This window comes from Nonomuraea sp. NPDC050404 (assembly GCF_040655495.1).
In the GTDB taxonomy this organism is placed as follows: domain Bacteria; phylum Actinomycetota; class Actinomycetes; order Streptosporangiales; family Streptosporangiaceae; genus Nonomuraea.
Window position 1 is genome coordinate 281507 of sequence record NZ_JBFAKB010000014.1, and the last position, 43492, is coordinate 324998.

Genomic DNA, 43492 nt, shown 5'->3' on the forward strand with positions numbered 1-43492 from the left:
CCCAGTACCACGTCGTCCGCCGGCCGTACGCCGTCCATGTCTTGCCCTTCGGTCGCGCTCACCACGTCATCAGCCAGGCTAGCGGTGTTGATCTTCGCGTGGGCGGGTGCGCCGGATCCGGCATCGGGCGCTGCCAGGGAACTGCCAGGAAGGCGGACTAGCCTGGCTGCGCATGAACCAGCAGGACGCCACGTGAAGATCCGCTATCTCATGCTGCACGCCTACGGCATGGGCGGCACCATTCGCACGGTGGTCAACCAGGCCAACGCGATGGCCGCCGCGGGCCACGACGTCGAGCTGGTCAGTCTGGTACGGCGGCGCGAGCGGCCCCAGTTCGGCCTGGACCCCAGGATCACCGTCACCGCGCTGGTGGACCAGCGCGACGGCCGGCAGCCGGACTCGATCGCGCGCAAGGCGTGGCGCCGGGTACGCGGGAAGATCGTGCCACGCGGCGAGTTCGCGGCCGACTACTTCACCGAGCGGGTGGAGTGGGCCGCCATGGAGTACGTCGCCGGCCTGCGCGACGGCATCCTGGTGACGACCAGGCCGGCGCTCAACCTGATCGCCGCCCGCCGTGCCCCGAAGTCGGTCATCAAGATCGCCCAGGAGCACATGAACCTGTCGGCCTACCCCGACACCATCCGCAGGGAGATCGCCCGCCACTACGGCCGCTTCGACGCGATCACGGTGCTGACCAGGACGAACCGGCTGGAGTACCAGCGACTGCTGTCGCAGACCCCGATCGTGCAGATCCCGAACGCGGTGCACAAGGTCGATCAGGAGCCCTCCCGGCAGGTCAACCCCGTCGTGGTCGCGGCCGGGCGGCTGGTGCCGCAGAAGGGGTTCGACCTGCTGATCGAGGCGTTCGCGCAGGTGGTGCCCGAGCATCCGGAGTGGCGGCTGCGCATCTTCGGCACCGGGGCCCGCGCGGGCCAGCTCAAGGGGCTCATCGAGCGGCACGGGCTGGGCGCGCACGTGTCGCTGCCGGGGCGTACCGACCGGCTGGACCGGGAGCTGGCCGACGCCTCCGTGTACGCGCTGAGCTCCCGGTTCGAGGGCCTGCCCATGGTGATGATCGAGGCGATGACGCACGCGCTGCCCGTGGTCGCCTTCGACTGCCCGACCGGGCCGAAGGACGTGCTGACCGACGGCGTGAACGGCGTGCTGGTGCCGCCGCGCGACGTGGACGCGCTGGCCGCCGCGCTGAACCGGGTGATCGCCGACAGGAAGCTGCGGCTGCGCATGGGCAAGGCGGCGCTCAGGACGTCGCGGGCCTACGGTCCCGAGCAGGTCATGCCGCTGTGGGAGGACCTGTTCTCCGAACTGGCGGCCGGCGAGCGGGTCACGGACAATTTCTGGACCGGCCGCTGATCTCTGTCGCGGATCTTGGTGCGCCTGGCTATTGTCGGTGCCCTACCCCGCCCCCCTTCCGGAACGGAGTCGCCGTGACGACCGGGTTCGACACCTCCAAGCCCTCGCCCGCCCGGATCTACGACTACATCCTGGGCGGTAAGGACAACTTCGCCGCCGACCGGGCCTACGCCGACCAGGTCATGCAGGTCTTCCCCGAGGGGAGCCAGCTCGCCTGGGCGAACCGGCGCTTCATGTGGCGTTCCGTACGCTTCTGCGCCGAGCAGGTCGGCCAGATCGTGGACATCGGCACGGGCATCCCGACCGTCCCCAACGTGGCCGAGGTCGCGGCCAAGGTGAACCCGGACGCGGTCGTGGTGGGCGTGGACAACGACCCCGTCGTGCTCTCGCACGGCCGGGCGCTCCTGCGGGGCGAGGGTGTGCGCATCGTGCCCGGGGACGTGCGCGAGCCCGAGCGGATCATCGCCGATCTCGACGGGGTCGTGGACTGGTCGAAGCCCGTCGCGCTGGTGCTCATCGCGGTGCTGCACTTCGTCTCCGACGAGGAGGATCCGCATCGGGTGGTGGCGGCCTTCCGTGAGCGGCTGGCGCCGGGGAGCCTGCTGGTCGCCTCGCACGCGACGTTCGAGGGCGTCAGCGGGCCGACGCTGGAGCGGATCGGGAACGTGAACGCGAAGGCGCCCGTACCGTTGCGGTTGCGGCCCGTCGCGGAGATCGAGTCGTTGTTCGCGGGCACCGAGCTGGTCGAGCCCGGGGTCGTGGACGTGAACCTCTGGCATCCCGACGAGGAGTCCGGTCCCCGGGTGGATCTGCGGGTGCTGGGCGGCGTAGCCCGCATTTCCCGAAATATCACTTAAAGATTTACCTTTTCCTGCCCATCCGGCTATGTCGGGGTTTTCGATGGATTTGCCATGGAAACCTCCCTGTTTCGTCAAACGCACCCCAAGCCGGGCTGCACTCTGGGGTACATGCGTAAAGCTTTTCTGGCTGCCACGGCAGGCGCACTTGCCCTGGTCACAGGGCTGACCGCGGTACCTGCCGCCGCGCATGCCGGCGCCCCCTCCGCCGTTTCGACTAACGACGCCCCCGCCGTGTACGGCCGCGCCGCTTATTTGATGGACGCCTCCTCCGGCGAGGAACTGTTCAGCAAGGCAGGCGACGAGCGGATGCCGATCGCCAGCCTGACCAAGACCATGACCGCGTACGTCGTACTGAAGAACGCCGATCCCTCGGACGTGGTGCGGGTGGCGCCCGAGGACGCCGCCTACGCCGAGGGCGGCGGCGGCACCACCGCGGACCTGCGCCCCGGCGACCGCCTGACGGTCGGTGAGCTGCTGTACGGCCTGATGTTGCCCTCCGGCGCCGACGCCGCGCACGCCCTGGCCCGCACGTACGGCCCCGGCGTCGAGGGCTTCGTGACCAAGATGAACGCCACGGCGCGCGAGCTGGGCATGAACGACACCGAGTACGTCAACGCCGACGGCCTGCCCATGCCGGGCGGCGACGGCTACTCCACCGCCAGGGACCAGGCCGTGCTGGCCCGCCAGGCGCTGAACGTACCGCTGATCAAGGAGGTCGCCGGCACCCGGTGGCACGGCCTCGACGCCACCGGCGAGCACCGCTCCTACGACTGGCGCAACACCAACCGCCTGCTGCGCGCGCCCGGCGCGATCGGGCTGAAGACCGGCTTCACCCGGGCGGCTGGGTACTGCCTGGCGTTCGCGGGCGAGTCCGACGGCCGGGTGCTGGTCGGCGTCCTGCTGGACGAGTCCGCCTCCCGCCGTCGCTTCACCACGGCCGAGTCCCTGCTGTCCTGGGGCGCCACCCGCCAGTCCGCCTGACCCCACGCCGGCCCGCCATGGACGGCGTTGATCCGTTGGGCTAATTTGCCCGGCATGAGGCTTCGTATCGCGTTAGGCGCGCTGTCAGCGGCCCTTCTGCTCGCCGCTCCCCTGCCCGCCCAGGCCGGGCCGCACCGGCTGGGCTGGGAGCTCAAGGAGACCGGGGTGACGGCCCGTCTGCGCGGCCTGTCGCCCGTCAGCAGGGACGTGGTGTGGGCCTCGGGCTCGGGCGGCACCGTGCTGAGGACCGTGGACGGCGGGCGGAGCTGGCAGAACGTCTCGCCGCCCGACACGACCGCGCTGCAGTTCCGCGACATCGAGGCGTTCGACGCCGACCGGGCCGTGGCGCTGTCCATCGGCGAGGGCGCCGACTCGCGCGTCTACCGGACCGAGGACGGCGGGCGCACCTGGACGGAGACCTTCAGGAACGACGAGCCCCGGGCGTTCTACGACTGCATGGCCTTCTTCGACCGGCGGCACGGGCTGGCCATGAGCGACCCCGTGGACGGCAGGTTCCGGATCCTGGCCACCGACGACGGCGGGCGGAGCTGGCGGGTGCTGCCTCCGGACGGGATGCCGCGGGCGCTGCCCGGCGAGGCCGGGTTCGCGGCGAGCGGGCAGTGCCTGGTGGTGGCCGGCGGGCGGGATGCCTGGCTGGCCAGTGGCGGGGCGGAGCGGGCCCGGGTGTTCCACTCGGCAGACCGGGGCCGTACGTGGACCGTGGCCGACACCCCGATCCCGGCGGGGGACCCGGCGCGCGGCGTCTTCGGGCTGGCCTTCCGTGACCGGCACCGGGGCATCGCGGTCGGCGGCGACTACCGGCCCGAGCAGCAGTCCCCCAGCGCCGGCGCGGTGAGCAGGGACGGCGGCGCCTCCTGGCAGCCCGCCGCGGCACCGCCGCCCGCCTACCGGTCGGGGGTCGCCTGGCTGCCCCGCCTGCCGTTCGCGGCCATCGCCGTGGGGCCGTCGGGGAGCGATGTGTCGTGGTCGGGCGGCCGGAGCTGGGAGACCTTCGACGGCGGCTCGTTCGACACGGTGACCTGCGCGCGGGACCGCTCATGCTGGGCCTCAGGAGAACAGGGCCGCGTCGCGAAGCTCCTTCTCAAGTAGCCGGGCGGGGCCGCTCGCGACCAGTCGGCAGACGGGCCGGACGCCTGCCTGGCCGGACGCCTGCCTGGCCGGGCGTGTCAGCGGACGCCGCGGGGGCGGAACTGGATGCTGATGCGGGGGCCCGCCGGGCGGCCGGTCTTCGGGATGGCGTGCTCCCACGTGCGCTGGCAGCTGCCACCCATCACGATCAGGTCGCCGTGGCCGAGGTCGCGGCGGATCGAGGGCCCGCCGCCGCGCGGGCGCAGCAGCAGCGGGCGCGGGCTGCCGACCGAGACGATGGCGACCATCGTGTCCTCCGTGCCACCCCGTCCGATCGTGTCGCCGTGCCAGGCCACGCTGTCGCGCCCGTCGCGGTAGAAGCAGAGCCCGGCCGTACGGAACGGCTCGCCGAGCTCCTGCCCGTAGTGGGCGTCGAGCGCGCGCCTGGCCTCGTCGAGCACGGGGTCGGGCAGGGTCTCGTGCTCGTCGTAGAACTTCAGCAGCCGCGGCACGTCCACGACCCTGTCGTACATGCGCCGCCGCTCCGCCCGCCACGGCACCCGCTCCGCCAGCCGTTCAAAGAGCGTGTCCGCCCCCGTCAGCCAGCCGGGCCGCAGGTCGATCCAGGCGGTGTCGTCGAGGCGCGTCCTGCGAACCGTGCCGCCGAGCGGCCCGACGCCGAGGTCGGTGTCAAGATCGAGCAAAGATGCTTGGAACGCGGCTGTCATGGTGGCTACTCTATTGCATCCTTCAAACACCCATTCGATTTTCCGGAAGCCTGTCCACCCACCGGCAGGTCGTGACAGGCTGTGGAGCACCGGATACGAGTGGCGTCCGCCCCTCAGCCCCGCACCCGAGGTGAAGAGGCCACCCACCGCTTCTCACGCGAAGGAGCAGGCCATGCTCACCACCCACTACCTGCCCGGTTCTCCCTGCTGGATCGATGTCAGCAGCCCCGACGTGGAGGCGTCGGTCACCTTCTACAACGGGCTCCTCGGCTGGGACTCCGTCTCGCTCGGGCCCGAGCACGGGAACTACCGCTTCTGCCAGATCGGCGGCGCGACGGTCGCGGGGATCAGGCAGGAAGAGCCGTCCGGCCGGGCCGCGACCTGGCTGACCTACTTCCAGGCGACCGACGCCGACGTCATCGCCAAGACGATCGAGCAGGCGGGCGGCGCGGTCGTGGCCGCGCCGCTCGACATCGAAGGGCAGGGCCGGATGGCCGTGTTCGCCGATCCGGCGGGAGCCCCCTTCGCCGTCTGGCAGCCCGGCAGGACCAAGGGGCTCGGCCTGGTCACCGACGCGGGCTCGCTCGGCTGGGTCGAGCTGTACACGCCCGACACCGTCGCCATCCGCCCCTTCTACCGGTCGGTCTTCGGCTGGCAGATCGAGGACCTGCCAATGGGTGACACGTCCTACCCCGTGATCTCCCCCGCCGAGGGCGGCGAGTCGTCGGCGATGGCCGGCATCGCGGAGTTGCAGCACGGCGACGGCGCGCACTGGCTGCCGTACTTCGAGGTACGCGACTGCGACGCCACGGTGGCCCTGGCGCAGCGGCTCGGCGGGACGATGCAGGCGCCGGCGATGACGACGGAGGGGGTCGGGCGGATGGCGTTCATCGCCGATCCGTTCGGCGCGCGCTTCGCGGTCATCACCAGCTCGGCCTGAACCGCTTGGGGGCCGATGGGAGATCGTCGGCCTGCACGCCACGCAGTCCGTGCAGGCCGACCTCCCCAGCCCGGGGCTGTGTTCCGGGTAGCCATTCCCCCGGCCCGCCGGTCCTAACGCCGGATCACAACTGGCGGCGGCCGGCGAAGCCCAGCTCCGTACGGTGGTACCAGGCCAGCTCCCGCTCCCCCTCGATCCAGCACAGCCGTACCGAGACGCCGTCCAGCAGAGAGGGGAAGTCGACGAGCACCGGCGCGATGCCCTTGACCTCGATGCCCTGCTCGCTCCAGCCGCTCAGGATCTCCTCGATGCGGGCTTGCAGCCCCTTCAGCTCGGGCAGACCGCCCAGCTCGGACCGGCCGCCCGAGCGCCGCTCGAAGTCGATCTCGGCCAGGTTGGCGCGGGCGGCGATCAGCTCGCCGGCCTCCGCCATGACGGCGGGGAGCAGCGCGCGGGCCTCGTCCAGGGTGAAGAGCCGGTCCATGCGCACACGTTAGCGGTTGGGCTCGTAGGCGTGGATGAGCAGCCGCTCGGCATGGTCGAGGTAGTCGTCCATGTAGGCGGCGGCCTCCTCGGGCCGTCCCGACTCGATCAGCCCGAGCAGCGTGCGGTTGCGCTCGACGAACGGCTCGTGGAAGGCCCTCGGGTTCTCCATCACGTGGAAGACCAGCCGCAGCTCGGCCAGGAGCTGGCGCATGTACTCGTCGATCCTGGGGCTGTCGTTCATCGAGACCAGCGCCTGGTGGAAGCGGATGTTGGCGGTGCCGACGTGCTGCCAGTCGTCCTGCCCGGCGGCCCGCTCGGCGTCCGCGAACGCCTCCTTGATCAGGGCGAGCGCCTGCTCGGTGGGCTTGCGCCGGACGGCCGCGCCTTCGAGCACGCGGCGTACCTGGTAGAGGTCGGACACGTCCGCAGCCGACGGGAGCCGGACGAACACGCCCCTGTTGAGCCGGTGCTCCAGCAGCCGCTCGTGGCCGAGCAGCCGGAACGCCTCGCGCAGCGTGTTGCGTGACACGCCGAGGCCCTCCGAGATGGACTCCTCCGACAGTCGCTGCCCGGGCTGGAAGAAGCCCTCGCTGATGCGGTCACGCAGGATGTCCGCCACCCGCTCCGCCGTGCTGCTGCGTCCCAGCCGGGGACGGTCCTGGGAGAGGTCAGCAACCACGTTATCCACAATTAACAGGAAATCATGGAGCAAACCTCTTGTCGAATTGTTCAACGATTCTTATGTTGATGATGTATCCCCTCATCAACCAAGGAGCGATCCGATGGCAGGATCCACTCAACAGACCCGGCGGGTGATCCTCGCCAGCCTGATCGGCACGTCGCTGGAGTGGTACGACTTCTTCCTCTACACCACCGCGGCGACCCTGGTCTTCCCCAAGCTGTTCTTCCCGGACCTCGACCCGTTCAACGCGGTGCTGGCCTCGCTGACCACCAACGCCGTCGCGTTCGTGGCCAGGCCGCTGGGCGGCATCGTGTTCGGGCACTTCGGCGACCGGGTCGGGCGCAAGACCGTGCTGGTGGTGACGCTCCTGGTCATGGGCATCTCGACGTTCCTCATCGGCGTGCTGCCCGGCTACGCGGCCGTGGGCGTGCTGGCTCCCGTCCTGCTGGCGCTGCTGCGGTTCGTCCAGGGGCTGGGGCTGGGCGGTGAGTGGGGCGGCGCGGTCATCATGTCGCTGGAGCACGGCGACGGCCGCCGGCGCGGCTTCAACGCGAGCTGGCCGCAGGTCGGCGTGCCCGCCGGGTACGTGCTGGCCACCGGCCTGCTGACCATTCTGTCCTTCAGCATGAGCGACGCGGCGTTCCTGTCGTGGGGCTGGCGGGTGCCGTTCCTGCTGTCCGGGGCGCTGGTGTTCGTGGGCCTGTGGGTCCGGCTGAAGATCACCGAGTCGCCGCTGTTCGCCGAGGTCGAGCAGCGCGGCGCCAAGGCGAAGATGCCGCTGATCGAGGTGCTGCGCACGCACCCGCGCGCGCTGCTGTCCGCCTTCACCGCGCGGATCGGGGTGGACGTGGCGTTCTACACCTTCACCGCGTACATCATTGTGTACATCACCGGCGAGCTGGCGCTGCCCCGCTCGTACGCGCTGAACGCCGTGCTCATCGGCTCGGCCCTGCAACTCGCGCTGATCCCGCTGGCCGGAGCCCTGTCCGACCGCTACGGCCGGCGCCCGGTGTACTTCGCGGGCGTGGTCGGCGCGGCGGTGTGGGTGTTCGCGTTCTTCCCGCTGCTCGACACCAAGTCATTCCCGCTGATCGCGCTGGCCGCCGTGGTGGCGCTGGTCACCCACGCCGCCATGTACGGCCCGCAGGCCGCCTTCATCGCCGAACTGTTCAGCACCCGGCTGCGCTACAGCGGCGCCTCCATGGGCTACCAGGTCGCCGGCATCGTCGGCGGCGCGGTGGCCCCGATCATCGCCCTGCAGCTCTTCGAGATCTACCAGTCCACGGTCGCGGTCTCGATCTACGTGGTCATCGCCCTGGCCGTCACGGCCGTGGGCCTGGCCATCGCCCCGGAGACCCGCGACGTCGACCTGGCCGACGACGAGACCGACGCCTCCCCCAAGAAGCCGGCCGTGGGACCGTTCGCCTGATCTGGCGGTCGTCGGGACTGGTCCCGGCACCGAAATGCCACACTGACGCCCGTTCGCCTGAATGCCGCGAAACGGTCGCGGGCGGCGGCTGCCAACGCCGCCCGCGGCAGAAGGGTCCGCCATGAGAGTTGCCCTGGCCATCCTCGCCGCGCTCATCGTGATCCCCCTGCTCATCGGGGGCATCGGGGGCATGGAGAGCACCAGTGGCGGCGAGGTGGCCGTCGTCCGTGACGGCGGGCCGCTGGACGACAACAAGGTGCGCCAGGTGATCGACCCCGGCTCGGGCATCACCTGGACCGGCATGTGGTCCTCCACCCACCTCTACCCGGCGCAGCAGCGCTTCTACACGATCACCGCCGACACCAAGCGGGCCACCAACCTCGGGGTGGACGTGGTGACGGTGCCGAGCAGCGACGGCGTGAACCTCGGCATCGAGGGCACCCTCTACTTCACGCTCAACCTGGACCACGGGGCGCTGAAGAAGTTCGACGACAAGTACGGCACCCGTACCTTCCGCACCCAGGACAACGGCTCGCTCTACCCCTGGGACGGCGACGAGGGCTGGAGCGCCTTCTTCGGCCAGGCCGTCCGCCCGGTGATCGACAACGCGCTGCGCGGCCAGATCGGCGCCATGCGCTGCGCCGAACTGGTGCCCTCCTGCTCGCTGCTGGAGAGCTCCGCGCTCAAGCCGCAGGACAGCAACGCCAGCATCGCCAAGGTGCAGAACGCGGTCAACGCCTCGCTGGCCCGCGACCTGCCCGTCACGCTGGGCGGGAACTTCCTGACCGGGCTGCGCTTCACGCTGGCGAAGGTGACGCTGCCCGCCGACGTGCAGAAGGCCGTGGACCGCTCGCTGGCCGCCTCGGCGGCCGTCTCCGAGGCCCAGGCGAAGGTGGCCCAGGCCAAGGCCGAGGCCGAGGCAAACCGGGCCAGGCAGGACGGCTACGACAAGTGCCCGTCCTGCGCGGAGATCGAGAAGCTCAGGTCACTGCCGCAGGGCATCACCGTGTACGCGCCGGGCAACCCGCAGTCGGTGGTCGTGCCGTCGCGATAAGGCGTGCTCAGACGGGTTACGGCGCACCGAAAAGGCATCTCGGAGGGTGTTGTGACTCAATCGCCATCGATTCCTAGAACAACCACCCCCGAAACGGCATAAACTGCGCGCCTGTGAGCCTGCCTGTACGAGAACGTTCCCCCCGGCCGGGCGGCGGTCGCCACCGCCTCCCCGTGCCCACGTCCTTGCCGTCCGACGCCCCCGTGCTCATGCTCGCCACTCCCGGCGGCACCGCCGGCGTGGCCGAGGAGATCGCGGCAGTGGTGCGCGTCGACAACCCGCAGATCGAGGTACGCCTGGCGAGCGTCACCAACCTGGCAGACTCCCTGCCCGCCGGGCGTGACACCGTTGTCGTACCCCTGCTCACCTGGGAAGATCCCGTCATCATGGCGGAGATCGGCAAGGCCGTGGCGGCCAGCGGCACCGGGGCCGTCGTGACCGACGCGCTCGGGCCGCACCCCCTGCTGGCCGAGGCCCTGCACATGCGGCTGGCCGAGCGCGGCCTGGCCAGGGCCGACCGCGTACGCCTGCTGAACGTGCACAGCCCCGTGGACGCCGTCATCCTCGCCACCGTGGGCGGGCAGCGGGCGATGCAGGCCGTGCAGGCCACCGCCGTGCTCCTGGCCTCCAGGCTCACGCTGCCGGTGGTCGCCGCCTCGCTGGACAGCGAGCCCGGCGTCGAGATGGCGGCCCAGCGGCTGCGCGGCGGAGGCGCGGGACGGCTGGCCATCTCGCCCTGCATGATCGGCCACGAGGCCCCGGCGGGCATCGTCGAGCAGGCCGCGGCGGCGATCGACGCTGGCCACGCCGAGCCGCTCGGCTCACACAGCGCCGTGGCCGAACTTGTCGCGCGAGCTTACGGGAGTCAACTCGCCACTTGACAAGGGCTTGTAAAGATCACGGGACTCGCGTTACCTTCTGCGCATGCGCCGCGTGGTCTGCAATGGCGAACGACTCGGCCTCCGTGACGTGACGGAGGCCGACGTGACCGCGTTGCACGCCGTCTACGGCCATCCCGCCGCCACGCAGCACGCTCCGTTCGAGCCGCGCAGCCTGCCCGAAGTGGCCCGGCTCGTCGAGGAGGCCATGGAGGCGGCCACCGCCGAACCGCGCCGCCTGTACGTGCTGGCCGTGGTCGACGCCGGGCGCCGCGACGTCATCGGGGTGGCCCGGCTGCGGATCGAGGCCGACCTGCCGCACAGCGCGGAGATCGGGTTCGGGCTGCATCCCGACCACTGGGGGCGGGGCATCGGGACTGATCTCGTACGGCTGCTGCTGTCGTTCGGGTTCAAGCAACTCGGGCTGCACCGCATCTGGGGCGCCCGCTCCCCCGCCAACCTGCCGGGGCAGCTCGCGATGCTGACCGCGGGGATGGTGGAGGAGGGCCGCATCCGGCACCACCTGCACACGCCGCAGGGGTGGCGCGACTCGATCGTGCACTCGGCCCTCGAAGACGAATGGACCGAACGCTAGCCCTGTGCGACGGTGGCCCGCCAGCCCTCGATGACCCGGGCCGCGACCTGCGGCGGAGTGCCGTGTGTGCCGTCCACGGTGAAGTCCTCCACCCGCGCCGCGTCCAGGATGGCGGCCAATTCCCCCGCCCTGCCGAGGTGCCAGTCAAGCCCGTCGGGGTCGAGCTCATGGCGGGCCTTCAACCGGCGGTGCACCTCGGGGAGCTCGACGTGCAGCCGGCAGACGGCGAACGGTACGCCGAGCGCCTCCTCGTACCCGTGGCGCTCGGCCCGGCTCTCGATCACGCCGGCCAGCACGAGCCGCTCGGCGCCTGCCGCCAGGTAATTGGCGGCGACGGCACGCAGGTTGCGCAGGGTCAGCCTGCCGTTCCAGGGGTCGGACGGGGGCGCGGGCCAGGCGCGGCGCAGCCAGTCGAGGTCGATGACCGCGTTGGGCACGCCCTCGGCCGACAACAGGTCGCCCGCGACGTCGGCCACGGTGGTCTTGCCCACGCCCACGGACCCGGTGATCAGGAGTGCGGTCGCCATTTGCGCGATCTTACCGGCCGCCCTCGGTGCGTACGGGGTGGCGGGCGTGGGGATTGTCGGTGCGGCATCCTACGATGAGGCTCCTCACGGAGGGATAGTGACATGCTCGACTCGCTGATCGTGCCCTTGTTCGTCACCACGGACCTGCCGCCCGAGGCGGAGCTGGCCGAGTTCGGGGAGTTGCTCGCCGAGACCGCGGGCGTGCTCGGCTACGACGCGTTCCTGACGGGCAAGGTGTTCTGGCTGGACCGGCCCGTCCTGCCCGAGCAGCGCCCCGCCGCCGAGGGCGAGCTGCGCTTCGCCGGCATGCTCGGCTATCTCGCCGTCTCCGGTGCCGGGCGTACCTCGCGGGAAGTGGCCGGCGACATCCGGTCGGCGATCGGGAAGGCCGTGACGGAGCGGTACGGCGACGTCGGGGTGGCGCCGGCCGTGTTCGCGATCCGCGATCAGGACGTCCGGGAGCGCACCCCCGAGTCCGCGATCCTCGTCGGCACGCGGGAGGCGGCGGCCGAGTTGGTGAGCGCGACCAGGTCCTACCTCTAGCCGCTCTCGTGCTAGCCAGCCGGGCCATCGCATGTCATCGTGAACCGTGATCCTTCCGGCGAAATAGCACGTACGCGGCGGCCGGTGAGTGGCGGCCCCGGTTCGGCGACTTGGAGGTCCTCCGATGGCGGTGCTCGTGACGGTGCTCGGCTCGATCTGCTTCGGGCTGGTGATCGGCTGGATCACGTACGGGACGCTGCGCCACAAACGGACGGGGCCGGGGCTTTCTGAGCTGGCGGCGGTGCTGGGCGCGGTGGGTGGCGGGCTGGTGACGGCGCTGCTGGGGCAGCCCGAGGTGTTCGGGGGTTACGCCATCGGGCTGGCCGTGGGGTTCTTCGGCTATCTGGTGCTGGTCACGGTCACGCCGGACTCGAAGTGGGTGGGGGGATCGCCGCCCGCCAAGCCGATGAGCACGTACGAGGCCCAGAGGTCGGGCTCGGCTGAGCCGTAGAGCTCACGCAGTTCCAGTACGGCGGCGCGCAGGGCGTGGGCCGGGGTGGCGCCGTCGCGCAGGCGGGTGTGCAGGTCTCGGACCAGGGCCCGGGTGATCTCGGGGGACACCGGCCAGAGCGTGAGGACGGCGGAGCGGGCGCCGGCGTGCAGCAACCCGTGCTCCATCGCGGCCACACCGTCGCCTTCACGAGGCGCGGCGGACTCTTGGGTGGGCTCTGGGGCGGCCTGGTGGGCGGGGTCGTGAGCGAAACCGTGGGTGGGCTCATGGGCGAGGCCGTGGGCGGGCTCATGGGCTGGCTCATGAGCGGGGTCGTGAGCGGGGCTGTCGGCGGGCTCGTGGGTGGTGAGGAGGAGCAGGTTGGCGGTCAGGTTCGTGGTCATGAGGTGGCGGGCGGTGAGGAGGCCGTCGGCCAGGCGGATGCCCGAGGCGAACGGGTCGGCGTTGTCGTAGACGCCGTGGCAGGCCAGGTGGACCACGTCCCAGGAGCCGGGCAGGAGGTCGGAGGTGGCGTTCGCCGCGATGCGGGCCGGGGAGCCGAGTAGGGCGGCCACGTCCTGCGCCTCGCCCTCCACGACCGGGCGCGCGGCGAGGTCCTGGGTGTGACCGAGCACCAGCGAGCCGCCGCCCCGCGTATGGGGACGCCGGGTCAGGCGGGTCAGGACGGCGGCGGAGGGGGCGTAGGCGATGGGGAAACGTTCGAGCAGCGGGCGGCCGGACGGGGCGAGGGCGTGCAGGGGGACGCGGTGCAGTTCGGCGTGCGGGAGCAGGTGGAGCTGGTCGATGCCGTTGCCTAGGGCCGTCAGCACGTCCGAGAGCAGTAGGTCGGCGAGGCTGCGCCAGAGGCCGGCGCGCCGGCGGCGGGCCTCGATGTCCAGCAGGTCCGGTCGGCGGCCGTTGAGTGTGCTCAGGAAGTCGGTCAGGAGGTCGTGGCCGACCGTGGTGGGGAAGGCTCGTGGCTCGGGCCAGCCGGTGCGGTGGGCGAACACGGTCACGGTGTCCGCACCGACGTGAAACCCGAGCACCGCCCTAGCACCGCCGTCGGGTGGGGCGACGAGGGTGTCCAGTTCGGCTCTGGTGGGCGGGAGCCCTCTTCGCAGGGCGGCGTACTCGGGGGCCATGGGCTCCATGTGCCGCCACACGGTTTCGAGGTCCGACCTGGCGGCGCGGGCGCGGCGGACGAGGAGTGCGGCCTGTTCCGGGTCGCGGGTGTTGCGGGTCGCCGTCATGAGGGTCCGGACGGCTGCCCGTCCGCGCTGCTCGGCCTCCAGGAGGTCGGCGGGCACGGTGTCGTGGCGGGCGGCGGGCACGGTGTCGTGGAAGGTGGCGGGCACGGTGTCGTGGAAGGCGGCGGGGTGTTCGGGGGCCAGGTGGGTGGTCAGCCAGGCGAGTTCGGCGTGTTCCGCGTGGGTCCAGGCCGTCATGCCCAGGCCCAGGCGTACCGCCAGGCGGATCGTCCGGTCTCTGGTGTCCTCGCGGCCCAGGGCACAGGCGCGTTCGGCGTCGGCGAGGGCGGCGGGCAGGTCGCCGAGTTCCTCCGCGGCGATCGAACGGTGGTGGCAGGCTTCGGCGAGCTCCGGATCGTGACCAAGCTCGGCCAGCAGGTCGATGGCCGTGGTCAGCTGCTGATGAGCGTGGGCGTGGGGGGCGGTGGTGAGGGCCAGGGCGCCCAAGCGGCTCAGCGCGATGGCCTCCCCTGCTCGGAAGCCGATCTGTCTGGCCAGGGTGAGTGCCTCTGCCAGGTGGGCCGGGGCGTTCTCCGGCTCCAGGCGGGCGAGGGCGATCAGGGCCGGCACCGTGCCGCGTCCGTGGCCGTGGGCTCGTTCGAGGTCCAGGGCCCGTTCGACGAGTGGCCGGGCCTCGGCGGGCTCGCCACGCAGTTCGTGGACGAGGCCGAGGTCGGCGTAGGAGGCGGCGAGGTCGTCGTGCCGGTCCAGCTCCTCGTTGATCGAGATGGCCTCCCGGTAGCGGGTCGCGGCCTCGTCCAGTTCGCCGAGCCTGAGGTGGAGGGTGGCGCGGCCGGACAGCAGCGGGGCCCGTAGCGCGCGCCAGAGAGGGGCCTCGGTCAGGGCCAGCCCCTCCTCGTACGCCCTGGCGGCCTCTGACCAGCGGCCCAGGTCCGTCAGGGCGGCAGCGAGCAGGCAGAGGGACTGGACAAGTTGGGCCGGCAGCGCGGTGGGCGCGTCACGGGCCAGCTCCACCGCCCTGGCCAGCTGCCCGGCCGCCTCCTCCGCCCGGCCCAGGGCCGTGGCCGCCGCGCCGAGGTTGCGCAGGTGCTCGATCATCCGGTCGTCGCGTAGTTCGTACCCGCGGGCGGCGTGCTCGTAGGCGGCGGGCAGGTCGTCCAGGGTGCGGCAGATGGCCGAAAGCTTGGCCAGCAGGTAGGACCGGTCAGCGGCCGTCCCCAGAGGTGTGCGGGCCTCGGGTGCGGGCCCGGCCGGTGTCCGCACCCGCCGGGCCTCGGGTGCGGGCCCGGCCGGTGTCCGCGCCCCGGGTGCCTGTCCGAAGGGTGCCTGCGAGCCGGGTGCCTGTGGGCCGAGGGCCTGTTCGGCGAGGGTGCGGGCGGTTCGGAGGTCGCCGGAGGCCTCGGCCTCCTCCAGGCGCAGCCAGCCCTCCAGCCGTGCCAGTTCCTCGCCTCGCGCGCCACCCGCCCGGAGCGAGGCCACGGCCCGGCTCAGGGTGGCTCGGCCGCGGGTGAGGTCGCCCAGGGTGAGCTGGATGGCGGCCAGGCGGGACAGGGCCTCCACGTCCAGCCCTCCGGCCATGGCGGCGACCATCTCGAACGACGCCCCGGCCGACCGAAGCTCCTCGGCCACCGCCCGCTCCGACCCAACGGAGCCGGTGAGGGCGGGCTCGGCGTCCGGGGTGGTGGCGGTGCCGGTGAAGCGGGGCTCGGGTTTCGGGGCGGTGGTGGTGAAGGCGGGCTCGGGGTCCGAGATGGTGGTGGTGCCGGTGAGGCCGGATTCCAGGGCTGTGCGGGCGCGGCTGAACTCGCCGCGCGCCTCCAAAGCGAAGCCGAGCTTGATCGAGGCGAGGGCGGCCAGCCGGTTCTGCCCGGACTCGCGGAAACCGGCCATGGCCGCCTCCAGCGCCTCCACCCGTGCCCCCAGATCCCCGGTACGCGCCGCGAGGTCCGCCAGCCGATCGCGTACGACGGCCTCCTTGAAGGCGTCCCCGGCGGCCAGCCCGAGCGCCGAGTACAACCGCTCCCCCGCCGCCCGCAGCTCCCCCAGCGCCACGTCCGCCGCGGCCCGGCCGAGGGTGGCGGTGAGCAGCGCGTCGAGGTCGCCCTCGGCGGCGGCCAGCTCAAGCGCCCGGTCCAGGTCGGTCAGGGCCTCATCGACGCGGTCGAGGGCGGTCAGGCAGGAGGCGCGCAGGGTCAGCGCCGCCGCCTCCTTGCCCGGCGCCAGCAGCCCGGCGAAGGTCTCCGCCGCCGCGCCGAACACCTCTAGCCCGCGGGCGAAGTCGCCGTCCGCGTACGCCAGCACGCCCAGGTTGTAGCGGACGGCCCCGGAACCGTCCTCGTGCCCGATCGACTCATACTCCTGCCCGGCCAGCTCGAACGCGGCCACCGCCCCGTCGGTGTCGCCACGGGCGCGGCGGCGCTGGCCGATGCGGTACCACTCGTCGGCGGGTTCGCGCCGCCGCCCCCTGCGCCGCACGATCTCCACCAGCCGGGCCTCGCAGGCGGCGGCCTGCCGGTGGTGGCCGCGCACGGCCAGGGCGAGGGCGTGGGCGTCGAGCCTGCGGCAGGCTTCCTCCCACGCCCCCGCCGCCTCCAGCTCGATGGCGCACGCGGCCATGCGTTCCGCCGCCGCGGTGAGGTCGCCCTGGTCCACGGCCGCCCTGGCGGCGGGGACGAGGGCCAGGGCGGCCAGCTCGGTCTCGCCGAGCGCCATACGAAGCCCGCGGGCCCGCGCCGCGCAGGCGACCGCGGCGGCGGGGTCACCGGCCGCCAGGTACGCCTCGGCGGCGTGCTCCTGATGCTCGGCCTCCCCGTCGGCCAGCCCGGCGTCCTCGCACAGGGCGATGGCACGCAGATGGTGCTCGACGGCGCGGGCGGGGTCGCCGTTCCGGAGGTGGACGAGGCCCATGGCGGTGACCTGGAGCGCCTCCTGACCGGGCTCGCCCAGGTCGTGGTAGACGGCGGCCGACCGCCCGTACGTCTCCAGCGCCCGCTCGATCTCCCCCAGTTCCTCCCGCACCGCGGCCAGCCGGGCCAGCGTGTACGCCGCCCGCGAAGGCGCCCCCTCCGTCAGGAACGCCCGCGCCGCCCGCTCCAGCAGGCTTCCGGCGGTGTCCGCCCTGCCCAGCTCGGCCAGCCGCAGCGCCACCCCGAGCAGGAACTCGCCCGGCCTGTCCTCGCCACCCCGCTCGGCCACCCGCAGCAGCTTGAGCGTCACCTCCTCGTCCGGCAGCCGCAGCGCCAGCTCGGTCGCCACCCGGGCGAGCTGCTCGTCCACGACGGCCGGGACGTCGAGCGCGACGCTGAGCTCGGGCAGCAGGGCCGTGTCCGCCTCCCCTGCCAGGGACAGCGCCTCGGTCAGGTCCCGGGGGTCGCCCTGGGCGGAGTAGCGGGCGAGCAGGGTCCTGCACAGGATCCGCTGGGCGGGCGCCTGACCGTGGGAGGACTTCAGCGCCAGCTCCGCGCCCTGCCTGGCCGACAACACGGCCTCGCGCAGGTCCACGGCCCGCCGGTCACCGTCGGTCGCGGTGGTCACGGCGGTGGCGCGCCGGCACAACACCTCCGCGACCAGCCCGTACGCCTCCACGCGCAGATCCGCCCGCTCCCCGATCTCCAGGGCCTCGCGCAATGCGACGACCGCCTCGGTGGCGATGGCGGCGGCGATGACCTCGGCAGCCGTGGCGACGACGGTCTCGGCGGCGGTGGTCTCGGCGGTGGTATCGGGGGCGGCCATGGAGTCCGTGGTCTGGGTGAGGTCGAGGCTGAGCGCCCGCCCGAGCAGCAGCAGCGTCGCCGCCCTGGCCGGGCCCCGCTCACCCTGGACGGCCAGGGCAGCACGCGCGGCGGCGATCGGCTCGGCCGGGTCGCCGCCGGTCACGACGGCCCGCCGCAGCAGCGCGCTGGCCAGCCCGGACAGATGCCGGGGCCGGTCGGGATGACCGGCGGGCGCCCGCTCGACCGTCTCCCGCAGCGCGGCCACGGCCACGTCGAGGTCGGCCGGCGCGCCGGTCACGCCGTACCGGCGCCAGCGGCGCTCACCGAGCAGCCCGAGCCGCACCACGGGGTCGGTGCCGAGCCCGCGCGCCGTCTCATCGGGCGTCACGCGCAGGGCCTCCAGCATCTCGGCCCCGGCTTCGAGCGACCGTTCGTCGCCCGTGACGACGTACCACTCGATCAGCCCGGACGCGTACGGCGCCAGCACCCCCGGATGCGCCCACTGCTCGTGCCAGAAGTCCAGCGCGCACTGCCCGACCCTGATGAAGGCCAGCAGGTCGCCGTCGTCGTAGGAGGCCGCCGCCCGCGCCCGGGTGAGGTCGGCCAGCGCCAGCAGCGAACGCGACCTGTCCTGCCCGGCCGGGGGCGACTCCGCCGCCGCGAGATAGGCCCGCACCAGCTCCTCGTCGTCGGGCGCGGCCAGGCCAAGCGCCGCCGCCAGCTCCCCCACGTGGGCCCCGTCCCCGCCCAGCGCCGCCCGCAGCAGCACGTGCACCGCGTCGTCGATGACGTCCCGCTCGCCGGTCAGCCCGTACAGGCGCACCATGCCCGCGCCGAGCAGCCCGAGCGCGCCGGGCGCCCAGGCGGGGTCGGTGGCGCGCATGGACTCCTGGAGCAGGAACTGCCCGAGCCGGTCGCACACCTCCGTCGTCGGGTGCGTCATGGCGCGCCGGATGAGCGCCTGGATCAGCAGCCCGACGTGCCGGTACGCAGCGGGATCCACGTGCCGGAACACCTCTTCCACCAGCCCGGCCCACGTGTCGGCCGACTCGCCGGGCGGCACCTTGGAGCCGCGCAGCTTCTCCGGCAGCCGCCCGGGGTCCAGCACGGCCACGGCGGCGAAGAAGGCGCCCGCCACGGCGGCGTCCTGGGTGGTGTGCTGGTCGAGCCGGTAGCGGGCCAGGTGCAACATCCCGATCAGCCGCCAGGTGCCCGCGTCGCCGCGGTCGCCGGCGCACGCGCGCATCGCCTGCTCGGCTTCGGACAGTGCCGCGGGATCCCAGATCAGCTCGGGATCCGCGGCCTGTTCGAACCGCTCGATGCGGGCGGCCAGCGCCCCGGCCGGATCGGTCATGGGCACAGGCTCTCACCGGCGAACGTCCGCGTACAGGACCGTCACTTAGCGTGTCATTTCCACGTATGAGACGCCCGGCATCGGCAGGTCGAAGGTCAGGGTGTGGGTGGGACCCGTGATGGCGGCGGGCGCGGTGAGCTGGTCGAGGGCGTCGGCCGCGCGCAGCGCCACCCACTGCTCGCCGGTCGGCCAGTCGCCGCCGCCCATCGCCTCCCAGGCCGCCCGCACGTCGCTGTGGCCGTGGTCGATGCGATGGTGGGTGAGCGTGTACGTGCCGCGCTCCAGGCCGTCGATGGTGAGCGTGACGGTACGGGCCAGCTCGGGAGCTCCGGCGGCCTGGGCGCTGTTGAGGGTGCCGTTCCAGATCAGCACGCCGATCCGGCCGTCGTCATGCCTGGCGGCCCACGCCTCGACGCCCGCCACGTCGCCCGTCACCGAGGCCGCCAGCTCCTCCTCGCCCAGCCGGTGGGCCAGGGCGAGCGCGTGGAAGCGCGGCTTGCGCAGGTTGCCGACGGTCAGCAGGCCGAACCCGCCGTGGAAGAGCCTGGGCGGCCTGCCCAGCTCCTCGAAGTGGTCGGAGGCCACCCAGTGCGACAGCGCGGCGATCCGGCCGGCGGCCGACTTCATGCCGTGCAACACGAACGCGGCCCCGTACGGCCCGTCGCCGATGCCGTGGAAGTGGGTCGGCGTGGGACCCCACTCGGTCCACCAGATCGGCACGTCACGCCCGTACCGGGCCAGAACGGGCCGCCAGTCGAGCGGGGCGTTGCCGTAGGTGTGGGTGGAGACGAAGTCGAGCGCCGCCCCCGATTCGGCGACGTGGGCGAGCAGTTCCTCCACCCAGCCGCCGGCGGCCGAGGCGGGGCCGCCGACGCGCAGGTCCGGGTGCACGTTCTTCACGGCGGCGGCGGTGACGTCGTAGAGGAGGAGGTACTCCTCCCGGGTGCCGGACCAGAAGACCTCCAGGTTGGGCTCGTTCCAGACCTCGAAGGACCAGTGGTCGACCAGCTCGTGGATGCCGTACCTGGTGGCCAGGTGCTCGACGAGGGCCCGTACGAGATCTCCCCACGCCTCGTAGTCCTTGGGCGGCGAGATCACGGCCTCGTACTCGAACACCGTCATGGACGGGTCGGCGGCCAGTTCGCGGGGCATGTACCCGAGCTCCACAACGGGCCGCAGCCCCAGCGAGACGACCCGATCGTAGACGGCGTCCACGCCGGAGAAGTCGTAGACCGCGCCGTGCCGGTAAACCCCGAGGTCGTCGCCGAGGATGGCATGCGCCCTGACGGTCTCGGCACCGAGCTGGTCACGCACCATGCGCAGCGCACCCGCCAGCTCCTCACCGATCGGCCGGCCGCCGGTCTCGTCGGTGCTGAGCAGCAGGGACAGATGCTCGGAGCCCACCATGTACGCCCACGGCCGCGGCAACTCCCGCGTCACCCGCCGCGCGTCCACCTCCACCATGACCGCGGCGCCGTCAACGGCGGCCAGCGGCGCGGCCTCGACGGGCTCCGAGAAGGGCCCCTGCTCGGGAGTGAGCGCCGCCACGGTGTAGCGGGCCGCCCCATGGCCGGTGTCCACGAACCGGCAGGACGGCACCGCGGGCACATCCACCTCCGGCGGCACGGCCCGCGCGCCGTCCCTGTGCACGAGGTAGCCGATCGCACCGGGGACGGGGTCCCAGGTCAGCGTGACATGCCCCGCTCCGGGGATCGCGCGCAGGCCGATGGGTGCCTGATTCATCCGACCTTCCATTCTTCGAGACGCATCACCGGCCGCAGCCGGTCCGCCACGCCGGAGGCGGCGAAGTAGCGGTGCAGGTTGCCGTCCGTGAGGACGTTGCCCAGGGCGGCCATGGCCATGCCCTGGTCGAGCGCGAGGTACCACTTGGACACGACACCCGAGCGGACCGCGATCGCGTCGTAGAAGCCGCCGGGGCCGTAGGCGTCGAAGTCGCGGCGGAGCTTGGCCAGGTTGTCCAGGGCGGCGGACTTGGCGTACGGGAGGGCCAGGAAGCTGGCGTGCGGCGTGACCACGCCGTCCCCCCACGTCTCGGGCAGCGGCTGGGCGGGGCGGCAGCCCTCGTAGCCGGGGTCGACGCTGGTGCGTTCGCGGTCGGAGGGGTAGCCGGGTTCGTCCATGCCGAGCTGGTCCACGCCGTAGACGTTGTAGCCGCCGTGCGGGTCGTTGGACGGGGAGAAGCCCCAGTAGCCGTACTTGGCCTCCTTCAGGCCGTGCTCGATCTGGCCGCGGACGAAGACGGGGTGGTTGCGGCCCCAGCTCTTGCGTGCCCACGTGGACTCGGGGACCACCAGGTCGGGCATGAGGGCCTCGAACATCGAGCCGCCCCAGACGGGGACGTACCGCATGCCGCGGTACTCGTAGGTGCCCTCCCAGACGTTGACGCCCAGGTGCCGCTGCCACTCCCCGACGGGCTTCTGCTCCTGCCAGCCGAAGTCGCAGGCGTTGTCGGGAAAGGTGCGGTAGGGGCCGAAGTAGCTCTCGGGCGGGAGCTGGCCGAGCGCGATGCCGATGTACTGGCCGATGCGCGTCTCGGCGGGGGCGCCGTAGTGGTGGCAGGTGGAGTAGACGGTCACGCCGGTGCCGGCGTAGTCGGTGGGGGTGTTGCAGTCCCTGGGCGGCGGCTCGGGCCAGAAGCCGCCGCGCAGCAGGCCGGTGCCGGCGTCGGGGCGGGCCGCCGGGTCGTAGTACGCGGTGAAGTCCATCGAGGTCAGCAGGGCGTTGGCCTGTTTCGCGGTGGCGGGGATGGCGTTGCGGACCATCATGAGGGCGCTGGCGAGCCAGCCGTTGTCCACGCTGGAGGCGAACGGGTGGATGGGGTCGCCCGAGTCGGGGAAGGCGGTGGCGAGCTGGAGGGTGGCCGGGTCGTACCAGTTGTAGTACTGGCCGGTGGGAGCGTTGCGCTCCATTTTGGCCAGGGCGTCCAGCACCCTGCCGGTCCTGGCGGCGGCGTCGCGGGCGGTGATCAGGCGCAGGTCGCGGGCGACGAGCGTGCTCCACAGGTACGTGCCGATGTTGGTGGGTGAGGTGATCTTGGCCCTGGTGGTCAGGTCGCCGGTCACCTTGTCGGCGGGCAGGCCGGTGGCGGGCTCGACCATGGCGGCCATCGACCGCCAGGTGTCCCTGGCGTAGCGGTGCAGGGTGCCGTCCCCGGCGAGCGCGGGGGTGGCCGGCACGGCTAAGGACAACACGAGTGATGCGGTCAGGACCGTCTTGCGCATGGGGTGCTCCTCTTGTTCGAGGCTTACTTGAGGCCGGTGGTGGCGATGCCCTGGATGAAGAAGCGCTGCAGGAAGACGAACAGGAACAGGATCGGCGCGATCACCACGACCGACCCGGCGACCAGCAGGTTGTAGTGGGTGCCCTCGTTGCCGTTGAGGATGTTCAGCGCGACGGGCAGGGTGTACATGTCCTCGCTCTGCGCGACCACGGCCGGCCAGAGGAAGTTGTTCCACGAGCCGAGGAACGTGATCAGCCCCAGCGTGGCCAGCGGCGGACCGCACAGCGGCAGGACGATCGTGAAGAAGATGCGCAGTTCCCTGGCGCCGTCCACCCGGGCCGCGTCGATCAGCTCGTCGGGCAGGTCGGAGATGAACTGCCGCATCATGAACACGCCCAGCGGCGCCACCACGGCCGGCAGGATGATGCCGGCGAACGTGTTCACCAGGCCGAGCCTGGCGATCAGCACGAACTGCGGCATCACGAGCACGATCGCCGGGATCGCCAGCTGCATGAGCACGAGGGTGAAGGCCAGGTTCTTGCCGCGGAAGGGCAGCTTGGCGAAGGCGTAGCCGGCCATGGAGCAGAACAGCAGGTTGGTGGCGACGAGCACGAGCGCGATGAGCGTGCTGTTGACGAACGCGGTGCCGAGGTCGACGCGCTCGAACAGCTCGGCGAAGTTGCCCAGCGTCCACGTCTCGGGCCAGAACGTGGGCGGGTCGCGCCTGATCTCCCGTTCCGGCTTGAACGAGCCGAGCGCCGTCCACAGGAACGGCCCGGCGACCAGCGCCAGCCCGAGCGAGAGCCCGAGGTAGATCACCGCGCGCTGGCGGCGGGTACGCCTCATCGCCTCATCGCCGCCTCCCCAGCCGCAGTTGCAACACGGCCAGCGCCACGATGACCGTGAACAGCACGGTCGAGGCGGCGCCGGCGTAGCCGTAGTTGCCGACGCCGAACTGGCCGAAGATGGCCAGCGAGGCCGACAGCGTGGCGTTCAGCGGCCCTCCCCTGGTCATGACCAGCGGCTCCTCCAGGAACTGCATGAAGCCGACCGAGGTGTAGACCGTGCAGAACAACAACACGGGCCGCAGCGCGGGCAGGGTCACCGAGTGGAAGCGGGCCCAGCGGCCGGCGCCGTCCACCTCGGCGGCCTCGTACAACTCCCTCGGGATGGTCTGCAGGGCGGCCAGCAGCACCACCATGTCGAAGCCGAAGCTGCGCCAGGCCGTCATCACGATGATCGAGCCCAGCGCGGTGCTCTCGTTCTCCAGCCAGTTCGGCCCCTGCACGCCGATCAGCTCCAGCAGCCGGTTGACCAGCCCCGCCTCCGGCTCCAGCAGGAACTTCCAGGCCACGGCGACGCCGATGATGCTGGTGATGGTGGGCAGGTAGTAGCCGAGCCGGAAGAACGCGGCGGGCAGGCGGGCGATGCCCGAGTTGAGCAGCACGGCGGCGGCCAGCCCGATCCCGATCGTCAGGGGCAGCGCGGTGAGCACGAACACGACGGTGTTGAGCGCCGCCCTGCGCATGGCGCCGTCGTTCATCAGCCGCAGGTAGTTCTCGGCCCCGACCACGTTGACGGCCAGCGGGTCGGCCACGTCGGTGCTGCGCAGGTCGGTGAAGCTCATGCCGATGCCGACGAGCAGCGGCCCGAGGTAGAACACCGCGAACAGCACCACGAACGGCGTGATGAACAGCCAGCCGACGCCCGACGCGCGTAAGACGCCGCCGATCCGTACTCTCGTCGTCACCGCCATGGCGGGTCAGAGGCCGGTGCCGATCGTGGCGGCCTGAGACTGGATCGCCTTGGCCGTCTGCTCGGGCGTGGACCGGCCGCGGGCCAGCTTCTCCAGCTCGGCCTCCAGCACCCTGGCCACCTGCTCCCAGGTGGGGAACGGCGGCGGCGTCTTGGCGTCCTTGAGCTGCTCGCCGAAGACCGCGAGCTGCTGGTCGGCGCTCAGCTCGGGCTCCTGCCAGGCCGCCTGCACCGCGGGCAGCGCCTTGACCGTGGTGTACCACTTGGCCTGCACCTTCGGCTCGCTCAGCCATTTGATGAACGTCCAGGCCGCGTCGCGGTTCTTCGCCTTCTTGAACACCGCCATGTCCGCCCCGCCGACGAAGCTCGTCGCCGACACCGGGCCCTTGGGGTAGGGAGCGACGTCGAACTTGTCCTTGAACTCCGGGCCGCCGTCGTTGTTGAGCACGCCGATCATCCACGGCCCCGAGAAGAAGCCGCCGACCGAGCCCTTGATGAAGGTCTGCGGGAAGGCGTTCGCGGGCGTGTCGGTGGGGGCCAGCTTCTGCCTGAACAACGACTCGTACTGCTTGAGCGCGGTCACCGCCTCGGGCGTGTCGAAGGTGTACGCGCCGTCCTTGACGATCTCGCCCCCGGCCTGCCAGATCAGCGGCAGCACCTCCTGCCAGGACGCGCCGAGGGTGTAGCTCTGGTTGAAGCCGCTGCTCGCGCCGCCCTTCTCCTTGAGCGCCTCGACGAACGCGGTGAACTCCCGCCAGGTCTGCGGCGGTTCAACCCCGGCCTTCTTCGCCTGGTCGGTGCGGTAGTACAGGACGCGGGTCTCGACGTACCAGGGGACGCCGTACGCGGTGCCGTTGATGTCCACGGTCTGCCACGCGCCGGGGAAGAAGGCCGCCTTGTCCACCAGGTTGCCCGGCGTCGGCTCCAGCGCGCCGGTCTTGGCCAGCTCGCCGGACCACGTGGAGCCGATCATGCTCACGTCGGGGGTGGCGCCGCCCGCGATGGCCGCGGTGATCTTGTCGTGTGCCACGTCCCAGCCGATGGCCGTCACGTTGACCTGCACGCCGGGGTTGGCGGCCTCGAAGTCCTTGACGAACGTGCCGAGCGCCTTGCCCTCCTCGCCCATCGCCCAGACCGTGACCTCCCCCGCGGCCTTGCCGGTCGTGACGTCCTGCGCCTGCTCGGGCGCCCTGTCGGCGGCGCGCCCGCAGCCCGCGGCCGCGATCGCGAGGGCCAGCGCGCCCGCGGCGGCCCGCCGGATGGTGATGTTCACGCCTCTACCTCCTGGGGGTGGTGACCGCAACTGGCGCGGATGACCAGCTCGGTGGTCAGGATGAGGTGGCTCGGTTCCTCGCGGGCCCCGGTGATCAGCTCGTCCAGGGCGCGGGCGGCGCGGGCGCCGAGCTGACGCATCGGCTGCCGTACGGTGGTCAGCGCGGGCCTGGCGTGGCGGGCGGCCATGATGTCGTCCCAGCCGGTGACGGCCACCTCCCCCGGCACGTCGAGGCCGAGTCCCTCCGCGGCCAGCAGCGCGCCCAGCGCCACCTCGTCGTCGGAGCAGATGATCGCGCGCGGCCTGCCGCGGCCGGCGAGCAGCTTCCTGGCCGCCTCGAAGCCGCACTCCACGGTGTACTGGCCGGTGTCCACGGCCTCGATCGCGCCGCCGAGCGCCGCGTGGACGCCCTGCCAGCGCTCGTCCACGTCGTCGCGGCTGGTCAGCGGGGCGCCGAGGAAGGCGAAACGTTCGTAGCCGTGGCCCTGGAGATGCCCGGCCAGGGCCCGCGCCGACGAGGTGTTCTCGCTGCGCAGCGTGTCGGCGCCGGGGAGCGGGTCGCGGGAGACGAACACCAGGTGCATGCCCAGCCGTACGAGCTCGGTGACCAGCGGCTCCGGCACGGTGTGGCCGAAGATCAGCAGGCCGTCCACCCGCCCGGCCAGGTCCTTGATCAGGTCGTTGACCTTCGTGCGGCCCTTCGTGGACAGGACGATCACCGAGCGGCCCAGCTCGGAGGCGACCTCCTCGTAGCCGAGCAGGACCTCGGCGTAGTACGGGCCCGCCAGGTCGGGGAAGACGACGCCGTTGGCGGCGTGCCGGCCCTCGGCCAGGCTGACGCCCAGGCGGCTGGGCGTGAAGTTGAGCTCCTCGACGGCCTTGAGCACCTTCTCCCGCGTCCTGGCGGCCACGGGGCCGGTGCCGCGCAGGGCCCTGGACACGGTCGCGATCGACACGCCCGCCCGCTTGGCCACTTCATAGATGGTCACGTCCATGGAGCCGTCCCTTCGTGTAAGCGCTTTCGGAACGCGAAGGGTGGAAGCGCTTACACCCAGCCACGGTAACTTCTCGTCCAGGGCGCGTCGAGGGCGGTGAGGTCGCGGCGGCGACGGGTAGATCTGTCCGCATGCTGTTTGGCAAGGAACATGTGCGGCGCTATCAGGAAACCAACGGCGCAGAAGGGCACGACTGGAACAACACCGTCGTCCTGCTGCTGACCACCAAGGGCCGCAACTCCGGCAAGCCCTACACGACACCCCTCATCTACCAGCCCTTCGGCGGCGACCACCTGGTGGTGGCGTCTTATGGGGGCGCTCCTGACCATCCGCAGTGGTACAAGAACCTGGAGGCCGACCCTGAGGTCGAGGTGCAGGTCAAGGGTGAGAGGTTCCGGGCGCGCGCCCGCACCGCCACCTCCGGGGAGAAGCCCGAGATGTGGCGGGTGATGGCGAGCACCTGGCCGCAGTACGACGAGTACCAGCAGAAGACCGACCGGGACATTCCGGTGGTCGTGCTCGAACGAGAGCGCTAGTTACTTCCCCAGCGAGGCGTACAGGTCGAGGGTGCGCCGGGCGATGCGTTCCCAGGAGAAGTGGTCGATCGCGCGCGCCCGGCCCGCCTCGCCCATCACGCGTGCCTTCTCCGGATCGCCGAGCAGCGCGTTGACGCGCTCGGCCAGGTCGGCGGCGAAGCGATCGGGGTCGTGCGGGGTGCCGTCGGGCCCCTGCGAGATGGGCACCAGCAGGCCGGTCTCACCGTCGGCCACCACCTCGGGGATGCCGCCCGTCGCCGTCGCCACCACGGCCGTCTCGCAGGCCATGGCCTCCAGGTTCACGATCCCCATCGGCTCGTAGACCGACGGGCACACGAACACCGTGGCGTGCGTCAGGAGCTGGATCACCTCCGACTTGGGCAACATCTCCTGGATCCAGAACACCCCGTCGCGGTCGAGGCCGCGCACCAGCCCGGTCACCTCGGCCGCGATCTCCGGCGTGTCCGGCGCGCCCGCGCACAACACGAGCTGCGCCGCCGGGTCGAAGGCGCGGGCCGCGTGCAGCAGGTGGACCAGGCCCTTCTGGCGGGTGATGCGGCCGACGAAGACGACGTACGGCCTGCCGGGGTCCACGCCGTGCTTGGCCAGGACGCCGGTGTCCCGGTCGGGGGCGTACTGGGCGGTGTCGATGCCGTTGTGGATCACGCTGACCCGCTCGCGCGGGATCTCCGGGTAGGCGGCCAGCACGTCGCGCCGCATGCCCTCCGAGACCGCGATCACCGCGTCGGCGGCGGCCAGGGCGGTGCGCTCGGCCCACGACGAGATCGTGTAGCCGCCGCCGAGCTGCTCGGCCTTCCACGGGCGCAGCGGCTCCAGGCTGTGCGTGGTGACCACGTGGGGCACGCCGTGCAACAGCTTGGCGACGTGGCCGGCGAAATTGGCGTACCAGGTGTGGGAGTGCACGACGTCGGCGCCCTGGCAGGCCGCGGCCATCTCCAGGTCCACGCCGAGCACCTGCAGCGCGGCGTTGGCCTCCGCCAGCCCGCCCGGCACCCGGTAGGCCGCGACGCCCGGCTCGTCGCGCTCGGCCCCGAAGCAGCGCACCCGCACGTCGGCCAGCGCCCGCAGCTCCCTGGCCAGATATTCCATGTGCACGCCGGCCCCGCCGTACACCTCGGGGGGATACTCCCGGCTGAGCAGATCAACACGCATGAGAAGACCATACGGCCGCCCGTGTACGGCGGTCCTTCGCGGGGCGCAAGTTTTGCACCAACGATCGACTCGCACGGGAGTTAGCCGATATCGGCGGCGTCCGTTCGTACATTGAGCCCCAAATCCGGACACGAAGGAGGTTCACGCTGCGGGGTTTCGTCGATAGATCGGCCATTTGAGGGTAGCGTCCTGGACATGAGGTCCCGGAGGGTACTTGCGGTTGTGCTGGCAGGTGGAGAGGGCAAGAGGCTGATGCCGCTCACGGCGGATCGGGCGAAACCGGCGGTGCCGTTCGGGGGGATGTATCGGCTGATCGACTTTGTGCTGTCCAACCTGGCGAACGGCGGCTTCCTGAAGATCGTCGTACTGACGCAGTACAAGAACCACAGCCTCGACCGGCATGTCTCCCAGACCTGGCGGCTGTCGGCGATGCTGGGCAACTACGTCACCCCCGTTCCCGCGCAGCAGCGGCTCGGGCCACGCTGGTTCTCCGGCTCGGCCGACGCGCTGTTCCAGAATCTGAACCTGATCTACGACGAGATGCCCGAGCACGTGATCGTGTTCGGGGCCGACCACATCTACCGGATGGATCCGCGGCAGATGGTCGAGCAGCACGAGGACTCGGGCGCCGACGTGACGGTGGCGGCGATCAGGCAGCCGCTGTCGCTGGCCGACCAGTTCGGCGTGATCGAGACCGACCCCGAGGGCCGCAGGATCGTGGCCTTCAGGGAGAAGCCCAAAGACGCGGTGGGGCTGGCCGACTCCCCCGACGAGGTGTACGCCTCGATGGGCAACTACGTGTTCAAGACGCAGTCGATGATCGACGCGCTGCGGGAGGACGCGCTCGACCCGACCAGCAAGCACGACCTGGGCGGCAACATCATCCCCATGCTGGTCAAGTCGGGCGGCGCGGACGTCTACGACTTCGCCAACAACATCGTGCCCGGCTCCAGCGAGCGCGACCGCGGCTACTGGCGCGACGTCGGGACGCTGGACGCCTACTACGAGGCCCACATGGACCTCATCTCGGCGCATCCGGTGTTCAACCTCTACAACGACAAGTGGCCGATCTTCACCGGGCACGACCCGCTGCCGCCGGCCAAGTTCGTGCACAACGACGGTGACCGGGTGGGGCGGGCGATCGACTCGCTGGTGTCCCCGGGCGTGATCGTCTCCGGTGGCACGGCGCTCAAGTCCATCCTGTCGCCCAAGGTGGTGCTCCACTCGCATTCGCTGGTGGAGGACTCGGTGCTGATGGAGAACGTGAAGGTCGGGCGGGGCGCGATCGTGCGCAAGGCGATCATCGACAAGAACGTGGTGATCCCTGACGGTGCCCGGATCGGGTTCGACCTGGAGTACGACCGCACGCGGTTCGCGCTGACGCGGGGCGGGGTCGTGGTCATCGGGAAGAACGAGATCGTCGACCGCTGACCGTCCCGCGGGCCCCGGGTGGGCGTCTCGCGGGGCCGCCGGTTGTCTCGCGGTCCCGCTGGCGTCTCGCGGGGCTCGGGTGGGTGATGCCCGCCCGGGCCGGGGGCTCGGCGGCGGGTCATGCGCGTGCCAGGGGGTGCGCTTCGCCGCTCGGGGCGGGGGTGTACAACCGACGAGGTCCCGGGTCACCGTGACAGTGCCCCGGGACCGGACCGGAGTGGCATCCGGGAACCGATCGGATCAGATGCCGTCAGATGCCGTGCCGGCCGTTGCTCAGAAGCGGCCGAGCAGGGTGCTGGGCAGGCCGTAGCTGTCCACGCCGCGCGTGCCCCAGCCGCCGCGCGTGCCCCAACCGCTGTCGCTGACGTTCCGTACGCCCCAGTAACGGCCGTGGTCGTGGCCGTGGCCGCCGGTGCCCCAGCTACCGTTGCCGCCCCAGTTACCGTTGCCGCCCCAGGCCCCGTTACCGCCCCAGAGACCGTTGCCGCCCCAAGAGCCGTTGCCGCCCCAGCTGCCGTTGCCGCCCCAGCTGCCGTTTCCGCCCCAGCCGCCGTTGCCGCCCCAGCCGTTCCAGTGGCCGTTGTCGCCGTGGTGGCCGTCGTCGTGGCCGTCGTCGGCGTGGCCGTTGTCGCCCCAGTTGTTGTCGTCGTGCTGGCCCTCGCACGCGTCGGCGTCGCGGCGGCCCGCGTACACGCCCCAGCCGTCGATGCGCAGCGAGTGCGTGCTGTCGGCCACGCTCAGGTCGCACTTGACGGTTCCGGCGCTGGCCGGCGTGGCGATGGCGACGATCGTGGCGGCGGTGATGAATGCACCACTCGCCGCTATGAACTTACCTTTCATGATCTCCCCCTGTAGTCACGATGTGACAGGCGTAAATCACTGTACGTAGTCAATCCCGGAACGCCGTGTAACGCCACGCCCGGAACGTCTCGTCGCTTTGGCGCCTGATCGGGCCGACTCGTGGACCGCATTTTGGGTCTTGATGCCTCCGCACTTAGGGATCACTGTGAACGGCAGGAGGCATGGAGATGTCGCACCCACTCGGAGTCAGCCGCCCGGACCTCGAAGTCACCGATCTGCCCACGCCTGAGGAGGTCTTCAAGGTCTCCAAGATCGGCCCCAAAGAACTCGTCAAGTACGCCATCGGCCCGAGTCTCATCGCCCTCGGCATCTCGATCGGCAGCGGCGAATGGTTGCTCGGCCCCCTCAACGTGGGGCAGTACGGATTCGTCGGCGTCGGCTGGGTCATCGTGGTGTCGGCGCTGCTACAGACCTTCTACAACGTCGAGTGCTCCCGATACGTCATCGCGACCGGCGAGACTCCGGTGGTCGGCTGGGGCCGGGTGCCACCCGGATGGATGTTGTGGGTGCCGCTGTCGGTGCTCATCATCATCTTCGCGTTCATCGCGGGCGGCTGGGCCGCCTCGGCGGGACAGGGCGTGTACGCGCTGATCCACGGCGTGCCCCCGGCGGCCGACAACCTCGAACCCCGCTGGTGGGGCGTCGCCCTGCTGGTGCTGGTCTTCCTCATCACCGCCGCCGCCCGCCGCATCAGCCGCACCCTGGAACTGGCCAACTGGATCATGGTCGGCACCATCCTGCTCGCCCTGCTGGCCGTGGACCTGCTCGTGGTGCCGTTCAGCCAGTGGTGGGAGGGCATCCTCGGCTTCATCACCCCGGCCGCCCCGCCCGCCGGGATCACCGCCACCCAGCTCGGCGCCCTGGCCGGGTTCACCGCGCTGGCCTCCGGCCTGAACTGGTACATCATGGGCCACTACCGCGACAAGGGCTACGGCATGGGCTACCGGGTGGGTTATCTGTCCGGCCTGCGCGGCGAGCGGACCTCGGTGCTGGCCAGCGGGGTCACCTTCCCCGACGACGAGCGCAACCGGGGCCTGTGGCGCCGCTGGTACCGGCTGCTCATGGTGGACATGTGGGGCGTGTTCTTCGTCGGCGCCATCCTCGGCATGCTGCTGCCCACGATCCTCATGGCGCAGGCCGTCACGTTGTCCGGCGGTGAGAAGCCGACCAGGGCGAACGTGCCGACGTTCGTGGCCAGCGCGCTCGGCGACGCCTACGGGCAGGTGGCCTTCTACGTCGCGCTCGTGGTCGGGGTGCTGGTCCTGTTCTCCACGCAGCTCGGCATCTTCGAGGCCATGGTGCGGGTGACGACGGACGCGGCCAACGCCACCAGCCCGCGCCTGCGGCGGCTGATCGAGGGTGACCCGCGCCGGTTCTACTACCCGTTCATGATCGTGCTGCTGGTCATCATCTCGTTCATCATCTTCCAGTCGCTGCCGGTGGGGCTGGTGGAGTGGTCGGCGAACATGTCGAACCTGGGTGCGCTGCTGTATCCGTTCATGCTGATGTACCTCAACAGCAAGCTGCCGCGCCCGGCGCGCCCGCGCCCCTGGCACTACGTGATCCTCGTGCTCAACTTCCTGTTCTTCGGCTTCTTCTTCGTCAACTTCATCGCCGACTTCGTGGGTGAGCCGCTGGTGACGTTCTGAGTGGTCAGCGCACGGCCCAGAGGTCGATGCGGACCGTCACCGTCCCGCCGGCCGGTTCGCCGAAGCTCACGTACGCGACCTCGCCGGGGCGGGTCCGGATGCAGTACGGCTGCGCAAGCCGGCTCCAGCGCTTGCCCGTGCCCGTGGCGGGCGGCGCGCCCGCGAGGCAGTTGGCGAGGGAGGCGCTGGTGAAGGTGCGTGTGCCGTCCACGTATATCCGTGACCCCTCACCGGCCACGGCGAAGTCCGCCTCGGCCGCGCCGGAGCGGGACGCGCCGACGGGCGTCAGCTTCCAGTAGTCGGTACGGCCGGCGGCCTCCGGGACGGGCAGGCGCATGGTGTCGCGGTAGAGGCGCCGCTCGGAGGGCGTCGTCGCCGGTGAGGCCGTCGTGTTGCCCTGCCCGGCGACCTGCGGGTCCGGCAGGCGGAACACGGCGACGCCGACCATGAACGCCAGGGCGGTCACCGACATGGCCACGGCGACGTTGAAGGTCAAACCCCATGCCCCACGCCTGCGCCGCCGCCGCACCCCCGTGACCGGGGCCGTCGCTGGTGCCGTGGCCGCAGTCAGAGCCGTGCCCGCGCCCGTGACCGTAGTCGAGGCCGTACCCGGGGCTGTGGTCGGGGCCGAAGACCGGGCCGTGTTGGGGGCCTGAGACGGGGGCGGTGGCGGCAGGCCCAGGAGTTCGGCGCGGTAGCGCTGCCACAGGCTCGCTCCCCGATAGGAGCGCACCATCCGCTCGTCGGCCTCGAAGGGCCTGCTGTCGATGAGGGCGTGCCAGTAACGCTGTCCCAGCGTGCGGCCTTTCACGGCGTCGCTTCCTGCGGATCACGCGCCGGACCGGCCGCGGGCGGCTCAGCCGCGGGCATCCCCCGCAGGCTGCGCAACGTGCCGACCTGGCGCAGCAGCGCGGGAGCGGAGGCGCCGACGGCGATGGCCGCCATGCTGCCGGTGATCTGGTCCTTGAACAGCAGGCAGGCCGCCGCCCCCAGGGCCAGCCTGGTCACGGCCACGAGAGAGTCGGCGACCGGATCCAGATATTCGCTCAGCCGCGGCATCTTCCCGCGCTTCTTCTGCCTGACCTTCCTGCGGGCCTGCTGCCACGCCGTCAGAGAACTCCACACGTAGAGAATCTCGATGATCGCTCCCCCGACGGCGCCCAGTCCCGCAGCCGCCATCCATCCCACGAGTCCGCCCCCCGGTTGTGGTTGTCCGCCAAGCATGCTGGGACGGTCCACGACCGGGCGAGAACTCAGAGGGTCAGGTCATGGTTACCCAAGAGGATGAGGTTTGTGTCACGCCGGTACGGCCGGGCGCTCCGGCTTCAGCGCCGGAACAGCTCCACCAGTTCGTCCGCGCGGTGGGTGCGCCCCACCCAGACCTCACGTCCGCGCCGCTCCTTGGTGATGAGCCGGGCGGCGCGCAGCCGGTCGCAGTGGTAAGTGATGCTGCTGGGGGCGATCCTCATGCCGGCCGCCAGCATGCTCATGCTCATGGGCCGGCTGATCGCGTAGAGCACGTCGGCACGTACCGGGCCCAGCAGCGCCGACAACTCGTCGTGCGCCGGGGCCGCGGGCTCGCGCCACAACGTGTCCGCGCCGGGCACCGGGTACGCGATCCACACCGCATCCCGGTTGTCCAGGCTCAGGATGACCGCGTCCCTGCCCGCCAGCATCGGGACCAGGACGATCCGCCGCTCGCCGAGGTCGTACACGCTGGGCTCGATGTCGGCGATGAGCAGGCCGCGCCCGTCGTGGCCGATGCGCCGGTTGAGCGAGCCGAGCAGCGCTTGGGTGCCGCCGCGCACGCCGGCCACGCCGACCCGCCGTACCTCCCTGTCCAGCAGGGCGCGGGCGCGCCGCCACACCGGCTCGGCGCTCAGCCAGACGTCGTGGAGCGCGCCCGCGTAGCCGTTCAGCCAGGCGGCGGGCCGGTCGGCGGCCGAGCGCCAGTGCACGGGCAGCGGCCCCGGGCCGAACGCCTGCTCCAGGTCGGCGAGCAGCCGGTCGGGCGGAAGGTCGCGCAGGGCGCTGATCTGGTCCTGTACGGAGACGTCGCCGCCCACGGGGGCGTGCGGGACGAGGCAGTCGGGGCCAACGGAATGGCCGGGGGCGGCGAACGGGCGTACCGCCCGATGGCCTGAGGGGCCCACGCGCGAGGCGATGGACTCGCGCCACGGGCCGGGCAGGCCGCGGCGGCGGCCCGCGAGGGCGTCGGTGATCCAGGCCAGGACCGTGAGGTGCGGCGAGATCGAGACGGACAACCGGGGCGTGGAGGTCATGCGCAGCTCACTCCACACAGTCGTGCTGGTTACGTCAGGCTCCCTGAGGTCGGCTTCGTCGGGCAGGAAGTCAACCTATTTCTGACACTTTCTCGTGACTTGCAGACCGATTGCAGGGTTGCGCCCGTACCACCCGGCTCCTGGGTGGATCTTCCGCTGTTGTAGGTTATAACGGGCATTTCCAGCTAGACAGGACGAAAATGGGCGACCTCCCCTCCCCCGCCGTCCGCCGGCGATCTCTGACCGAGTACGCGAGCGGCGGCCCCGATGTCTGAGCCGCGACGCCGGCGGTACGCGGTGGCCGTGCTGCTGGCGCATGCGGTGTTCACGCAGGTGGTGACGTTCGTGCTGCGGCCGACGATGTCGTACCGGGCGATCGAGCTGGGCGTCCCCTCGGCGTGGCTGGGACTGCTGGGCGCGAGCTTCGCGATCGCGCCGCTGCTGCTGGCGCTGCCCGCCGGGCACGCGGCCGACCGGTACGGCGAGCGGCGCATGGCCGTGGCGGGCGCGCTCACGCTCACCGCCGCCGGCGCGGCCTTCCTCACGCTGGGGCACACCATTCCCGGGCTGATCACGGCCGGAATCCTGCTCGGCACCGGCCACCTGGGCTGCGTCATCGCCCAGCAGGCGCTGGTCGCCAACACCACCGCGCGCGGCGACCACGACACCGCGTTCGGCCGCTACACCTTCGCCGCCTCCCTGGGCCAGGCGGCGGGGCCCGTGCTGATCTCCGCGTTCGGCGGCGCGCAGGCCATCCCCGACACCGGCGGCATCTTCGCGTGGTCCTGCGGGCTGGCGGTGCTGCTCGTGGCGCTGTCGGCGCTGCTGCCCCGCAGCCCTCGCCCGGAGGCCAAGGACCGGGAGGCGGCCGGCGGCATCCGGTCGCTCCTGCGCCGCCCCGGGCTCGCCTACGCCCTGCTCACGAGCTGCGTGGTGCTGGCGGCCGTGGACATCACGCTCGTCTACCTGCCGGCCCTGGGCACCGAGCACGGGCTCACCGCGGGCACCATCGGCCTCCTGCTGACCATCCGCGGCCTGGCCTCCATGGTCTCGCGCTTCTTCCTCGGCCGCCTGTCGCGCGCCTTCGGGCGGCGCAGGCTGCTGGTCACCAGCACGGTCGTGGCGGCGGCGGCCATGCTGGTCACCCCGCTGCCGATGCCGCTGTGGTTGCTGGCCGCCGTGCTGATCGTGCTCGGCTTCGGCCTGGGGGTGGGGCAGCCGATGACCATGTCGTGGCTGGCCGAGTCTGCGCCGCCCGGACTGCGCGGGCGCGCGATGTCGTTGCGGCTGGTCGGCAACCGTACCGGCCAGTTGCTGTTGCCCGGTACGGCGGGACTGGTGGCGGCCGGCATGGGGGCCGGCGGCGTGCTCATGATCACCGCGGTCGGTCTGGGCTGGGCCGGCATCGCCGCCCGGCGGCTGCCGGTCGACCCCTGAACCATAGCCGGCGGTTATAGCGGCAGGTATTGGACGCTTTCCCGGACCTCGGCCGAGCATGGAGCCCAACCGAGAGCAGATGGGAACAGTCCATGACGCGAGAGCCGCGACCGTCCAGGCGGACGATCCTGACCACCGGCACCACGATGGCGCTCGCGGCCGGGGCGTTCGCCGCCCCCGCCGCGCTGGCCAACACCCAGAACCCGCCCCGCCCCTCGACCGGCAGGGCCGACCGCGAGGGGCGCTTCGCCGGCAAGGTCGTGCTGATCACCGGGGCGACGTCCGGCATCGGCCAGGCCACGGCGTACGAGTTCGCGCGGGAGGGCGCTAAGGTGTTCTTCTGCGGGCGGCGCGAGGAGCTCGGCCGCCGGCACGAGCGGGCGATCAGGGACTTCGGGGGCGAGGCCGGCTACCGGCGGGCCGACGTGACCGACGAGGCCGACGTGCGGGCGCTGGTGGCCGAGTGTGTACGCCGGTACGGGCGGATCGACATCGCGCTCAACAACGCCGGCGTCGAGAGCCCGAAGGCGGCGCCGCTGCACGAGCAGAGCCTCGCCGACTTCGAGCTCGTCTGGCGGACCAACGCGGCCGGGGTGTTCCTGGCGATGAAGTACGAGATCCCGCACATGCTGCGGCAGGGGGCGGGGATCATCGTCAACACGGCCTCCATCTCGGCCGAGGTGGGCTTCGCGACGATCGCGCCGTACAACGCGAGCAAGCACGCGGTCGCGTCGCTGACCAAGGTCGCCGCCCTTGAGTACGCCGCCAGGAACATCCGCGTCAACGCCTTCGCGCCCGGGGCCGTGGACACGCCGATGTTGCGGCGGGCGGCGGAGGCGTTCGGCATGACGTACGAGGAGATCGCGCAGGACTACCCGGTCAGGCGCATCGTGCAGCCGCAGGAGATGGCGCGCGTGGTCATGTGGCTGGCATCCGACGACGCGACGGCCGTGATCGGCACGGACATCGACGCCTCCGGCGGCTTCCTCGCCGGTTGACCTGCCGGGAAACCTGCGGGTGCGGTCGATCGTTGGGCCTGGTGAACGGATGAAACGCCGACCTTCGGGAGACGTAGCGTGGAAATCACCGGCATCATCTCCGGCCTCTTCATCGGCATCGTCATCGGCGCTCTGGGACGGCTCGTGATCCCTGGGCGACAGCGCATCCCCATCTGGCTCACCATCGTGATCGGCGTGGTCGCGGCGCTGGTCGGCACCGTGTTCGCGGCCTTGCTGGGGGTGGCGGACACCTCGGGCATCGACTGGATCGAGCTGGCCATCCAGGTGGGGCTGGCGGCGCTGGGGGTGTCGCTGACGGCGGGCATCTACGGCGGCAGAGGGCGCAAGAACCGCAAACACCTAAACCGATGATCTGATCGGCCCGCCGCCGAGTCCGCCGACCCGCCGATTCCACTGACCCGCCGATCCCGTCGGCCCGCCGGTTACGCTGACCCGCCGATTCCGCTGACCCGCTGGCCACCGGCCCGCCGACGGCACGCGAGCGGGTGCTGACGGCGGGGCCGGCGGAGTTCACCTGGACGCGCGCCTCGCCCGGTCGGCGGGGCCGGCGAGCGAGGCGCGGTCAGGGGGTGAGGCGCGGTCGGCGGGCGAGGCGCGGTCGGCGGATCAGCCCTCGTCGCCCTCGTCCTCGAAGAACTCCTCCACGACCTCCTCGATCACTTCACCGGCCACAAGGCCACCCACGACGCCGGCTGCGCCCGCGGCGACCACCATGCCCATCCCGGCCCCACCGCCGTGATGACCATGGTGGCCGTGGTCGTCGTGGTGGCCGTAGCCGCCGTGGTTGTCGTGGTGGCCGAAGCCGCCACCCTGGTGGCCGAACTGGGAGAGGCTGTCGAGCCAGCGGCCCAGCTCACCCGCCCAGTCCGTGTGCAGGGCGTCCTCGTGGCTGACGTGGAAGCGGCCGATGGCGTCGTTGGAGGAGTAGCGGCCGCTGCGTTTGTCGGCCTCCAGGACGACGGCCAGCCCGGCCGGGTCGGCCACGAACGTCACCTCGACCTCACCCACCCGGCCGGCGTAGTGCCCGGTCGGGTAGAACTCGATCTCCTGGTAGAACGGCAGCTCCTGCTGCACGCCGTACAACCGCCCCGCCTCCAGGTCGGCCGACTTGAAGGCGAACCCGAGCTGCAGGAACGACTCCAGGATCCGCAGCTGCGACGGCAGCGGCTCCACGGCCACCATGTCCAGGTCGCCCTTGTCCACGGCCTTGGCGATGGCCAGTTCGGTCCGCACGCCGACCGCCATGCCGGTCAGCGGCCGGCCGGAGATCTCGCTGATCGGCGCCTCCCACGGCACCGGGATCTGGAAGTCGATCGTGCGTTCCTCGCCCTTGCCCAGCTTGAAGGGCCCGGAGACCCGGGCGCTGCCGAACTGGCTGAGCCCGGCGCCCTCACCGTCCCCGTGCTCGATTTCCACCCGCGCCACCAGACCGAGGGTGACGTGCTCGATCTCGGCGTCGAAGTCGCCGCCCTTGAGCCGTACCTCACCCGCGAGCGTGCCGCCCGGCCGGGTACGCGGCGTGGACAGGACGGTGTCCACCGAAGGCGCGCCGACGCCGAACGCACCCAGCATCCTCTTGAAGACCACGGCTCTGTTCTCCCTGTCGAACGAAGATCGATTTTGTGTGCCGCCGCGTCAACGATCGGCCCCGGAGCGGAGTTCCTCGGAGCGCTCGCGCATAAGAAGCTGGTCCAGCTTGGCGTTCACCGCGGCGAGTTCCCGCTTGACGGCCTCCAGCTCGCTGGGCTCGGAGGTTTCGGTGCGGCCTTCGGTGTGGTCGAGGTCGTTCATGGCGTTGACCACGACCGCGATGAACAGGTTCAGCGCCACGAACGTGGACATCAGGATGTAGACGATGAAGAAGATCCACGCCCACGGCTTCTCCACCATGACCTCCTGGGCGACGTTCCCCCAGTCGTCGCCGGTCATGATCTGGAACAGGGTGAACAACGAGCGCGGCAGTTCGTCGAAGCGTTCCGGCACGATGTCGCCGAACAACTTGGTCGCGATGACCGCCGCGATGTAGATCATCAGGAGCAGCAGCCCGATGATGGAGGCCATGCCGGGCACCGCGGCCAGCAGCGCGCCGACCACGCGGCGCATGCTGGGCACCGCCGAGACCAGGCGCAGCGCCCGCAGGATGCGCAGGGCGCGCAGCACCGACGTCGGCCCCGAGGCGGGGATGAGGGCGACGGCCACGATGATCGTGTCGAACCAGTTCCAGGGGTCCCTGAAGAACGCCCCGCGGTAGGCGTACAGGCGGGCGGCCAGTTCCACCGTGAAGACGACCAGCGCGATCCGGTCGATGGCGTGCAGCAGACCGCCGGCCCGGTCCATCAGGTACTCGCTGGTCTCGCAGCCGATGGTGATCGCGTTGACGACGATGACCAGGATGATCGCCCGCTGCGCGAGACGGGTCTCCAGAATGGCCCGTACGCGTTCCTGCCCAGACACCGAACTCCCCCTCAGTGATGATCGTTGATCATGCTAGGGAAAGGCGGGGGTCACGGTCCCGGGCAGTGGCGCGCTGAGATGTGGATCACAAACCCTGTGGTCCGTCCGGCCCGCCGCGGGTCGCGGGGTTACAGGCCGCCGCTCTCCTTGACGCGCTCGACGAAGCCGCACACGTGTGCGCGCAGCAGCCCGGCGGCCTCGGTGGCCGAGCCGGACTGGGCGGCCCGGAGGATCTCGCGGTGCTCGTCGGCCTCGGCCTCCCAGGTGGGCACCCGTTCCCAGGCGGCGGCGGAGATCAGCGCGGTCTGGTCGCGCAGCGAGTCGAGGGTGCTGACGAGCAGGGGGTTGCCGCAGCCGGCGTAGAGGGCGCGGTGGAAGTCGCGGTTGGCCAGGCTGCGGTCGGCCCGGTCGGCGGACTCGTCCGCGCGGCGCAGCGCGTCGGCGGCCGGGGTCAGGTCGGCGCGGCGCTCGACCGTGCGGGTGACCGCCTCGGGTTCGAGCAGCAGGCGCAGGTCGTAGACCCACTCCATCAGCGCGTTGTCGACCGTGCGCACGGTGGCGCCCTTGTACTCGCTCATGGTCACCAGCCCGGCGCCCGCCAGCGTCTTGAGCGCCTCGCGTACGGGCGTCTTCGACACCCCGAGCTGCTGGGCGAGCTCGGTCTCGACGAGCTGGCGGCCCGGCGGGAGCGCGCCGGTCAGGATCGCGTGCTTGATCGCCTCCAGGACGACGGTGCCCCGCGAGGACAGTGACCTCGGCTGGGCGGCAAAAGACGCGATGACCTCACTCATGGTTGAAAGATATCGTACATCGCATCTCGTATATGACCGATATTTCGGTTACAGTCGCGTGAATTAGGACTTCGGAACCCTCACGACGAAGGAGACCAGAACCGGGAGGAGCCATCCGGTGCGGCCCGCGGCAACGGGCCACACCGGACAGACGGCTCCGTTCACTTTCACACCCGGACCGGACGGGTCCCCACCGGTACGCCGTTGGCGCGGCGGCCGGCGGGCACGCGAGCCGGCGGTCCGGCATGCCACTGCACTGACCTGCAGCCTGGAGCTCGAATGCAGTCTAACTCCGCAAAACCCACCCCGGCCGTGCCCGCGACGGCGCGACGCGCACGGTCCCGGCTCCGCTGGTCGATCATCACGTTGTCGGGCCTCGGCCTGGCCATCGCCTACCTCGACCGCTCCGCACTCAGCGTCGCCAGCACCTACATGCAGGACGACCTGGGCTTCGACCAGACCATGAAAGGGATCCTGCTCAGCTCGTTCTTCTGGACCTACGCGATCTTCCAGCTCCCCTCCGGATGGCTGCTCGACCGTTTCGGCCCGCGCCTCATCTATCCCATCGCCGTCGTGTGGTGGTCGTTGTGGACCGCCGCGACGGCCCTGGCGCAGGGCGTCGGCACGCTGCTGGTCACTCGGCTCGGCCTCGGCATGGGCGAGGCTCCGGTGCAGCCGGCCAACATCAAGGTGGTCTCCGCCTGGTTCCCGCGCAGGGAGCGGGCGCTGGCCTCCAGCGTGTTCGACACCGGCCAGCAGATCGGCGTGGCCCTGTCCGTGCCGGTCGTCACCGCGCTGATCGCCGGCTTCGGCTGGCGGGCCGCCTTCGTCGTGATCGGCCTGGTCGGCATGGTGTGGGTGATCGGCTGGTGGAAGATCTACCGCTCGCCGCAGGAACATCCGCGCATCTCGCAGGCCGAGCTCGACTACATCGAGGGCGGCGACGCGGCCGTGCCCGAGACCGGGCAGCGCGTGCGCTGGCGGGAGCTGCTGCGTTACCCCACGGTGTGGGGCCTGGTGTTCGGCTACATCTGCCGCTCGGCGACCGGCGCGTTCTTCCTCACCTGGTACCCGAGCTACCTGGTCGAGGACAGGAACTTCACGATCCTGGAGCTGGGCGTGTTCGGCGCCATCCCCTCCCTGCTCGGCGTGGGCGCCACGATCGCGGGCGGCTGGTACTCCGACTGGCTGGTACGCCGCGGCGTGCCCATCTCCCGGGCCCGCAAGCTGCCCATCATCACCGGCATGTTGCTGGCCTCGACGATCGCGCTGACCGTGTTCGTGGACGGCAACGTGGCCGTCATGGTGCTGCTGTCGATCAGCAACTGCGCCCACTCCTTCGCCGGCGCCGCCATCCTCAGCCTGCCGGCCGAGGTCGCCCCCTCGGCGTCGGTGGTCGGGTCGATCGCGGGCTTCCAGAACTTCGGCTCGCAGATCGGCAACATCATCAGCCCGATCCTCATCGGGTTCTTCCTGACGCTGAGCGGCAACTCCTACACGGGCCCGATGTTGTTCGCCGGGGCGATGGCCATCCTGGGCACGCTGATCTACGGGTTCGTGGTGAAGATCCGGCCGCTGAACGAGAACATCCCCGCCGAGAGCAGAGGTTGACCGTATGCCTTCCCTGACTGAACTGCTGAACGACGTCGCGGCCGTCACCGTGACGCCCTTCGACGCGGGCGGCGGGATCGATCTCGACGCCAACGCCAGGCTGGTGCGCCGGCTCGTGGACGCCGGCGTCAACGTGATCACGCCCAACGGCAACACCGGCGAGTTCTACGCGCTGACCCCCGCCGAGCGGCGCCAGGTCCTGGAGTCCACCGTCGCCGCGGTGGGCGACGACGCGGCCGTGCTGGCCGGGGTCGGACTGGACGCCTTCACGGCCGCCGAGTCCGCCCGGCACGCCGGCGACCTCGGCGTGCGCATGGTGATGGTGCACCAGCCGGTGCACCCGTACGTGGCGGCCGACGGCTGGGTGGACTACCACCGGCAGATCGCCGAGGCGGTGCCCGACCTGGGTGTGGTGCCCTACGTCCGCAGCCCGCGCATCACCGGTGCGGAGATCGGGCGGCTGGGAGAGGCGTGCCCGAACGTCGTCGGGGTCAAGTACGCGGTGCCCGATCCGGTGAGGTTCGCCTCGGTTGCCCGGGACGCGGGGCTCGACCGGTTCGCGTGGTTGTGCGGGCTGGCGGAGCCGTACACGCCGGCGTACTGGGCGGTGGGGGCCCGCGGGTTCACCTCCGGGCTGGTCACCGCGGCGCCGGAGCTGACGCTGCGGCTGCGCGACGCGCTGCGGGCCGGCGACTACGGCGCGGCCATGGAGGTGTGGGAGCTGATCAGGCGGTTCGAGGAACTGCGCGGCGCGGACGCCTCGGCCGACAACGTGGCGGTGGTCAAGGAGGCGCTGGCGCAGCTCGGGCTCTGCCGGCGCGAGGTGCGGCCGCCCAGCCGGGCGCTGCCGGCCGCCGTACGGGACGAGGTGGCCACGATTCTGGCGGCTTGGAAGGGAGCGGCATGAAGATCATCGCACTGAGGACGTACATGCAGCGGGTGGACGAGCGTCCGCGGCTGCTGGTGAAGGTGGAGACCGACGAGGGGATCTCCGGCTGGGGCGAGGCCTACAACCACGGGCCCGACCACGCGCTGATCCCGGTGCTGGAGTACATGTTCCGGCAGATCGAGGGCGTGGATCCGCGGCGGGTGGAGTACGTGGTGCGGCGGCTGCTGCAGGAGGCGCGCTTCCCGCCGGGGGCGATCGGGCTGGCCGCCATCGCCGCCATCGACCAGGCGCTCTGGGACATCTCGGGCAAGGCGGCGGGGCTGCCGGTGTACATGTTGCTGGGCGGCAACGTACGCGACCGCGTGCCCGTCTACTGCGGCGTCTACACCGCGCCCGACCCGGCCGCCTGCCGCGACCTCACCCAGGAGATGAACGACCGCTACGGCTTCACCGCCTTCAAGCTCAGCCCCTACCGGCGCGACCTGTACGCGGGCCGGTGGGGCAACGTGGTCAAGGAGGCGGCCGACTACTTCGCCGAGATCCGTGCGATCCATCCGCCGGAGTGGGAGTTCGCGTTCGAGGCGCACGCCCGGATCTTCGAGCCGCGTCAGGCGATCCAGCTCGGCAACGCGCTGGCCCCGTACGATCCGCTGTGGTTCGAGGAGCCGATCAGGCCCGAGTACATCCCGGCCTGGGGGCATCTGCGCTCGCAGCTCGACGTGCCGCTGGCCACCGGGGAGTCGTTGTTCCTGCCGCAGGACTTCCTGGCCCTGCTGACGGCGGGCGGCGCGGACATCGTGCAGCCGGACGTGTGCGTGGTGGGCGGTCTGGCGCAGATGCGCAGGATCGCCACGATCGCGGAGACGCACTACGCGAGCGTGGCCCCGCACAACCCAATGGGGCCGCTGGCGACGGCGGTCAACCTGCATTTCGGCGCGGCTCATCACGGGCTCAAGCTGGTGGAGTACAAGCCGTGCGAGACCACCTGGTGCCCCGATCCCTACCTGCCGGTGGACGGGTACCTGGAGCTGCGTCCCGACCGGCCGGGGTGGGGGGTGGAGATCGACGAGTCGGCGCTGGCGAACGACGACCACGTGCACTGGGAGCGCAGGTTGCCGATCCGCCCCGACGGCCTGAAGAAGAGGAAACCGCCCTTTTCTAAAGGTGTAAGAAGCACTGTTATTGGGCATCCGGTGAGGAAAGCGATGCATCCGTTTACTCGGTGTC

General features: G+C 71.4%; 40 protein-coding genes (1 of these 40 only partly in view). 20 read left to right on the forward strand and 20 right to left on the reverse strand.

Annotation, left to right across the window (positions count from 1 at the left end):
• Positions 1–38, reverse strand: partial view of a DUF6348 family protein gene (locus AB0I81_RS35560; RefSeq protein WP_360665962.1) — the start only. 652 nt of this gene lie to the left of the window's left edge; only the first 38 of its 690 coding nucleotides appear in the window; it begins with the start codon at positions 36–38; the stop codon falls past the left edge of the window.
• A 154-nt stretch (positions 39–192) separates the two neighbouring features.
• On the opposite strand from AB0I81_RS35560, the gene AB0I81_RS35565 reads away from it, so the two are divergent.
• The 4 genes from AB0I81_RS35565 (at position 193) to AB0I81_RS35580 (ending at position 4322) form a co-directional block, all read left to right on the forward strand.
• Positions 193–1371: a glycosyltransferase family 4 protein gene (locus AB0I81_RS35565; protein WP_360665965.1), complete on the forward strand. Its 1179-nt coding sequence runs from the start codon at positions 193–195 to the stop codon at positions 1369–1371.
• A 74-nt stretch (positions 1372–1445) separates the two neighbouring features.
• Entirely contained in the window at positions 1446–2228 is a 783-nt protein-coding gene (locus AB0I81_RS35570) for an SAM-dependent methyltransferase (RefSeq protein ID WP_360665967.1), read from the forward strand.
• Positions 2229–2339: 111 nt separating this feature from the next.
• A complete protein-coding gene (locus tag AB0I81_RS35575; protein WP_360665970.1) occupies positions 2340–3212 on the forward strand; it encodes a D-alanyl-D-alanine carboxypeptidase family protein in 873 nt (290 codons plus the stop codon).
• A 54-nt stretch (positions 3213–3266) separates the two neighbouring features.
• Positions 3267–4322 (forward strand): oxidoreductase, encoded by a 1056-nt coding sequence (locus AB0I81_RS35580; protein ID WP_360665973.1) that lies wholly within the window; start codon positions 3267–3269, stop codon positions 4320–4322.
• A 77-nt stretch (positions 4323–4399) separates the two neighbouring features.
• Here AB0I81_RS35580 and AB0I81_RS35585 read toward each other — a convergent pair whose 3' ends face one another.
• Positions 4400–5029: an alpha-ketoglutarate-dependent dioxygenase AlkB gene (locus tag AB0I81_RS35585; RefSeq protein ID WP_360665975.1), complete on the reverse strand. Its 630-nt coding sequence runs from the start codon at positions 5027–5029 to the stop codon at positions 4400–4402.
• Positions 5030–5201: 172 nt separating this feature from the next.
• Here AB0I81_RS35585 and AB0I81_RS35590 point away from each other — a divergent pair, with 172 nt between their 5' ends.
• On the forward strand, positions 5202–5969 hold the full coding sequence (locus AB0I81_RS35590) for a VOC family protein (RefSeq protein WP_360665978.1): 768 nt from the start codon (positions 5202–5204) through the stop codon (positions 5967–5969).
• A gap of 124 nt (positions 5970–6093) precedes the next feature.
• Here the strand turns inward: AB0I81_RS35590 and AB0I81_RS35595 are convergent, their stop codons facing one another.
• Both AB0I81_RS35595 and AB0I81_RS35600 read right to left on the reverse strand, forming a co-directional pair.
• Positions 6094–6453, reverse strand: a complete 360-nt coding sequence (locus AB0I81_RS35595; RefSeq protein ID WP_360665981.1) for a DUF2203 domain-containing protein — start codon at positions 6451–6453, stop codon at positions 6094–6096.
• A gap of 9 nt (positions 6454–6462) precedes the next feature.
• Positions 6463–7134 (reverse strand): GntR family transcriptional regulator, encoded by a 672-nt coding sequence (locus AB0I81_RS35600; protein WP_360665984.1) that lies wholly within the window; start codon positions 7132–7134, stop codon positions 6463–6465.
• A gap of 103 nt (positions 7135–7237) precedes the next feature.
• On the opposite strand from AB0I81_RS35600, the gene AB0I81_RS35605 reads away from it, so the two are divergent.
• The 4 genes from AB0I81_RS35605 (at position 7238) to AB0I81_RS35620 (ending at position 11093) form a co-directional block, all read left to right on the forward strand.
• Positions 7238–8566: an MFS transporter gene (locus AB0I81_RS35605; RefSeq protein ID WP_360665986.1), complete on the forward strand. Its 1329-nt coding sequence runs from the start codon at positions 7238–7240 to the stop codon at positions 8564–8566.
• Between the two features lie 121 nt (positions 8567–8687).
• The gene (locus AB0I81_RS35610) at positions 8688–9620 is read left to right on the forward strand and encodes an SPFH domain-containing protein (RefSeq protein ID WP_360665988.1); all 933 of its coding nucleotides are present in this window, start codon (positions 8688–8690) and stop codon (positions 9618–9620) included.
• 173 nt (positions 9621–9793) lie between these two features.
• Positions 9794–10501, forward strand: a complete 708-nt coding sequence (locus AB0I81_RS35615) for a hypothetical protein (RefSeq protein ID WP_360665991.1) — start codon at positions 9794–9796, stop codon at positions 10499–10501.
• A gap of 43 nt (positions 10502–10544) precedes the next feature.
• Positions 10545–11093: a GNAT family protein gene (locus AB0I81_RS35620; protein WP_360665994.1), complete on the forward strand. Its 549-nt coding sequence runs from the start codon at positions 10545–10547 to the stop codon at positions 11091–11093.
• Here AB0I81_RS35620 and AB0I81_RS35625 read toward each other — a convergent pair.
• Positions 11090–11620, reverse strand: coding sequence for a hypothetical protein (locus tag AB0I81_RS35625; RefSeq protein ID WP_360665997.1), 531 nt, complete (start codon positions 11618–11620; stop codon positions 11090–11092). The two genes, AB0I81_RS35620 and AB0I81_RS35625, sit on opposite strands and share 4 nt — an antisense overlap.
• A 102-nt stretch (positions 11621–11722) precedes the next feature.
• Between AB0I81_RS35625 and AB0I81_RS35630 the strand changes: the two genes are divergently transcribed.
• Both AB0I81_RS35630 and AB0I81_RS35635 read left to right on the forward strand, forming a co-directional pair.
• Positions 11723–12163 carry a hypothetical protein gene (locus tag AB0I81_RS35630; RefSeq protein ID WP_360666000.1) on the forward strand — a complete coding sequence of 147 codons (441 nt, stop codon included), beginning with the start codon at positions 11723–11725 and terminating at the stop codon, positions 12161–12163.
• A 124-nt stretch (positions 12164–12287) separates the two neighbouring features.
• A complete protein-coding gene (locus AB0I81_RS35635) occupies positions 12288–12614 on the forward strand; it encodes a hypothetical protein (RefSeq protein ID WP_360666003.1) in 327 nt (108 codons plus the stop codon).
• Here the strand turns inward: AB0I81_RS35635 and AB0I81_RS35640 are convergent.
• The 7 genes from AB0I81_RS35640 to AB0I81_RS35670 are packed head-to-tail and all read right to left on the reverse strand — an operon-like array spanning position 12503 to position 26132.
• A complete protein-coding gene (locus tag AB0I81_RS35640) occupies positions 12503–18868 on the reverse strand; it encodes a CHAT domain-containing protein (RefSeq protein WP_360666005.1) in 6366 nt (2121 codons plus the stop codon). The genes AB0I81_RS35635 and AB0I81_RS35640 overlap by 112 nt on opposite strands.
• 45 nt (positions 18869–18913) lie before the next feature.
• Positions 18914–20611, reverse strand: a complete 1698-nt coding sequence (locus AB0I81_RS35645; protein WP_360666008.1) for a hypothetical protein — start codon at positions 20609–20611, stop codon at positions 18914–18916.
• Positions 20608–22110, reverse strand: coding sequence for a glucoamylase family protein (locus AB0I81_RS35650; RefSeq protein ID WP_360666011.1), 1503 nt, complete (start codon positions 22108–22110; stop codon positions 20608–20610). The genes AB0I81_RS35645 and AB0I81_RS35650 overlap by 4 nt, the downstream gene beginning before the upstream one ends.
• A 23-nt stretch (positions 22111–22133) precedes the next feature.
• The gene (locus AB0I81_RS35655) at positions 22134–22955 is read right to left on the reverse strand and encodes a carbohydrate ABC transporter permease (RefSeq protein ID WP_360666014.1); all 822 of its coding nucleotides are present in this window, start codon (positions 22953–22955) and stop codon (positions 22134–22136) included.
• A gap of 4 nt (positions 22956–22959) precedes the next feature.
• The gene (locus tag AB0I81_RS35660; RefSeq protein ID WP_360666017.1) at positions 22960–23859 is read right to left on the reverse strand and encodes a sugar ABC transporter permease; all 900 of its coding nucleotides are present in this window, start codon (positions 23857–23859) and stop codon (positions 22960–22962) included.
• 12 nt (positions 23860–23871) lie between these two features.
• Complete coding sequence (locus AB0I81_RS35665) at positions 23872–25137, reverse strand: sugar ABC transporter substrate-binding protein (protein WP_360666019.1); 1266 nt, start codon at positions 25135–25137, stop codon at positions 23872–23874.
• Complete coding sequence (locus AB0I81_RS35670; RefSeq protein ID WP_360666022.1) at positions 25134–26132, reverse strand: LacI family DNA-binding transcriptional regulator; 999 nt, start codon at positions 26130–26132, stop codon at positions 25134–25136. Before AB0I81_RS35670 ends, AB0I81_RS35665 begins: the two co-directional genes overlap by 4 nt.
• Positions 26133–26263: 131 nt before the next feature.
• On the opposite strand from AB0I81_RS35670, the gene AB0I81_RS35675 reads away from it, so the two are divergent.
• Positions 26264–26668: a nitroreductase family deazaflavin-dependent oxidoreductase gene (locus AB0I81_RS35675; protein ID WP_360666025.1), complete on the forward strand. Its 405-nt coding sequence runs from the start codon at positions 26264–26266 to the stop codon at positions 26666–26668.
• Here AB0I81_RS35675 and glgA read toward each other — a convergent pair whose 3' ends face one another.
• Positions 26669–27841 (reverse strand): glycogen synthase, encoded by a 1173-nt coding sequence (gene glgA / locus AB0I81_RS35680; protein WP_360666028.1) that lies wholly within the window; start codon positions 27839–27841, stop codon positions 26669–26671.
• Between the two features lie 195 nt (positions 27842–28036).
• Here glgA and glgC point away from each other — a divergent pair, with 195 nt between their 5' ends.
• Entirely contained in the window at positions 28037–29272 is a 1236-nt protein-coding gene (gene glgC, locus AB0I81_RS35685) for a glucose-1-phosphate adenylyltransferase (RefSeq protein WP_360666031.1), read from the forward strand.
• Between the two features lie 273 nt (positions 29273–29545).
• On the opposite strand, the gene AB0I81_RS35690 is transcribed toward glgC, so the two are convergent.
• Entirely contained in the window at positions 29546–30112 is a 567-nt protein-coding gene (locus AB0I81_RS35690; RefSeq protein WP_360666033.1) for a hypothetical protein, read from the reverse strand.
• Positions 30113–30300: 188 nt separating this feature from the next.
• Here AB0I81_RS35690 and AB0I81_RS35695 point away from each other — a divergent pair, with 188 nt between their 5' ends.
• Positions 30301–31782, forward strand: coding sequence for an Nramp family divalent metal transporter (locus AB0I81_RS35695; protein ID WP_360666035.1), 1482 nt, complete (start codon positions 30301–30303; stop codon positions 31780–31782).
• 4 nt (positions 31783–31786) lie between these two features.
• Here the strand turns inward: AB0I81_RS35695 and AB0I81_RS35700 are convergent, their stop codons facing one another.
• From AB0I81_RS35700 to AB0I81_RS35710, 3 genes are all read right to left on the reverse strand, one after another.
• Positions 31787–32593: a hypothetical protein gene (locus tag AB0I81_RS35700; RefSeq protein WP_360666038.1), complete on the reverse strand. Its 807-nt coding sequence runs from the start codon at positions 32591–32593 to the stop codon at positions 31787–31789.
• Entirely contained in the window at positions 32590–32961 is a 372-nt protein-coding gene (locus AB0I81_RS35705; RefSeq protein ID WP_360666041.1) for a hypothetical protein, read from the reverse strand. Before AB0I81_RS35705 ends, AB0I81_RS35700 begins: the two co-directional genes overlap by 4 nt.
• A gap of 146 nt (positions 32962–33107) precedes the next feature.
• Positions 33108–34064 carry a winged helix-turn-helix domain-containing protein gene (locus AB0I81_RS35710; RefSeq protein WP_360666044.1) on the reverse strand — a complete coding sequence of 319 codons (957 nt, stop codon included), beginning with the start codon at positions 34062–34064 and terminating at the stop codon, positions 33108–33110.
• Between the two features lie 267 nt (positions 34065–34331).
• Between AB0I81_RS35710 and AB0I81_RS35715 the strand changes: the two genes are divergently transcribed.
• The 3 genes from AB0I81_RS35715 to AB0I81_RS35725 all read left to right on the forward strand — a co-directional run bounded on the left by AB0I81_RS35715 (position 34332) and on the right by AB0I81_RS35725 (position 36871).
• Positions 34332–35501, forward strand: coding sequence for an MFS transporter (locus AB0I81_RS35715; protein WP_360666047.1), 1170 nt, complete (start codon positions 34332–34334; stop codon positions 35499–35501).
• Between the two features lie 92 nt (positions 35502–35593).
• Positions 35594–36499 (forward strand): SDR family oxidoreductase, encoded by a 906-nt coding sequence (locus AB0I81_RS35720; RefSeq protein ID WP_360666050.1) that lies wholly within the window; start codon positions 35594–35596, stop codon positions 36497–36499.
• 78 nt (positions 36500–36577) lie between these two features.
• Positions 36578–36871 carry a GlsB/YeaQ/YmgE family stress response membrane protein gene (locus AB0I81_RS35725; RefSeq protein WP_360666052.1) on the forward strand — a complete coding sequence of 98 codons (294 nt, stop codon included), beginning with the start codon at positions 36578–36580 and terminating at the stop codon, positions 36869–36871.
• Between the two features lie 255 nt (positions 36872–37126).
• Here AB0I81_RS35725 and AB0I81_RS35730 read toward each other — a convergent pair whose 3' ends face one another.
• The 3 genes from AB0I81_RS35730 to AB0I81_RS35740 all read right to left on the reverse strand — a co-directional run bounded on the left by AB0I81_RS35730 (position 37127) and on the right by AB0I81_RS35740 (position 39765).
• The gene (locus AB0I81_RS35730) at positions 37127–38107 is read right to left on the reverse strand and encodes a sporulation protein (protein WP_360666055.1); all 981 of its coding nucleotides are present in this window, start codon (positions 38105–38107) and stop codon (positions 37127–37129) included.
• A 48-nt stretch (positions 38108–38155) separates the two neighbouring features.
• A complete protein-coding gene (locus AB0I81_RS35735; protein ID WP_360666058.1) occupies positions 38156–38974 on the reverse strand; it encodes an ion transporter in 819 nt (272 codons plus the stop codon).
• Between the two features lie 128 nt (positions 38975–39102).
• Positions 39103–39765 (reverse strand): GntR family transcriptional regulator, encoded by a 663-nt coding sequence (locus tag AB0I81_RS35740; protein ID WP_360666061.1) that lies wholly within the window; start codon positions 39763–39765, stop codon positions 39103–39105.
• Positions 39766–40044: 279 nt separating this feature from the next.
• Here AB0I81_RS35740 and AB0I81_RS35745 point away from each other — a divergent pair, with 279 nt between their 5' ends.
• From AB0I81_RS35745 to AB0I81_RS35755, 3 genes are all read left to right on the forward strand, one after another.
• Positions 40045–41376, forward strand: a complete 1332-nt coding sequence (locus tag AB0I81_RS35745) for an MFS transporter (protein ID WP_360666064.1) — start codon at positions 40045–40047, stop codon at positions 41374–41376.
• Between the two features lie 4 nt (positions 41377–41380).
• Positions 41381–42283 (forward strand): dihydrodipicolinate synthase family protein, encoded by a 903-nt coding sequence (locus AB0I81_RS35750; protein WP_360666067.1) that lies wholly within the window; start codon positions 41381–41383, stop codon positions 42281–42283.
• The coding region (locus tag AB0I81_RS35755; RefSeq protein WP_360666070.1) for a mandelate racemase/muconate lactonizing enzyme family protein at positions 42280–43492 on the forward strand (1213 nt) is incomplete at its 3' end. The genes AB0I81_RS35750 and AB0I81_RS35755, both read left to right, overlap by 4 nt.

What these genes read in the sequence shown, in the direction of transcription:
- AB0I81_RS35575 (WP_360665970.1), top strand. Translation starts at nt 2,340, where the DNA reads ATGCGTAAAGCTTTTCTGGCTGCCACGGCAGGCGCACTTGCCCTGGTC.
- AB0I81_RS35580 (WP_360665973.1), top strand. Translation starts at nt 3,267, where the DNA reads ATGAGGCTTCGTATCGCGTTAGGCGCGCTGTCAGCGGCCCTTCTGCTC.
- AB0I81_RS35585 (WP_360665975.1), bottom strand. Translation starts at nt 5,029, where the DNA reads ATGACAGCCGCGTTCCAAGCATCTTTGCTCGATCTTGACACCGACCTC.
- AB0I81_RS35590 (WP_360665978.1), top strand. Translation starts at nt 5,202, where the DNA reads ATGCTCACCACCCACTACCTGCCCGGTTCTCCCTGCTGGATCGATGTC.
- AB0I81_RS35595 (WP_360665981.1), bottom strand. Translation starts at nt 6,453, where the DNA reads ATGGACCGGCTCTTCACCCTGGACGAGGCCCGCGCGCTGCTCCCCGCC.
- AB0I81_RS35605 (WP_360665986.1), top strand. Translation starts at nt 7,238, where the DNA reads ATGGCAGGATCCACTCAACAGACCCGGCGGGTGATCCTCGCCAGCCTG.
- AB0I81_RS35610 (WP_360665988.1), top strand. Translation starts at nt 8,688, where the DNA reads ATGAGAGTTGCCCTGGCCATCCTCGCCGCGCTCATCGTGATCCCCCTG.
- AB0I81_RS35620 (WP_360665994.1), top strand. Translation starts at nt 10,545, where the DNA reads ATGCGCCGCGTGGTCTGCAATGGCGAACGACTCGGCCTCCGTGACGTG.
- AB0I81_RS35625 (WP_360665997.1), bottom strand. Translation starts at nt 11,620, where the DNA reads ATGGCGACCGCACTCCTGATCACCGGGTCCGTGGGCGTGGGCAAGACC.
- AB0I81_RS35630 (WP_360666000.1), top strand. Translation starts at nt 11,723, where the DNA reads ATGCTCGACTCGCTGATCGTGCCCTTGTTCGTCACCACGGACCTGCCG.
- AB0I81_RS35635 (WP_360666003.1), top strand. Translation starts at nt 12,288, where the DNA reads ATGGCGGTGCTCGTGACGGTGCTCGGCTCGATCTGCTTCGGGCTGGTG.
- AB0I81_RS35640 (WP_360666005.1), bottom strand. Translation starts at nt 18,868, where the DNA reads ATGACCGATCCGGCCGGGGCGCTGGCCGCCCGCATCGAGCGGTTCGAA.
- AB0I81_RS35645 (WP_360666008.1), bottom strand. Translation starts at nt 20,611, where the DNA reads ATGAATCAGGCACCCATCGGCCTGCGCGCGATCCCCGGAGCGGGGCAT.
- AB0I81_RS35650 (WP_360666011.1), bottom strand. Translation starts at nt 22,110, where the DNA reads ATGCGCAAGACGGTCCTGACCGCATCACTCGTGTTGTCCTTAGCCGTG.
- AB0I81_RS35655 (WP_360666014.1), bottom strand. Translation starts at nt 22,955, where the DNA reads ATGAGGCGTACCCGCCGCCAGCGCGCGGTGATCTACCTCGGGCTCTCG.
- AB0I81_RS35670 (WP_360666022.1), bottom strand. Translation starts at nt 26,132, where the DNA reads ATGGACGTGACCATCTATGAAGTGGCCAAGCGGGCGGGCGTGTCGATC.
- AB0I81_RS35675 (WP_360666025.1), top strand. Translation starts at nt 26,264, where the DNA reads ATGCTGTTTGGCAAGGAACATGTGCGGCGCTATCAGGAAACCAACGGC.
- glgA (WP_360666028.1), bottom strand. Translation starts at nt 27,841, where the DNA reads ATGCGTGTTGATCTGCTCAGCCGGGAGTATCCCCCCGAGGTGTACGGC.
- glgC (WP_360666031.1), top strand. Translation starts at nt 28,037, where the DNA reads ATGAGGTCCCGGAGGGTACTTGCGGTTGTGCTGGCAGGTGGAGAGGGC.
- AB0I81_RS35690 (WP_360666033.1), bottom strand. Translation starts at nt 30,112, where the DNA reads ATGAAAGGTAAGTTCATAGCGGCGAGTGGTGCATTCATCACCGCCGCC.
- AB0I81_RS35695 (WP_360666035.1), top strand. Translation starts at nt 30,301, where the DNA reads ATGTCGCACCCACTCGGAGTCAGCCGCCCGGACCTCGAAGTCACCGAT.
- AB0I81_RS35705 (WP_360666041.1), bottom strand. Translation starts at nt 32,961, where the DNA reads ATGGCGGCTGCGGGACTGGGCGCCGTCGGGGGAGCGATCATCGAGATT.
- AB0I81_RS35710 (WP_360666044.1), bottom strand. Translation starts at nt 34,064, where the DNA reads ATGACCTCCACGCCCCGGTTGTCCGTCTCGATCTCGCCGCACCTCACG.
- AB0I81_RS35715 (WP_360666047.1), top strand. Translation starts at nt 34,332, where the DNA reads ATGTCTGAGCCGCGACGCCGGCGGTACGCGGTGGCCGTGCTGCTGGCG.
- AB0I81_RS35720 (WP_360666050.1), top strand. Translation starts at nt 35,594, where the DNA reads ATGACGCGAGAGCCGCGACCGTCCAGGCGGACGATCCTGACCACCGGC.
- AB0I81_RS35740 (WP_360666061.1), bottom strand. Translation starts at nt 39,765, where the DNA reads ATGAGTGAGGTCATCGCGTCTTTTGCCGCCCAGCCGAGGTCACTGTCC.
- AB0I81_RS35745 (WP_360666064.1), top strand. Translation starts at nt 40,045, where the DNA reads ATGCAGTCTAACTCCGCAAAACCCACCCCGGCCGTGCCCGCGACGGCG.
- AB0I81_RS35750 (WP_360666067.1), top strand. Translation starts at nt 41,381, where the DNA reads ATGCCTTCCCTGACTGAACTGCTGAACGACGTCGCGGCCGTCACCGTG.